This is a genomic window from Cyclobacterium sediminis, assembly GCF_054781075.1.
In genome coordinates, this window is sequence record NZ_BAAGVC010000010.1 from 115344 (window position 1) to 173014 (window position 57671).

38 protein-coding genes (1 of these 38 only partly in view) are annotated in these 57671 nt (G+C 38.5%); 13 read left to right on the forward strand and 25 right to left on the reverse strand.

Annotated features, from left to right (window positions below; genetic code table 11):
- A protein-coding gene (locus ACYVHJ_RS11980) for a heparinase II/III domain-containing protein (RefSeq protein WP_460515059.1) crosses the window boundary here: on the forward strand, positions 1 to 258 show its final stretch. It extends 1650 nt beyond the left edge of the window; only the last 258 of its 1908 coding nucleotides appear in the window; its start codon lies off the left edge, out of view; it ends in the stop codon at positions 256 to 258.
- A 152-nt stretch (positions 259 to 410) separates the two neighbouring features.
- Here ACYVHJ_RS11980 and ACYVHJ_RS11985 read toward each other — a convergent pair whose 3' ends face one another.
- From ACYVHJ_RS11985 to ACYVHJ_RS12010, 6 genes are all read right to left on the reverse strand, one after another.
- Complete coding sequence (locus ACYVHJ_RS11985) at positions 411 to 2093, reverse strand: sulfatase family protein (RefSeq protein WP_460515061.1); 1683 nt, start codon at positions 2091 to 2093, stop codon at positions 411 to 413.
- Positions 2094 to 2103: 10 nt separating this feature from the next.
- Positions 2104 to 3813: a RagB/SusD family nutrient uptake outer membrane protein gene (locus ACYVHJ_RS11990; protein WP_460515063.1), complete on the reverse strand. Its 1710-nt coding sequence runs from the start codon at positions 3811 to 3813 to the stop codon at positions 2104 to 2106.
- A gap of 13 nt (positions 3814 to 3826) precedes the next feature.
- Positions 3827 to 7138, reverse strand: coding sequence for a SusC/RagA family TonB-linked outer membrane protein (locus ACYVHJ_RS11995; RefSeq protein WP_460515065.1), 3312 nt, complete (start codon positions 7136 to 7138; stop codon positions 3827 to 3829).
- 150 nt (positions 7139 to 7288) lie between these two features.
- Positions 7289 to 8383: a FecR family protein gene (locus tag ACYVHJ_RS12000; protein WP_460515067.1), complete on the reverse strand. Its 1095-nt coding sequence runs from the start codon at positions 8381 to 8383 to the stop codon at positions 7289 to 7291.
- A gap of 74 nt (positions 8384 to 8457) precedes the next feature.
- Entirely contained in the window at positions 8458 to 9054 is a 597-nt protein-coding gene (locus ACYVHJ_RS12005; protein ID WP_460515069.1) for an RNA polymerase sigma factor, read from the reverse strand.
- Positions 9055 to 9522: 468 nt separating this feature from the next.
- On the reverse strand, positions 9523 to 12474 hold the full coding sequence (locus tag ACYVHJ_RS12010) for an FAD-binding and (Fe-S)-binding domain-containing protein (protein ID WP_460515071.1): 2952 nt from the start codon (positions 12472 to 12474) through the stop codon (positions 9523 to 9525).
- 132 nt (positions 12475 to 12606) lie between these two features.
- Between ACYVHJ_RS12010 and ACYVHJ_RS12015 the strand changes: the two genes are divergently transcribed.
- The 4 genes from ACYVHJ_RS12015 (at position 12607) to ACYVHJ_RS12030 (ending at position 16717) form a co-directional block, all read left to right on the forward strand.
- Positions 12607 to 13578, forward strand: coding sequence for a phosphotransferase (locus ACYVHJ_RS12015; protein ID WP_460515073.1), 972 nt, complete (start codon positions 12607 to 12609; stop codon positions 13576 to 13578).
- The gene (locus tag ACYVHJ_RS12020) at positions 13565 to 14824 is read left to right on the forward strand and encodes an ADP-ribosylglycohydrolase family protein (RefSeq protein WP_460515075.1); all 1260 of its coding nucleotides are present in this window, start codon (positions 13565 to 13567) and stop codon (positions 14822 to 14824) included. Before ACYVHJ_RS12015 ends, ACYVHJ_RS12020 begins: the two co-directional genes overlap by 14 nt.
- Positions 14825 to 14876: 52 nt before the next feature.
- Positions 14877 to 15752: a bile acid:sodium symporter family protein gene (locus tag ACYVHJ_RS12025; RefSeq protein WP_460515077.1), complete on the forward strand. Its 876-nt coding sequence runs from the start codon at positions 14877 to 14879 to the stop codon at positions 15750 to 15752.
- 149 nt (positions 15753 to 15901) lie between these two features.
- Positions 15902 to 16717, forward strand: coding sequence for a PDDEXK family nuclease (locus tag ACYVHJ_RS12030; RefSeq protein WP_460515079.1), 816 nt, complete (start codon positions 15902 to 15904; stop codon positions 16715 to 16717).
- On the opposite strand, the gene ACYVHJ_RS12035 is transcribed toward ACYVHJ_RS12030, so the two are convergent.
- The 15 genes from ACYVHJ_RS12035 to ACYVHJ_RS12105 all read right to left on the reverse strand — a co-directional run bounded on the left by ACYVHJ_RS12035 (position 16712) and on the right by ACYVHJ_RS12105 (position 40539).
- Positions 16712 to 17956, reverse strand: coding sequence for a DNA cytosine methyltransferase (locus ACYVHJ_RS12035; protein ID WP_460515081.1), 1245 nt, complete (start codon positions 17954 to 17956; stop codon positions 16712 to 16714). The genes ACYVHJ_RS12030 and ACYVHJ_RS12035 overlap by 6 nt on opposite strands.
- A 2-nt stretch (positions 17957 to 17958) precedes the next feature.
- A complete protein-coding gene (locus ACYVHJ_RS12040) occupies positions 17959 to 18558 on the reverse strand; it encodes a LexA family protein (RefSeq protein WP_460515083.1) in 600 nt (199 codons plus the stop codon).
- Between the two features lie 188 nt (positions 18559 to 18746).
- A complete protein-coding gene (locus ACYVHJ_RS12045; RefSeq protein WP_460515085.1) occupies positions 18747 to 18947 on the reverse strand; it encodes a hypothetical protein in 201 nt (66 codons plus the stop codon).
- A 68-nt stretch (positions 18948 to 19015) separates the two neighbouring features.
- Positions 19016 to 19621: an LbetaH domain-containing protein gene (locus ACYVHJ_RS12050; protein ID WP_460515087.1), complete on the reverse strand. Its 606-nt coding sequence runs from the start codon at positions 19619 to 19621 to the stop codon at positions 19016 to 19018.
- The gene (gene gloA2, locus ACYVHJ_RS12055; protein WP_460515089.1) at positions 19618 to 20040 is read right to left on the reverse strand and encodes a VOC family protein; all 423 of its coding nucleotides are present in this window, start codon (positions 20038 to 20040) and stop codon (positions 19618 to 19620) included. Before gloA2 ends, ACYVHJ_RS12050 begins: the two co-directional genes overlap by 4 nt.
- A gap of 102 nt (positions 20041 to 20142) precedes the next feature.
- Positions 20143 to 22068, reverse strand: coding sequence for a glycoside hydrolase family 97 protein (locus ACYVHJ_RS12060; protein WP_460515091.1), 1926 nt, complete (start codon positions 22066 to 22068; stop codon positions 20143 to 20145).
- Between the two features lie 198 nt (positions 22069 to 22266).
- Positions 22267 to 23130: a GDSL-type esterase/lipase family protein gene (locus ACYVHJ_RS12065; RefSeq protein WP_460515093.1), complete on the reverse strand. Its 864-nt coding sequence runs from the start codon at positions 23128 to 23130 to the stop codon at positions 22267 to 22269.
- A gap of 331 nt (positions 23131 to 23461) precedes the next feature.
- On the reverse strand, positions 23462 to 25018 hold the full coding sequence (locus tag ACYVHJ_RS12070; RefSeq protein WP_460515095.1) for a RagB/SusD family nutrient uptake outer membrane protein: 1557 nt from the start codon (positions 25016 to 25018) through the stop codon (positions 23462 to 23464).
- A 17-nt stretch (positions 25019 to 25035) separates the two neighbouring features.
- Positions 25036 to 28155, reverse strand: coding sequence for a SusC/RagA family TonB-linked outer membrane protein (locus ACYVHJ_RS12075; RefSeq protein WP_460515097.1), 3120 nt, complete (start codon positions 28153 to 28155; stop codon positions 25036 to 25038).
- Positions 28156 to 28923: 768 nt separating this feature from the next.
- A complete protein-coding gene (locus ACYVHJ_RS12080) occupies positions 28924 to 29331 on the reverse strand; it encodes a GNAT family N-acetyltransferase (protein WP_339902557.1) in 408 nt (135 codons plus the stop codon).
- 153 nt (positions 29332 to 29484) lie between these two features.
- Entirely contained in the window at positions 29485 to 31086 is a 1602-nt protein-coding gene (locus tag ACYVHJ_RS12085; protein ID WP_460515099.1) for a RagB/SusD family nutrient uptake outer membrane protein, read from the reverse strand.
- A 10-nt stretch (positions 31087 to 31096) separates the two neighbouring features.
- On the reverse strand, positions 31097 to 34003 hold the full coding sequence (locus tag ACYVHJ_RS12090) for a SusC/RagA family TonB-linked outer membrane protein (RefSeq protein WP_460515101.1): 2907 nt from the start codon (positions 34001 to 34003) through the stop codon (positions 31097 to 31099).
- 804 nt (positions 34004 to 34807) lie between these two features.
- Positions 34808 to 36085: a M14 family zinc carboxypeptidase gene (locus ACYVHJ_RS12095; RefSeq protein ID WP_460515103.1), complete on the reverse strand. Its 1278-nt coding sequence runs from the start codon at positions 36083 to 36085 to the stop codon at positions 34808 to 34810.
- 91 nt (positions 36086 to 36176) lie between these two features.
- Positions 36177 to 37616, reverse strand: coding sequence for a DUF1501 domain-containing protein (locus ACYVHJ_RS12100; protein WP_460515105.1), 1440 nt, complete (start codon positions 37614 to 37616; stop codon positions 36177 to 36179).
- 4 nt (positions 37617 to 37620) lie between these two features.
- Positions 37621 to 40539, reverse strand: coding sequence for a PSD1 and planctomycete cytochrome C domain-containing protein (locus ACYVHJ_RS12105; RefSeq protein ID WP_460515107.1), 2919 nt, complete (start codon positions 40537 to 40539; stop codon positions 37621 to 37623).
- Between the two features lie 781 nt (positions 40540 to 41320).
- Here ACYVHJ_RS12105 and ACYVHJ_RS12110 point away from each other — a divergent pair.
- From ACYVHJ_RS12110 to ACYVHJ_RS12125, 4 genes are all read left to right on the forward strand, one after another.
- Entirely contained in the window at positions 41321 to 44443 is a 3123-nt protein-coding gene (locus ACYVHJ_RS12110) for a SusC/RagA family TonB-linked outer membrane protein (protein WP_460515109.1), read from the forward strand.
- A 24-nt stretch (positions 44444 to 44467) separates the two neighbouring features.
- Positions 44468 to 46312: a RagB/SusD family nutrient uptake outer membrane protein gene (locus ACYVHJ_RS12115; RefSeq protein ID WP_460515111.1), complete on the forward strand. Its 1845-nt coding sequence runs from the start codon at positions 44468 to 44470 to the stop codon at positions 46310 to 46312.
- Between the two features lie 416 nt (positions 46313 to 46728).
- Complete coding sequence (locus ACYVHJ_RS12120) at positions 46729 to 47136, forward strand: hypothetical protein (protein WP_339903547.1); 408 nt, start codon at positions 46729 to 46731, stop codon at positions 47134 to 47136.
- Positions 47133 to 47333 carry a helix-turn-helix transcriptional regulator gene (locus ACYVHJ_RS12125; protein WP_339903546.1) on the forward strand — a complete coding sequence of 67 codons (201 nt, stop codon included), beginning with the start codon at positions 47133 to 47135 and terminating at the stop codon, positions 47331 to 47333. Before ACYVHJ_RS12120 ends, ACYVHJ_RS12125 begins: the two co-directional genes overlap by 4 nt.
- Positions 47334 to 47582: 249 nt before the next feature.
- Here the strand turns inward: ACYVHJ_RS12125 and ACYVHJ_RS12130 are convergent, their stop codons facing one another.
- The 4 genes from ACYVHJ_RS12130 to ACYVHJ_RS12145 form a co-directional block, all read right to left on the reverse strand.
- On the reverse strand, positions 47583 to 48860 hold the full coding sequence (locus tag ACYVHJ_RS12130) for a polysaccharide pyruvyl transferase family protein (protein WP_460515114.1): 1278 nt from the start codon (positions 48858 to 48860) through the stop codon (positions 47583 to 47585).
- Between the two features lie 410 nt (positions 48861 to 49270).
- Positions 49271 to 50569, reverse strand: a complete 1299-nt coding sequence (locus tag ACYVHJ_RS12135) for a TRAP transporter large permease (RefSeq protein WP_339905461.1) — start codon at positions 50567 to 50569, stop codon at positions 49271 to 49273.
- A gap of 3 nt (positions 50570 to 50572) precedes the next feature.
- Entirely contained in the window at positions 50573 to 51061 is a 489-nt protein-coding gene (locus ACYVHJ_RS12140) for a TRAP transporter small permease (protein WP_303614194.1), read from the reverse strand.
- A 3-nt stretch (positions 51062 to 51064) separates the two neighbouring features.
- Positions 51065 to 52060: a TRAP transporter substrate-binding protein gene (locus ACYVHJ_RS12145; protein ID WP_339905459.1), complete on the reverse strand. Its 996-nt coding sequence runs from the start codon at positions 52058 to 52060 to the stop codon at positions 51065 to 51067.
- Between the two features lie 382 nt (positions 52061 to 52442).
- On the opposite strand from ACYVHJ_RS12145, the gene ACYVHJ_RS12150 reads away from it, so the two are divergent.
- Genes ACYVHJ_RS12150 through ACYVHJ_RS12165 form a run of 4 tightly spaced genes read left to right on the forward strand, consistent with a single transcriptional unit; the run spans position 52443 to position 57527 of the window.
- Positions 52443 to 54089 (forward strand): UxaA family hydrolase, encoded by a 1647-nt coding sequence (locus ACYVHJ_RS12150; RefSeq protein WP_460515118.1) that lies wholly within the window; start codon positions 52443 to 52445, stop codon positions 54087 to 54089.
- Between the two features lie 26 nt (positions 54090 to 54115).
- On the forward strand, positions 54116 to 54931 hold the full coding sequence (locus tag ACYVHJ_RS12155) for an SDR family oxidoreductase (protein ID WP_460515120.1): 816 nt from the start codon (positions 54116 to 54118) through the stop codon (positions 54929 to 54931).
- Between the two features lie 23 nt (positions 54932 to 54954).
- Positions 54955 to 56121, forward strand: a complete 1167-nt coding sequence (gene uxuA / locus ACYVHJ_RS12160; protein ID WP_460515435.1) for a mannonate dehydratase — start codon at positions 54955 to 54957, stop codon at positions 56119 to 56121.
- 47 nt (positions 56122 to 56168) lie between these two features.
- Positions 56169 to 57527 (forward strand): Gfo/Idh/MocA family protein, encoded by a 1359-nt coding sequence (locus ACYVHJ_RS12165; RefSeq protein WP_460515122.1) that lies wholly within the window; start codon positions 56169 to 56171, stop codon positions 57525 to 57527.
- Positions 57528 to 57671: the final 144 nt, after the last annotated feature.

Sequence of the window (57671 nt, forward strand, 5' to 3'; positions counted from 1 at the left end):
TTGATCACCTGGCAACTTATGACGCAGGCAGATATTAAACTTGTAGATGGTGGAGCTGTATTGACTCAAGAGGGCAAAACCCTAAGGTTAGAAAACTTAACTCATCCGGAGATTTCCTTGTCTGTCATCTCTCTGGATCCGGCTCCACTTGAATTGGATCGGCAAATTGAAAACCTTAAAAGGATAGAACTAAGGATTCCTGCATGGATTTTTGAGGGAAATAAAGGAGAGATAAAAGTGCGATTAATAGGGGAATAACTGGTCCACAACATGCTCTTTTTATTGTTTTTTTGAACCAGTGGCAAAATAGAGATTTCATGTCTATCACATAAAAACCGAATATAAAAAATACCGGACAGTTGCCCGGTATTTTTTTATAGAATGAAACTAGCTGAATCAAGTCAGATGGCCTATTTTAACTGGCTTCCGGGAATTGGTTCAGGAAAGGCTCTCATAGGGCTGTATCTGATATAGGAATCAAAAATTTCTTTATCAGGGCCTACCACTCTTGGGTCTTTGGTAGTCTCTAATTCCTTTAATAAAGCCGCTTGCAATTCTTCTTTATCTGAAGCATAATCCGGGTCATTTACTATATTGTTTAAACAATAAGGATCATTTCTTATATCAAATAACTGTACTTCAGGGTTTTTGGCAAATGCTGCATCGAAAAATGGCTTGATGGCTGGATCCTTATAATTTTCTATAATAAATGATTTGGTAGGGGATGCATCCACATCTGTAAACGCCCATTCAGAATGACTGATGCCGTCTTCGTCTATCCCATACATGGGTAGCAATTCATTTTCATCCTCAGGATTTACTCTTTGAGGGGCACCTGCAGGCCAGCGATCCGGCTTCATGTTCCATACCAATAAATAGTCTTCACTTCTAATCGATCTTTGTGGGTAACCCCAATTGAGGTACCTTGATGATGAATGCCTTTCTCTACCTGAAAAAGCATATTTCTTCGAAGGATCAATCGTTCCTTGCTCTTTAGATTCCAACAGGGGGCGAATACTCTTTCCGGTAATTGGTAGCATTCCGTCTTGCTTGGTATTGGTCAAATCTAAAATGGTTGGGGCGAGGTCTATAAATCCTATAGGATCATCTACTTTCCTCCCACCGGGAAACTGTTTGGGATACCTCACGGCAAAAGGCACATGGATACCATAATCATAGCTGTTTGCTTTAGCCCGTGGAAATGGCATACCATTGTCTGCCGTGACGATAATGATCGTGTTTTCAAGCTCTCCTATTTCTTCCAAATAATTGATCATGGAATCCAGGTGGCTGTCATACCATTCTATTTCTACTGCATAATCCAACATGTCTCCACGAACGATGTCATTGTCTGGAAAAAATGCCGGCACCTCCACATCTGATAATTTTTTATCCGTCCTTTTCCACGAATCTTTTTCATAGGCACGGTGTGGTTCTGTCGCCCCAAACCAAAAGAAAAAGGGCTTGTCGGCTCTTTCCTTTTCCATGAAAAATTTAAAATTTTCAAAATAATTTGTGGTGCTTATTTTGTTTGCAGGCCTTATATCTCCTGGCCCATCTTCATATCTTATTTTGCTGTGCTCTATCCCTGCTGCATCTGTTTTTCTCCAAAGACTGTCATTTTCATTTCGAGCATAGCGAAAAGGAGAAACACCTTTTCCAGTTCTACCCGTTTTATAGCCATTCGCCTCCAATACGTCTACAAAGGGGACATGCTTTTTAAGCCAGGGAGCAGCATGCTGGCCAGAGGACTCATTTTGCCAATGGTGCCTACCTGTAATGATACTGCTTCTCGAAGGAGCACATCCGGGAGAACCAGCCATTGCATTGGTGAAGTACACGCCCTCTTTTGCAATTCTATCAAAAGCAGGGGTATTCACAAATTTACTTCCTTCAAAACTGGTATGGTAAAATGACTGGTCGTCACTTATCACAAATAATATATTAGGAGGCTTAGCATTCGTTTCTTGGTTGTCTGAACCACAGCCTGACAATAGGAAGACAAAAAAACCACCTAATATCATTAGCTGATTGTTTAAAACATTTGTTTGGCAGCCCCTAATTAGGGCTACCAAATATTTTTCCTTTTTCATATATATCTTTTTAATCTGCTTCATATCCAGGGTTTTGACTTAGCTCAGCCCCAATATTCCTTTCTATTTCCGAATAAGGAATAGGAAACAAATTATGGTAAGGTTGAACGTCCACTCCAAAATTAGTTACATCTGGTCTTCCATTACAATACTTATTGGTACGCTCATAGAGTAGACCCAAACGGCTTAGGGTTAGCCTTCTTTTTTCTTCCACCCCAAGCTCACGCATTCTTTCATCCAAAATATAATCAATATTTACTTCAGATGGTAGAACCAACTTGGCTTTGGCACGCGATCGAACAATATTGATGTCATTGGCAGCCTCAGTTAATTGATTATTTCCAAGATAAGCTTCTGCACGCAATAAATAAGTCTCCGCCAATCGAATATGATACTGATCACTATAGGTAGTCCCTGCTGTAGATGAATTTAAGGTTTTAAGCTCAGGATCTGCATACAATTCGGCAGGATGCTGCCCTGGGGTGGTAACTTTGGATTGATAAGGATAAAAATACCTTATGGTATCATCCAGACTTTGTCGGAATAATTCCATGTGTTCGGAAATTTTCTGCCCGTACCATTCAGATTCCGGATTATTAAACAAAACATCCCTAACGAAATTGTATTCAGAGTTACGCATGTCATTCCAATCGTATTCCCAAACCCCATAATTAAAATGATCGGTTCCTCTAAACCTACCTATACCTCGACCACCTGTATAGTCCGATACACCAAGGGGTAGAAAAGGTGCAACACCTGAAGGATCCCTCACGATAAAGCTCCATGGCCTTGGTGAGTGATCACGCTCCAATTGAGGGCCTCTCTTGGCTGAAGAAGAAATGACTCCTCCGGGTATGTCCACCTCATATTGCCAAACCCAGATCCCCTCCGTATTGCCAACACTTCTATTTTGATTGTACCTTCTAAATAAATCCCAATAGACATCCCCTGGCTCACTAGACAAGGAACCAAATCTCTCCGTCATTAATGCTGTATTGGGATCATCTATTACCATGGAAGCGGCATCAATGGCCTCCGACCAGTTTTCTAAAGACACATAAACTTCTGCCAAAATATGATAAGCGGCCAAGTTACTCACCTGACCATCTTGAACTTCTGCAATACCAGGTAAATTGTTGGCTGCAAAAGCCAAATCACTTGCAGCCTGCTCATATACCTCAACCCTGCTGGCCCTTATATAATCAGTTTTAGGAGTACTTACCTCCTCCAATTCTAAAGGAACTCCACCGTATAAATGAGCCAAATTTCTGTAGGACAAGCCGCGAAACATTTTGGCTTTTGCCTCAATGCTCGTTTTTTCTTCCGAGGTCATTGTCGCCCCTTCGAGTCGACTCAATATAATATTGGCTCCGGAAATCACCTTATAGTATTGCTGCCAATGGAACTCAGCTACTACACTGGTAGGTAATAGGGTAGCCTTATAAGAACCAAATCTTACGTTTAGTTGATTGGCTCCATTGTAACCCAAATCTGTACCATAAATATAATCCAATGGACGGTGTTCACCATTCGAAAGAATCTCTCTGGATTGGTCATACAAGGAATAAACCGCTGCATTAAAATCAGAAAAGGTAATGTATGAATTTTCTGGACTAGCAAAAGCTAAAGGCACTTCTTCAAGTATTGCTGATTCATCACAAGCTTGGATACCTAGCAGTAGCAAGCTTAAAAAAACGAAATTGTATTTTATATTTTTCATGGCTAAATTCAAATTAAAAACTAACATCCAGACCTATAGAATATCCCTTCATAACCGGCAAACCGGATGGCTGAAGTCCACTTCCTGTCTCAGGATCCCATCCTTCCCAACTTGTCCATGTGGCTAAATTTTTTCCACTGACAAAAAACTTCACTCCCTGAAGTCCAAGTTTATCAACAACCAGAGTGTTATTCAGCTTATAGGCAAGAGTCACATCCTGAAGACGAACAAAACTCCTATCTCCATAATACCTGTACTCAATGCCTGCTACCTGATCCTGACCTCTGTATCGAGCGTCGGGATTCGCCGGAGTCCAGTAATCATAATCTACAAACATATTATTTCTTCTGGCATTATCAGACTGTCCAAAATTGGGATTGTTTAGTCCCAAGTAGCCATTTTTTCCACCTTGAATGGAGTTGATAAAAAACCTAAAGGTAAAATCCTTATAGTTGAACTCATTCATCAACCCAAAATTATAAGCAGGTTCTTCTCTCCCTCTAATAACTCGGTCTAGCGCATCAAATGAACCATCATCATTTTGATCTACTATGCGATGGGTACCGACAAAAAACCCTGAAGGAGCCTCCTCTCCCAACTGAATAATTCCTGCAGACTCATAATCATAAATAGAATTGATAGACTCGCCAATAAAAAGGCCACTACCAATCAGGTCATCTTCTCTCCCGTCACCATCAGCATCCTGACCCAATAATGAAACAATTCTGTTTCTGTTGGAGGCGATATTAAAACTCGCATTCCATTTGAAATCTCCTTTTTCTATAACTTCTCCTCTTAAGACAAACTCTATCCCCCTATTGGCAATTTCTCCAACATTCGTTGAAATGCTTGAAAAACCAGTTACTTCAGGAATGTTTATGTTATAAAGTAAGTCATTGGTGGTATTCTGGTAGTAGTCCAAAGTTCCTGTAAATCGATCCTGCAAGAATGAAAAGTCAAAACCAAAGTTAAATCCTGTGGTGGTTTCCCATGCCAGATTTGAATTTGCTAAGGTGTTTACGGTCTGACCAAAAACTGTGCTTCCGCCATTTCCAAATACATAGGCGGGATAGATAGACACTCTTGCCAAGGAAGAATAACGGCTGGTTAGGTTTCCATTGGCCCCATAAGAGCCTCTGAATTTAAGGTAATTCAAAACCGATTCCTTCATAAATTCCTCTTCACTAATTACCCATCCTAAACCTAAAGAGGGGAAAATTCCAAACTTATTGTTTTTTGAAAATCCTGAGAAGCCATCCCTACGAACAGTTGCTGTAATCATATATTTGTCACTAAAATCGTAATTCGCTCTCACCGTTTGGTAAACATAGCTTTCATCCCATGCTGTAGAATTTATCAACTGAAGTTGGCCCAAACTTAAATCATTGTAGCCTAAACTTAAATTAGAATAATTGGTGCCATTGGCTTGGGTGCTTTCATATTTCAATTCCCTACGGCCTACCACCATGGTCAAATCAAGGTTGTGATTATTATTAAAGCTTTTTCGATAGGTTAAAATATTATCAAGCGTCCAGTCATAAGCATTATAATTTCTTTTGAATGCCTCACCGGCAGCACCGGCTCCATAAACATTACTTCTGTAATGCCTTCTCCAGCTATAGTTATTTCCAAAATTCACACGGTATTTTAAACCCTCGATAAATGGGATTTCTAAATCCATATAAACATTGGCAAATAAATTATTATTCTTATCAAAATCATTGGACAAAGGACTCAAAAACGGGTTGGCACGAATGGCACCGTCAGGATTAAGAATCACATTGCCATCTTCATCATAGGGGGTAACCAGAGGAGGCATGGTAGTAATCTGACTTAAGGCAGGAATTTCACCCGAATTATCAGCAAAGGAGCCGAAAGTTTGCACCCCAAATCTAAACCAATCCAATATTTGGTGGTCAAGGTTAATTCTAGCTGTTACTCTTTCATATTGGTCATTCATGATAAAACCCTCTTGCTGAGTATATCCTGTAGAAATAAAATAGGAAGTGGCCTCTGATGCACCTCTTACACTTAAATTATGATTGTTAATAAACCCTGTCTGGGTAGCGGCATCCCACCAATTGAAATCTGTTCCATTCTCATAGCCTGCATATACCGTAGGTTCAAACAAGGCTGCTACATCATAGTCAGGGTTAGGCTGGGTATAATCAGGTGCCAAATATGCCTGAGGCCAATCTTGGTCCCTAACTTTTTGTAAGAAGCCTTCCCTATCCATTAATTCAGGCCTGTTTGTGGGTGACTGAGTCGTCACTGTACCTGTATAGTTAAATATAGGCTTCTGCTCCATTTTACCACCTTTGGTAGTAATCATGATCACACCATTTGCTGCTTGAGCACCAAAGATGGCCATACTGCTGGCATCCTTAAGAACATCAATAGATTCTATGTCTGCAGGATTTAGGTCTGCCAAATTGCCGGTAAATATTATTCCATCCACCACGATCAGCACATTTTGATTGCCACTTAATGTAGTCCTGCCACGTACCGAAATGGAGGGATTTTGGCCTGCTCTATTTACTTGTCCAACATTTAATCCCGGAACTGACCCTTGAAGGGACTGGGCAATATTAACATTTGGAGATTCTCTAAAAGCCTCTATATCGGCCCTTACTACAGACCCTGTAACATCACGCTTCTTTTGGGTTCCATATCCCACCACAACAACTTCCTCTAGGGATGTATCGTCCAGCTCCATTGAAATATTAAATTGGGTTTGATTTCCAATTTCTATCCTCTTGCTAGTGTAGCCTATGAAAGAAACAACAAGCGTTGCTCCTTCAGGGACATCCAAAGAGAAATTTCCATCCAAATCTGTTACTGTTCCTCTGGTAGTATTTGCAATGGTAACCGTGGCACCGGGAAGCGGATCCCCATTTTCATCTTTAACAGTCCCACTAACGTCCACCTGCTCATTGGAAGATTGTACAGGGATCTTTTTATTGTCAGCTTTTTTTACATGAATATTGTCATTTACCTGCTTAAAACTTAGATCCGTTTGGGCGGCAATGGAAGACAATAGATGGTAAAGGCTTTCCCCTTTACTTTCAACGTTGACAAAGGGAATATCTTCGATTTCTCTGGAGGCGAAAACGAAATTGTAGGCTGTAAGCTTTTCTAACCTCTTAAAGGCTTCCTTTACCTTTACATCTTTTAAGGAAAGGTATACGGATACTTCCTCTATGCTTTTAACTTGGGCATTGCCATTAAAGGCCATTAGGAAACTCATGCTCAAACACTGAAGAGTGAAGGCTATTGTAAATAATTTGGTCATGTAGATAACATGCTTAAGTAGGCATTTATTCATATCTTTACATTGTTTGTTTAGGTATATTGTTAAATGAACATTTTCGAAAAAAGGATGGCAGTCCTTTTTCGATTTCTTTAGAGGTCAAAAATGTTAGCGCATTTATGACCTCATTTTTTTATATCCCTTATGTTACATAGGCATTCTCTTCTAGTTAAATTTTAAAGTAGTTTTATCTTTTTCCAATTTGTATTCAAACCTCGCAGAATGACTAAGTCCTTCAAGAACATTTTCTAAACTCTGGTCGGTAAACTTTCCTGAGATTTCCAAATCAGTTGGCGGGCTGTTTGTAAATTCAATTTTCACCCCATACCAATTTTCCAGTACCCTTTTGACCTCAAACATGGACACTTTTTCAAAAATGATTGTCTTTCTGGTCCACGCCAATATTATTTCCGGATCAAAAAATTCATTTTGTACTTTTTCACTTTTTAAGTCTACTTTAAGCCCCTCACCTTTTGTAAGCTTAATCTCTTGCTCATGACCAAAATCAAGGTTTACCGCAACCTTCCCAGTTAATAAAGCAATATCTAATGGTTTATTTTCATAAGAAGAAATAAGAAAAGTTGTTCCTAAAGCGGTGGTGGTTACTGAACCGGTTTTTACACTAAAGGGCCTTGATTGGTCCTCGGCAACTTCAAAATAGGCTTCTCCTGATAATTCTATAACACGTCGATTGCTTTCGAAATTTTTGACATATTTTAATGTACTTCCGGAGTTAAGGATGACTTTTGAACCATCTTGAAGAGTAAGGTTTGCCTTTACACCTGGGGGAGCATAATGGTTTTCCATTTCTACCTTATCAACCAAAACATGGATTTCTTCTTTAGGAAAATAAAGGGTTACCAAAAAAGACAAAGAAAAAACTATGGCTAAAATCGCCGCTATTCTATAAAATTGAGAAACTTTCGTTTTGCCTTTCTTCCCTAATTTCCGGAAATGAAGGATGGTGCTATCAGAATTTAAGGAAACAATTTTATTGTCTTTTTCATTGACAGTGATGTTGTCTATTTCATTTGCAATATTAATCCAAGTATCTTCAATTCTTTGAGGAGTTACTTTATAAGCCTTTCTAGACATGTTTATAACAAGCTTCATCGCTAAAGCAATATCTTCCTCCTTTTTAGGGTTTTCTTGAATATATTTTTCCCAATAACTCTTCGTTTGAGCATCTGGGAATAATACCCATTTCTGGAATTCCGGATCAAGAACAAAGTCGGCTATTTTATAATCTCGCTTACACATACCAAATGGTTTCAATTAAAGGAGTCAGCAATAGGTGAAAGTTATCCTCGGATGAGAAAAAAATTTGAAAAAGTTCAAATAATCCGGATTATAAATAATAACAAAACAATGTATTTCTTAAGGTTGGTAATGGCTTTCCATGCAAGTGTATATACGGAACGCAGGTTGATACCCATCAATTTTGAAGTTTTTTCGTAGGAAAGTTGTTCGAAAAATAGCAAATGAATCACTTGTTTTTGCCGAATAGGTAATTTGTCTAACCCTTTAGCCAATTCATTCTGCAACCTTCTTTCTCTTTGAACACTAATCACTTTACTTTCTACAGATTCCACATAACAGGATTCTATGAAAGAATTATCCCATTCTACCGTTTTCCTTTTAGTTTTTTGCCGGTTCTCTTTATAAATTTTGTGAGAAAGAGCACGTAAAAGATAGGCTTTCACATGATCTGCCTTTCCTAAGGTTTTATGGTATTTCCATAAATCTATAAAAACCTCCTGAATACAATCCTGTACAAAGCTTTGATCATTTGTAAGGGCTAACCCATAATTAAAAAGTGTAGAAATAAATTCTTTGTAAAGACCCTCTAATCCTTTACGGTTGCCTTGCATTAATAAATCCCAATAATAATTGGAATCCATGGAAGGATTATTGTTACTTAAAGGGTTCATTTTGGGTTTTTGATAATAAAGTTTTCAATAATAGCTAAAATATAATTTTCATACAAGGGGTATTATGACAATGGTATTAGTGAAGGCTATTTGGTATCAGTCAATATAATCTATTAATAATACAAGTTACTATCCGTATTTAATTAGGGATCTGTCCATAAAAAATACAGTACTGCCTATAGAAATTAATGAATATTGCTTTTGGGCTTAAACCTTAATTAAATAGGCATAATTCCTCGTAAAGCGCTAAGCAGCAATAGCGTATTTATACAGCAGCAACTTTGACTTAAGCGAATTTAAAAACAGAATTGTTACTCTCCTTAAATAATTGAAAAAGCACCTCTAAAAGTATAAGCTGTATTAACCAAAAAAATAAAAGCCTCCATCCCATCCTCTTAATTTGATAGGCCTGTAAATTCACAAAAAAATAGCCGAACATAAAGCTGTTCGGCTATAAATAGTTTAGTATCAATCTTTCAGTCCCGCGGCATCAAATAAAATTTCAATCGGGTGATTTGCTTTTTTGCCTGTTCCATCGGCTATCTGATGCCTGCAGCTTGTACCGGGTGCAGCAATCAAATCTTCACTGCCTGCCTCTCTTACCGCCGGAAATAGCACCATTTCCCCAATTTCCATACTTAGCTTATAATGCTCCTTTTCATAGCCAAAAGAACCTGCCATACCGCAGCAACCTGAAGGGATAACCGTTACTTGGTAATTTTCCGGCAATTCTAATATTTTCTTAGAATAATTGACCGAAGACAAAGCCTTTTGGTGACAGTGACCATGTAATTTTATTTTCCTAGGTGCTTTGGTAAAGCTCCCTGAATCTATATTTCCGGCCAAAACTTCCTTGGCCAAAAACTCATCCACTAGTTCACAATGGAATTTTAAAGATTTGGCCCTCTCTTTGAATTCAGGACTTACCAGTCTGGGATATTCATCCCTAAAGCTAAGAATGGCTGATGGCTCCACTCCTAACAAAGGACTTTCTGCCTTTACAATTGTAGAAAAAATTTCAACATTTTTGTTCGCCATTTTTTGTGCATGGTCAAGCAAGCCCTTGGACATGGCTCCTCTCCCACTCTCCACATGGTCTACCATCTTCACATCATAACCTAAATGCCTTAGCAGTTTTATGGCTTTAATACCGGTATCAGTATCATTGTGGTTGGTAAACTCGTCACAAAAGAAGTAAACGGATTTTATTATGGGTTTACCACTTAGCTTAGCATAGTTCTTCTTATACCACTTGCGCAGTGATTGACTACTCAAGGCCGGTAGATTCCTTTCCGGAGCCACGCCTAGAACGTTCTTCATCAAGCCGCCGGTAAGCCCGTTGCTTAAAAAGAAATTGGCTATTCCCGGTACCTTACTCCCCAATTCATTCAATGAATTGATATGCGTAAAGGCTTTGGAACGCAAAGGGACAGGGTTAGATTTAAAATATTGGTATTGAAATTCTGCTTTCAAAGTGGCCATGTCCACATTGGAAGGGCATTCAGAAGTACATCCTTTACAGGAAAGGCAAAGATCCATGACTTCCTTTATTTCCGGATGATCAAAAGGATTTTCCTTTTCACTTTTAGTCAAAAACTCGCGTAAAGTATTGGCCCTTCCCCTGGTAGTATCTTTTTCATAACGTGTGGCCTGATAACTTGGACACATGGTTCCTCCACCGGAATTAGGGAGTTTTCTACAATCTCCGGAGCCATTGCATTTCTCAGCCATCGGAAGAATTCCTCCTACCTGACTAAAATCAAATTTGGTTTGGTGTTCTCGCTTTGGCAAATCCGGCTCATACCTAAGAGAAGAGTTCATCGGCGGCGCATCCACAATTTTCCCAGGGTTGAAAATTCCTTTGGGGTCCCATTTGGCTTTCACTCGTTTAAAAAGGTCATAGTTTTCTTGACCAACCATTAATGGGATAAAAGCAGCCCTTAACCTTCCGTCTCCATGTTCTCCACTAAGAGAACCATTGTATTTTTTTACCAGTTTGGCACTGGCTTCACTTATTTTATAAAACTCATCGACATCTTTGGACTTTTTAAGGTCAAGAATGGGTCTTAAGTGTATTTCCCCTGCACCTGCATGGGCGTAATAAACAGACTGTTGACCAAATGCAGCAATCAACTCTGCAAATTCATCAATATAATCTGCCAGGTCATCAATATCCACTGCGGTGTCTTCAATACAAGCTACTGCTTTTTCATCCCCCGGAATATTTGCCAATAAGCCCAAACCGGCACTTCTTAAGTTCCAAGCACTGCTGGTTCTATCAGGGCCAATAACCGGATAAGCATATCCCAGTCCTACCTTTTTTAAAGCTTCTATAAATGCGGCACCTTGGGCATTTGCCTCTTCAAGGGATTTCCCCCTAAACTCTACCATTAAAATGGCCATGGGGTCCCCTTCTACAAAATCCCTATTCCTACTTTGCTCTACGTTCTCTTTGGTGCAATCCAGGATTTTTTTATCCATCAACTCTACAGCTGTGGGCTTTTCATTCATGGCCACCTGGGCAGCTTTCATGCTGTCATGGATGCTCGTGAAATGGGCAGCAACCACAATATCAAAGGGATCCGGCAATGGATCAAGGTGAATTTTAATCTCAGCAGTTATTGCCAAGGTACCTTCAGAGCCACACAATAATTTACAGAAGTCAAACGGAGCATCTTTTTCAGAAAAAATCTGCGACTCCAATAAGTAGTCCAAGGCATAACCGGTATTCCTTCTATGGATAGTTGATTTAGGGAAATTTTTTCTTATATTTTCTTGTATTTCCGGTTGGCTTAATTCTTCTCGAACATGTCGGTATAATTCTCCTTCAAGGCTCTCTTCCTTACACTTAAGTTCAAATTCATCTGGTGTCATGGATTTGAAAACAGCTTCACTTCCATCACTCAATAAAACCTTGAGTTCAAGCACATGTTCTCTTGTACTTCCATAAACAATTGAGGTGGTACCACAGCTATTGTTTCCCACCATTCCACCCACCATTGCACGAGTGGCTGTACTGGTAATTGGGCTAAAGAAATAGCCATATTCCTTGAGGTAATTGTTTAATTCATTTCTAACAACACCAGGTTGCACCCTTACCCATCCTTCTTCCTTATTAAACTCAATAATTTTGTTGAGGTACTTCGAAACATCCACCACTATTCCATCCCCTACACATTGCCCGGCCAAGGAGGTTCCTGCTGTCCTTGGAATCAATGAGAGGTTATTGGAATTGGCGAAATCAATCAATTTTTTTATATCAGCATTGCTTTTCGGTAAGGCCACGGCCGTTGGCAGGGCCCGATACACTGAGGCATCAGTGGCATACAATGTCTTCATCAAACTATCGTAATGCAATTCACCATCCAATTCAAGCGCTAATTGGCTCAAAAGCGGATTGTCTATGGTTGTTTTACTCATGGCCCAAAAATAAAACAGTTAACGCTAGAAAAGAACTCAGGGGATGGTTTTTATTTAAGGAAAATAACCTTTATTCCCATTTTGGTTTCTATTTCAGAAAATACAAGGTAATTTTCTGAAAAAATAAATGAAATGTTAATCAAAGCGCCTCTTGATTCCACCCATATTGACTATTTGAAAAATATTGGAATTCTCGCCTCCAATGAGGAAGTGGCCGATTCATTCAAGGCCGGCGAAGGAAATATGAATGTCACCCTGACCATAAAAACAAATAAAAGGTCAATTGTCTTGAAACAATCCAGGCCTTTTGTGGCCAAATTTCCGCAAGTACCTGCTCCACTGTACAGAATAGAAATCGAGTACAATTACTATAAAATCATTGGTCCTGATAATTTTTTGGCTTGTTTTTCACCCAAAGTATTGGGCTTCGATAAGGAAAGCTGGCTTTTGGTATTGGAGCATCTGAACAATGGCGGAGATTACTTAGGTGTGTATCAATCCCATTCAATCCTTGGAGAAAATGTAATCGATTTATTGCTCAGTTACTTAAAGAAACTGCATCAACTTCCCGTTCTTGAATTTCCTGACAACATGGAAATGAGAAAATTAAATCACCAGCACATTTTTGTTCTACCTTTCCAGCCGGATAATGGTTTTAATTTAGACGATGTTCAAGATGGCTTACAAGGCTTGTCTACAAAGGTGAAGAGTCATTCTACACTAAAAGCCAAAATAACTCAATTAGGTGACAGGTATTTGAGCAAAGGGAAAACGCTTATCCATGGAGATTTCTACCCGGGAAGTTGGTTTTCAACGGACAGCGGTTTGAAAGTCATAGATACTGAATTTGCATTTTTGGGAGATCCGGAATTTGATTTAAGCGTAATGTTGGCCCATCTCAAAATGGCAAGGGTACCTGATGAATCAATTCAAAGGGTAATTAAAGACTATCCCGTGGACAATAAATTATTGGCTGCTTACACGGGAGTGGAAATTTTACGGCGCCTATATGGGTTGGCCCAACTTCCCCTGTCTTTATCTTTGGCAGAGAAAGAAGAATTAACCATTGAGGCCATAAATTTGATCATGAATGAAGAAATTTAATTTGATTTTTTTTGTTTTCTTAGGCCTTATATTGCTCTCCTGTGAGCAAAGTAAAAAGCCGGTAGAAGAAGCATTATCACCGGTATCCCCGATTAACCAAGCTGAGCTATCTGATAAAATAAAAGGTCTATTGGTGGGCAGTGCCATAGGAGATGCCATGGGTGCCCCTACAGAAATGTGGTCGAGGAGAGATATTCAACACACTTATGGTTGGGTCAATGGACTGGATTCCATGGTTCGGGAAGTTTCACCCGAAGGAATCTGGCTGGCCAATCTTCCCGGAGGAGGCACCACCGACGACACCAGGTGGAAATCCCTGATGGTAGATTATTTGGCAAAAATTGATGGAAACAAACTTGATGCAGCTTCTTTTGCAGAACATATCATTCAGGTTTATGAAGCCTATTTTAGTGGTTTGAAAGCCTTGAAACCCGAACAGACTTCGGCATTGGAAAAGGTAAATCTGAAAGTCTTATGGTTGCAGGAATGGTATAAAGTTTCCTTGGCTTACCGACAAAATAGCCTAGAGGACTACCACAAGGCTCTGGGAAAATTTTATGGTGGAGAGATGGTTTGTGCCGGATTGCTATATTCACAAGCCATTGGAATAATGTATCCCGGAAGAGCGGAGGAGGCATACAAAAAGGCATTTGAACTGAGCATCTTTGATTTAGGTCTTGCCAAGGACATTGGCTCCCTTTCCGCAGCGATGACAGCTGCAGCAATGACAGCAAATGGGGACCAAAACAAGGTTTTGGATGTTTTAAGGGAAGTAGATCCTGAAGGTTATTTTTCCAGTAGATTGGTAGGCCGAAGTAGCTACCGGGTTTTGGAATTGGCCAGGGCTATTGTAGCAGAAGCCAAAGACAGTACACTGGTAGAAAAAAAATTACCAAAAGAGAGCAAAATCCCCAAAGCTTCCATCCAACGGGCTTATGAATTACTGGATCAAAACCAACAGGACATGCCTTTCCATGCTGCAGAGATTCACTTACAAGTATTGACAGCCATGCTCTTCAATGATTTTAAATTTGCAGAAACCCTTATTTTTCTAACCAATTATGGCAGGGACAACGATACTACCGCTGCAATAGCAGGGGCAATTTTAGGCGCTTACCACGGCTATGAAAAACTCCCTAAAACCATGAGTGAAAAAGTACTTAAAGTGAATAAAAGTCATTTAGGTATTGATATTAAAAAAATATCGGAAAAACACTATAAAACCATACAATCTATGCATAAATGACCTAATTAATTATTTTTTAGTATTATTACATCTATAACCCAAAATAACAATTATGGAAAGTAATGTATTTACTGCAGTATTTTTACCCCTTGCACTTGCCTTTATCATGCTCGGCATGGGACTTACTCTCAGTATAAAGGATTTTAAAAACATCTTCATTTCCCCCAAAGCCATCAGTATAGGGCTTTTTTGCCAACTGCTAATGTTACCGATATTGGGATTTTTGCTTATTCTGGCCTTTGGCTTGGAAGGCTCGATGGCTGTAGGCATAATGATTATTGCAAGTTGCCCGGGAGGGCCCACTTCCAATATGATCACTCATCTATGTAAGGGAGACACTGCACTTTCGATTAGTCTCACTGCCTTAAGTTCTGTAATTACCATTGTCACCATTCCTTTGTACATCAACTACGCTATCGTTTATTTTGGTGAGGAAGGAACTGTTGCTTTACCGGTTTTGCAGACCATAATTCAGATCACCGGAGTAACCCTTATCCCTGTAGTCATTGGCATGTTTTTGAAATACAAATTTCCTGCACTTTCACAGAAAGCGGATAAAACAGTTCGCATCGCTTCTATTGTATTCTTTGTGGTGATTGTTGGTGGGGCAATTTTTAAAGAAAAGGACAATATTTTAGGCTTTTTTGCAGAGGCAGGTCCGGTAACAGTTATCCTCAACATACTTACTTTTGGTTTTGCCTGGCTAATTGCCAAAGGGTTTGGATTACCACTGAAGCAGCAGGTTTCCATAAGCATCGAGTCCGGCATTCAAAATGGCACTTTGGGAATCATGATAGCTGCTACACTTTTACAAAATTCGGCCATGGTTATTCCTGTGGTGATTTACAGTTTGATCATGTTTATAGCCTCAATATTAATTGTAGTGTTTCTTGGCAACAAAGAAGAACCCGCATTGGTGGGGAATTAAAAAGCCTAAGAAAATAATTAAATTTAAGTCATTTTAGAAAGTTAAGAGACAATCTTCAAATGGGTTCCTAGCGAGGCGTAAATACCTTACAATTTATTTTATATTTATTGCTTTCAATTATTATTAATCTTTAAAAAAAAATTACATAAATGGCATCAAAAAATGAAATCATTACTGGAGTAAAGGAATTAACGGATTGGTGGATTGTTCAAAGAAAGAAAAAATTAGAAAATACACTTTCAGATACAATGTCAATGAATCCATTTTTAGTCCCATTTTTATATGAGTACCACAATCTTAAAAACTTAGGTGAATTTGTTGACTTAATTCTTTCAAGTCATTTAATGATCGGACATAATACAGGATTTGGGAAATTAGTCGATGAAAAAATTCTACCTCAAGTATTTGGTACGACTAAATTAGATCGAAAATTTAGATTAGAAAATCCCCCACTAGAGAATAGTTCATTCAATGAGATCGATCATCTTGTACCTCGTGATGATGGGAAATTTGATTTACTATCATTAAAGGCAGGTAGATGGACAATACAATTATCAATGGCAATTCAATTGAATCGTTCATTTGCCGATATCCTGAAATTTTATGGGGCTACATATAACAATATTGTTGTTGGAGTCTATTACGGAGACAAAGCTGGTTTAACAGATAAATATGAAATTCTTAGAGGCATTAACCGAGGTGCGAAGCATCATGTTGAGGATCTAAAGAAAAATGTAAATGTTTTGACTGGCAATGATTTCTGGTCTTGGTTAGGTAAAGATGAAAATACTCAATCATATGTATTGGAAGGTATAACAACATCTCTTCAAGAATTAAATATTAGAAAAAAGAATCAAAATCTTTTAAATAAATATAAAGAACATGTTTTGTCAAAATTTAAAAACATATTAGATAAAGAAGATCCGTCAAAGTGGCAAGATTTATTAAGAAAAATAAATTCATAGTTTAAGATCCAACTGGGTGTTGTTTTGATCTCCGTAGTATGAAGTCGACCCACTAAATACCTCCCCTCCCTTCCAAAATGTTCTAGTTCTAACGTGAGGTCTAATTTTATGTAAGAATAAACCTTTTCTAACCTTCATTTTTTCACCCGATGAAATCTTATTTAAAAGCCTATCTAAAACTTGTCCAGCTATAGTACCCAATACTATTGGTACTGCATTACCAATTTGCTTAAACTTTTCGGAAGTACTTCCTTCAAATTTCCACTCTTTAGGGAACTCCTGAATTGCTGCCGCCTCGCCAACAGAAATAGCTCGTAACTCTTTAGGGTGGCACATGCTGGTTCCTGCATGGTTGGGCATTGTCACAACTGTTGGAGATGGAAAATCGAAAGAAAGTTTTCTCCAGTAAGCACTTCTTCCTCCTTTTAAATACCAACTCTTCCCCATGGATTCCTTTTGAACATCTATTGGTAAGCTTCTCCAATTTCCACCTTCAGGGATTAAGGATAGATACTTTAGTTTTCTCTCACTGAAGTTTAATAATTCTGGATATGGATCAATGAAATTGCTGTTTGGGCCTATTGCTTCACCTAAAGTTTTATAAGGAGGCAAATTATCCTTTATCCTATTGCTAAACTGAGGTTCTGGAAAATCAGGACTATACCCAAATTTATTACCTATTATTAATACTCTTTCACGTATTTGTGGGGCTCCATAGTTGACCGAATTTACAACATGAACATCTACAGTGTAGCCAAGATTATTGAAATCATCTATCAATGTTTTAAGTAACGAACCTTTTTGAGAAAGACTTACATCCGTTTCATTTGTTGAGAATTTTTTAGGAATTAAAGGCATAGATAAAATACCCCTAACATTTTCCATTAAAAAAGTTTTCGGCATTATATCTTTTACAACTCTAACAAATTCAAAGGTCATTTGCCCTCTAATATCATTAAGACCATTTCTTTTCCCAAAAACACTAAAGGCCTGACATGGAGGCCCCCCCGCTACAAGTTCTATTTCATCAGGATCTATGTTATTATCCTTTAAAATTCCTAAATTAAATTTTTCAATACTATCATCAAAAATTGGAATATTTGGTCTGTTTTTTTTTATAGTTTTTACAGCTGCTTTATTGTTCTCGACACATAAAGTGGGTGCAAACCCTGCTTTTTCCAACCCCAAATCAAGACCTAGAGCACCTGAAAATAGGGATAAATATTTTCTTTTTTTCATAATTAGTTTCTAATCAGCCCTTTGAAAACACCTTGTACATTAATATCTTCTTCATTGTTTAGAATAATAGGATCATACTCACTATTAAGCGACTCTAGCATGATTCTCTCAGATTCAAGACATCTGATCTTTTTTATAATTGTTTGTTCATTATACGTACAAATCACAATATCACCATTATTAAAAACTCTTTGTTTTTTTGCAATTATTAAGTCATTACTTTTGATCTCTGGTTCCATAGAATCACCAATAGCTTTTACAAGAAAGGCATCCTCTATTGGAAATTTAATAAGGCTAGAGGGCAATGGAATACGATCTATAGGATCACCAGATAACAATATCCCATTAGGTCCACATTTGGCGAGGCCATAGAGATTAATGAATGTAACTGGGGCTTCTGGATTGAATAGTACTTGAAAATCTGCCCTATTATTTGGGTTTCGCTTTAGATACCCCTTTTTTTCAAGTTGAGCAATATGATGATGAACTAAACTTGTAGATGATAACTCTAAAACTTCTTTTAATCTCCTTATTGTTAACGCCCCTTCTAGGTTAGAAGTTAACATCGACAATATTTTTTCTTGAGTTTTATGAAGTTTCATTTGGCTTAATACTAAATTTTTCTGTTCAATTATTTATAGAACAAATATAGGAAAATTAATTTTAGTAGAACGATGTATTTTCGAAAATTCAAAATTCGATACTGCATCAACTTAAAAATATTAAATAAGTAAATAGACTGCTTCCGATATTACCAGTCAAGATCTGGGTACAAATCCTTCCAATAAGGTTATTGTTCAGCAGAAAACCAATAACAGGCTTTATAATAACCTCCATGATTCAATCGATTGGAAACCTCATCGCCTGAAACATCTTTTTCCGTTAAATAAAGCGGTTCATTCGTAGGCTTTTTATAGATTTCGATTGTTTCCTCCTTGCCTTTCCAAAGGAATGTCTTTGGTGTTCCAATATTCGTGGAGATTATTATCATAGGCTATTCATTCAAGAATTCACTATTTATAGAAGAAAATAAGAAGCCGTGTCCCTTTTTTAATTCATTTATTTTATTTGCTCAACCAATTCAAGCATTTTAACTGTACTTTTTCTTGCCAAAATAGTACCCGGAGACAAAACTGCATTGGCGCCAATCTTTGTATCATCCCCAATCAAGGATCCAAATTTCTTTGTTCCTGTATTCATCAACTCCCCGTTATGTTTAACAGATATGGTCTTGTCCACCCTTTCGTTATAGTGATTGGCACAAATGGAACCTGCTTCAAAGTTAATGTTTTTACCTATGATACTGTTTCCTACATAGTTAAAGTGAGCCAATGTAGAATTCTCAAAAATCATGGATTGCTTAACTTCTACCCCCGGTCCCACCTTTACTGATTTTCCCAAAAAGATTGGTCCTCTTAAATAAGCATTGGCCCCTATAAAGCAATTTTCAGAAATGATTACAGGTCCTTTTATTGTGACTCCTTTTTCTACTTTAACTGTCTTATGGATGGCAATATTTTCTACTATTTTATATTCAGCTGATAAATTAGAAAATCGGTCCTGAATCAAATTATCAAGCTCATTAATTATTTCCCACGGCGCCTTGTCTAGACATTGATGGAAAAGCGAATCAAAACCTTTGATATAATCCTTTATTGGTATCATAATTCGTAAAACTCAATGGGTAAATCATCAGGATCTGCGATAAATGTAAATCGTTTGTTGGTAAATTCATCTACTCGTACTCCTTCTACAGGTATTTTATTGAATTCCAAATAGGCAATAGTTGCTGTAAGATCCCTTACCCCAAAAGCAATATGTCTCAATCCTCTTGCTTCTGGCCTTGAGGGTCTTAAAGGTGGGTTTGGAAAAGAGAAAAGCTCGATTAAATATTGCCCGTTTAAAGAAAGGTCAAGTTTATAGGATTGTCGTTCTTCTCTGTAAATCTCTTTGTCTATCGTAAAGCCTAAAATATCTGTGTAAAACTTTTTAGACTTATCGTAATCCGAACAAATTATTGCGATATGGTGTAGTTTTTCGATTTTCACTATAGATCGGGCGTTGCTGAAGGAAATGAACCGCATAAAAAGAATTTTCTCCGAAGCTCCTTTTCATTGCTGCTAAAATACTAATTTAATGGATTTGGAAGTATTTGTGTCCACCGAAATCGATATTTCCTCAATTCGTTATTCTTCTTTATTCGAAATTTTTTTTATATGCATTACATGCCCACCACCATTGCTCATTCGGACAACAAGTTTTGTATTGGCATCAACAGCCATGCTACGGACTGTATAGGATTCCTTATTGGACAGATAATCAGAATTCTCTGCATCCTCATAAAGTATTGCTTCGTATTTTTCTTTCTCCGACAAAAAACTTAAATCCAATATTATGGAGCGTGCTTCTCTATTGGTCAAAGCGCCTACAAACCAGTCTTCTCCTGCTTTTCTTGCAATGCTAACATATTTGTCCAATGCTGCATCTAGCACTTCAAAACTATCAAATTGTGCCGGCATTTTCCGAATACAATCAAACAAATCTTCTTTTTCCAAATAGGCTTCAGGGCTATCAGGCAATACCATCCATCCAGAATAAATGGTAATAAGCTTGGCTACTTCCGCTACCACAGTACCGGGGATTTCCTCAAAGACCTTTGGCCTTCCTATATGTGCACTGTGGAGGGCAAACCATCCATTTGTAAAATCCAAAGGACCGGCAATCTGATTTATTAAAACCTGATTAACTGATGTTTCGGGATAATGCGAATATTTGGCATCTCCCTGTGCATGGCCAAATTCTTTGGTAATTAGGTTGGGCCACGTTCTTCTATCTCCACTTGGGGGAACTGGATTGTCATGAAAATTTACCATCAATTTATACTTGGCACAGAGCTCAACAATGGCTCTGGTGTGCTTTACCTTCTCTTCTAATGTCCCTTGCATAAAGCCATATTTAACCCCAATGGCTCCCCATGCGGAAAATTGTTTCAAGACCCTCTCTAAACCGAACTTTTTAGCTCCTACATCATTTAAGTAAAGAATTATCCCTATATTATTTTCGGAAGCATATCGCATACATTCTTCGATATCAACCCCATCTCTGGTGGTCGTCGGATCAGAATTTTCATTAAATTCATCACCGTACCAATCAGCATCAATTAATAAGTACTGAATATTATTTGCACTAGCGAAATCAATCATTCTCTTATGTGATTCGGTATTGAGCTGGTATTCAAAACCATCGTCCGTCCTAAATCCCAAAACACGCCAATCCCACAAAGATTTGCCCCCCTTTATCCAAGAAGGGTCCGGAATTTTAATAGGTTCATTTAAATTCACTAATAGGTCTGATTCAACTAAATCTCCTACCTTTTCACCCAACATAAAAGCCCTCCATGAGGTCTTAAAAGGTTTGTCGCGTTTAGAATAGGAAATATTGAACCCAAGTGATTGTTCCTTGGTGGAAGTAGCTAAAGAAAAAGGAGCAAATTCAGTGATTTCAGCTTCATGTATGGCCATGAAACTGTTGTCATGAAATTGCATAACAAAAGGGGTTCTAACTTCTTCAATACTTTCTTCAGTGCTGATAACAGGTCCTACATTGTGCTTTTCACCATTGTATGCCCAATAGGTATAGTCTTCCTCAAAATTTAAACTGGTTAATTCCTGATCAATTTTTATACTGTCTTGAATGGCTTCAGATGGAAATTTATACCGATAGGCAAAGCCTTTGTTATAAAGCCTGAATACAATTTCATAAAACTGAGGTGATGGCCCGGTGGTAGCTACTTCCCATTTGTATTCATTATAATGATTATTTACAGTCCTTTGTTTCCCTATTATTGTTTCCCAGGTCTCGTCAACCTCAATCTGTTCAAAGTCCCTAAATGACACATGTTCTGCAAAGCTTAATCCGTTAATTTGTAAACCTAAATTGGAAGATGTAAACAATGTATCAGCACCATTCATTACAGTAAAAGCGCTGGAATTATTAAGATTTGAAATATATACCTTCAACTCCTCATTAGGTGAAAACAACTGAAAATCATCCTTTTTTGAACAGGAAACTAAACTTAACAAAAATAATATTACGGAAATCTTAATTTTCATAGGGGCTACTTTTTACTTTAATGTAGTTAAGTTGTCTATTTGTAGAGGGCCGGAATTTTAATTTTTTCTTATTCAATTTCAATGATTAAGAACAGTATGCGGTAATAATTATTCAAATTTCATACGCTTGTTTTAAGCTATTTCTATTGCAAGTCCAATAATATTTGCCAACTTCTTTTCTAAAATTGTTTCCCTATTTTACTCATCAATACCATCAATATATGGTTGAAGTGCTTCACCCCAAATTTGATAACCGGCCTCATTTGGATGACAAAAATCAAGGGTAAACGCTTTGGTAAGGATCCCATCCGAGTTTAGCATTTTAGATGAAATATCTAGCAATGTTATCCCATTGTCTTTCGCAAATTGCTTCAGTAATTGGTTTGTTTCATTGATTAATAACCTCCGCGAATTATTCGGCATTTCTTCACGGGGCATAATTTCCATCAATACAATTTTTGCATTTGGTGTTTTAAATCGAACACTATAGTAAATAGCAGCAATCCCCTCAAGAATTTCGGAAGCCGTATTTTTTCTGGCATTTTCTGTTTCACTGGTATTGTTGGTGCCGATATGAATAATTACCAACTTTGGGCTTAGCCCATCCAGCTCCCCGTTATTTAAGCGCCAAAGTACATTTTGAGTTCTGTCCCATCCAAAACCTAAATTGAGGACACGGCGGTTTTGAAAAGTTGCCTCCCATGAATGTGGACCATTTGCCACTCTTGATGTACCGTCAGCATTATTTAAGGGGGGAAAATCACCTCCCCAAAAATGGGTTATGGAGTTTCCAATTAGTACAATTTCGGGATCAAGCGTATCCTTTATGCTAAGCACATCTTTATGGCGCTCCCACCAATCGTAACTATCGTCTTCAAGCTTTGGAACCGGTATTATCGCAGTATTGACACGTTTTCCACTACCGCTAACCTCCACTTCGGCGTTTTGCTGCTTACAGCCAAGAATCGAAAAAATTATACAAGAAAAATAAAAAATGCTTATAAATGATTTCGCCTTAAAAAACCTAAATAGTATTATTGAGGCTTCACTATTAATTTTCATAATCGTTAATTTGAAAGCAAATTAAACAAAAGCAACCCAATTACCTTAAGGTAGTCCATTAAACCCAATATTTTCAATAGAACTTCTATTACATAATCCGAAGGAAATGGCAAAACAAAATTTCTGTTCCATTCCTTTCCGTGTATTTTAGATAATAAGCATGATTCCTTTGGGTAAAAACGCAAAAGATTCCGTTTACTTTTCCAAGAATTTGTTCATTGTTTAGTTCAATCATAAGGATTCCCTTAATAGTAGAAAATAAAAAACCACAAACGAGTCGTTTGCGGTTTTTTACAACACTGTTATTCAACTTGTTTTATTCAGATATCCTCTAATAGTTAGGATTTTGTGTGATATTATCATTGATCTCCATTTCAACTTGAGGGATAGGCCATAAATAATCTCGATCAGCTCTGAAAGTTCTGGTCAATCCACTGGTAATGGTTTCCCATTCTCCACTTGCTGTATTGAAGTAATACAGCCCTTCAACCGTACCTACTTTTTCCTCACCAATTTTCCATCGGTTCATGTCATACAGTCTTAAACCCTCAAAAGCCAATTCTACTGCTCTTTCATCCCTGATTATGGCCCTCAATTCTTCCTGAGATTTACCAGTAGTGATGGCAGGCATTTCCACTGTTGGTCTTTGCCTCACCTCATTGATCGCATCATATACTGAATCATCAATTTCACCCAGCTCAATTTTTGATTCTGCATACATTAGCAATACATCTGCATATCGTATTAAAATCATATTGATAGACCCCGTATTAGGATTTCCACCATCAGCTGCATAATCTACCCATTTCTTCAAATTGTATCCATTTACGGTAGAAAACTCAGAAGATCTCACCCTATCAGCCGTTGGACTATCCGGAAGGGAATTAAAAGTACTTGTACCTATGGGCTGTCCCGTATAATAGGTCGTATAATTCCAGCGGGGGTCGATGTTTTCAAAAGGATCATCGGGATTCATAGGCCCTTTATATCCATATTTTAAAAACAAGTTGTGCACAGGCTCTACTACAGACCCTCCTCCAATAGATGCTGCAGCATAAGAAAAGGCATTGTAAGTATCCCCTCCCACGGCATATTGTCGGTCAAAAATTATTTCCGAAGAATTCTGACCTGCATATTGAAACAGGGCTTCATAATCAGGGTATAATTCGTAAATCCCTAGGTCCATCACTGCTTTGGCAGCATCTCTGGCCACTGTATACCTTTCGTTTCTATAGGCAATCCGTGCCTTTAATGCTATGGCCGCACCCAAAGTGGCTCTTCCTACCTCCTGAGAATAACTAATTGGCAATTGATTTCCTTGAATAATTTGATCCAATTCAGCAATTACAAAATCAACAACTTCAGATTTAGCGGTTCTCCCGATATGGTCAGTTATTTCTAAAGGGTCTAAAATTAGGGGAACATCACCCCATAGGCTACTTAATTGGGTATAGAAGAAAGCCCGTAAAAACCTAGCTTCTGCTTCGTAACGAGCGAGTAAGTCCTCATCTCCTTGCTCTATCCTGCCGATGTTTGCCAACACATTATTGGCACGCTGAACACCTCGGTAATACCTGTCCCACTGGGAGCCAATGGCTGCATTCACCGGGTCAAATGTTCCCATACACACATCATGAAATGAGCCAGGACCTGATGGGGCTCTAAAGCCAATATCAGTGACCGCATCCAGTTCTTTCACCATTGCCTGACCATCCAATTCTGCATAAATTCCATTCACTGCCAGGTTTGCATCTTTTTCCTGCTGCCAATAGATCAGTTCAGAAACTTGGCCGGGTGGGATTAGGTCGAGCCCATCATCGCAAGAGTATAAGCCTAAAGCCAAATAGCACAACCCTATGTATTTTATAGTATTATTTAATATTTTCATCGCTTTTCTATTTTAAATTAAAAGGTGACGTTTACTCCACCACTGAAAAGTTTGCTGTGCGGGAAGAACTGGCTTCTTCCTCTAGGTGTTTCCGGATCAAAGAGCTCAGTCTCTGTAAATGTCAACATATTTTCACCTGACACATATACCCTCAAATTGGCAACTACATTCTGAGGAATAGTATAGCCCAATTGGAAATTTTTTAACCTCAAATAACTCGTATTTTGCAACCAAAAATCCGATTCCATTAGGTTGGCAGAGTTTCCTGACCTTACCATTGGCCAAGTCCCATTGGGGTTTCGTTCAGGGTGATAGGCTTCTCTCGCCATGGTAACGGGAATAAAATTGGTGTAATTTGGTCCTTCCATCAATGCGCCATCCAATGAATGCTGTTGGCGCAATACTCCTTGCCAAAACATGGAAAAATCAAAACCTTTATAGGAGGCATTGAAACGAACACCAAATTCATACCGTGGGTCTTCATTGCCCATAATGTATTGGTCACCTGCAGGATAAAGGGATTGAGAAATCACTCCGTCTCCATTTAAATCTTCATAAATGATGTCTCCAATACTTACAGTAGGGAAAATAGTGGCCGGATAATTGTCCAGGTCTTCTTGAGTTTTATAAATCCCCGGGGATTTTAAGCCTCTTAAAGAATTGATGGATTCACCGTCAGTCCAAACGGTAAACTTATCCGGGAAAAAAGGCCCTGTACCTTTTAAGTCTTCAATTCTATTGACTACATCTGAAAAATTTATACCAACAGAATACTGAAAACCGCTCTCAGAGGCCGGTGAACCGTGGTAATTAACGGCCAACTCCCAACCTTTATTAGACACTGCAGCTGCATTCTGTACCGGAGGATTATAACCTATGGTTCTTGGGATAGGCAGTTCTATCAAAATATCATCGGTATACTTGTAAAAATACTCAGCAATTACCTCAATTCTGTCATCCATAAACCCCATATCCAAACCTATATTAGACATGGTGGTGGTTTCCCAGGTAATGTCTGGGTTTCCTGCACTGGTAATGGCAGTTCCGGGAACCAGATTATTGTTGAACTGATAGCCGGTTCCCAAATTGTAAGTATTTAGATATCTGTACAAACCTATTCTTTGATTACCCAATTGTCCCCAAGACCCTCTAAGCCTTAGGTCACTGAATAGGCTTCCATCTTTTAGGAAGTCTTCTTCTGAAATTCTCCATCCTGCAGAAAAAGAAGGAAATATACCCCAACGTTTGCCTTCGCCGAACCTTGAGGATCCATCATATCTAACATTCGCTTGAAACATGTACCTGTCATCAAAACTGTAATTGGCTCTTCCAAAAAATGATCTGAGTCTCCACTCCTGTGAGTAACCACCCGTTCTTTGGTTTTGCACATCACCAGCATTTATATCTCTCAGGTCATTGCTGAAAAAATTATCTCTATAGGCCGTTATTTGCTTGAATCGATTGTATATTTCCTCATAACCCGCTGTAGCCTGGATACTGTGCCTATCAAAGCTTTGGTCATAATTCAAATACAGCCGTTGACTTATTTCTCGCTGATTATCTTGGCTTTCAGTGAGTTGAGATGTTGCAAACCACCCCCCAACATTAACCAGTTCACCGGTTACGTAATTCCTCATTCCTGCCAAACTGTTCTGGAAAATAAAACCATCTGTTGATTCAGTATTTAAAGTTACGTTACCTTCTAAGGAAAGTGCCTCATTGATAGTATAGGCAAAACCTAGTTGACCAAAAACATCATCACTTATCCGACTTGTTTCACCTTCCTGAACCATTGCGCGAGCGTTCCATTGCCCGGAAACTAAGTCATAGGTTCCATCAGGATATTCCATTACGATGTTTCTATTGATATGCAATAAAGCCTGAGTGATGCGTTGCCCTGTAAAACCCGGTCCATTAAAAGCCCTATTTCTATACATCAGGTTGGTTTTAATGGTCAGTTTATCGCTGGCATACATGTCAGAATTTATCCGCATGGTAACTTGTTTGTTATTAAAGTTCTGCAAGATCCCGTCTGTATCAGCATAATTGACAGAAGCGAAAATTCTACCTGATTTCCCCCCACTGGAAAGTGAAACAGAGTGTCTTTGCTGAAATGCATTTGGATTAAAAATACCTCCTTCATAATCTGCAAATGGATATTCTAAAGGATTAGTACCCGCGGCCACATTTTCTATATAGGTTTCACTGTAGGTAGGGCTGGCCCCTACATTTGCCTGAGCCTCATTTTCCAATCGCATCCAAGTAACAGGATCTGTAGGTTCCGGGAAAAAGTTTGGATTTTGCCATCCTACGAAGTTATTGTAACTGATTTTTACTTCTCCTTCTTCGCCTCTTTTGGTGGTTACCAAAATCACTCCATTCGCAGCTCTGGAACCATAAATGGCTGAGGATGCTGCATCCTTCAACACAGTAATGGAAGCAATATTATTGGGTTCTACAGTACTTAGAGATTGTTCTACACCATCTACTAGAATCAATGGGTTTGAATTATTCAAAGTCCCTACTCCTCTAATTCTAATGCTAGTACTTTCATTACCAGGTGCACCTCCATTGTTTTGTATCGTCAAGCCCGGTGTGGTACCTTGAAGAGCCGAGGCAGTATTGACCACCGGCCGTCTGGCTAAGTCTTCACCGGAAACCGTACTAACGGCCCCTGTCACATTGGCCCTTTTTTGGGTACCAAAGCCTACCACCACCACCTCATCTAAGGAAGAGGTAGCTTCTACTAAAGTAACATCAATAATAGAACGGTCTCCTATCATAATTCGCTGGCTTTCAAAACCAATAAATGAAAAAACCAATTCAGATGCTTCCGGAACGGTTAGAGAATATTTACCATCTAAATCCGTAGCTGTACCGATGGTGGTTCCCGGTAAAGAAACCGTCGCCCCCGGGATAGGCTCGCCGTTCTGATCAGTAACTGTTCCGGTAATGGTTACATCTGCCCTAAAGATTGCTAGCGTAGCTTCTCCTTTTAAAGAGTTATTTGAGGCAGGGATTTCTTCATAAAGGACATGGCTATGGCCTTTATGGATGGAGGGGTAAAATAGCTGAATAGCCATAAGGAATATCAATATTTTAATCGACAAATACCCCTTGAGTAGTCGTTTTTTCATAACTTTGTAATCTTTAGTGTTGTTTTAAAAACTGCATTAAATCAGATCAAATGGATGAACCTGAGAAACTTACCCATTGATCTAATACTTTTACTGAAAGCCATCTATTAATAGATGGCTTTTTTTTGGGAGGTTTTATTACATATAAATCTATTTTATGGTATATGATAAATCGAGAGTCCCTCATTGTAGTTTTGAGGTACCACAATAAATAAGTTGGGTTATGGGTCAATTGAATATAGAATCATAAAATCCGGCTAGAAATGCGGATTTAAACCAATCTATTACGTTACATACTTTAATTATCCCCTTCTAAAAAATAAACAACATGTGTCACATGTATTTATTTTAAATTTAAAATGGATATCATATAACTTTTTAAATAAGATACCTAATTGCTATAACTTATTGGCGCATTTAGGATAATTCACAATAGCTGTATTAAATTAGATAAAATTCCAGTTATAAGCAATACAAAAGAATAATTCATCAAATAAATCTCACCTTTTAATAAAAAAGAAGGTAAAAGATGGTTATAATGGCTTAAGTTGACCTAATTATAGTTAAGAATTTAAAAAAATAAAAGAAAATCAACATTAAAAATTAAATTTTAAATAATATTAATCTAATATACAGCCTGCGAAGGTACCGATATGGGCTAAAAGTAAGCATTTGGGTTGGGGACATTCATCATGACAAATCATTTTTTTTGCCCGGCCATGATTAAAAAAGGAGTCTACAGCTTAAATTCAATAATAAGTAGATCTCTTAATGTTCATCTCCTTGGTAAATCCACATTGCCCGGGTGTCACCTGCCACCATAAATCCGGATTTTTCATAAAACCCAACAGACTTACCATCTGCTGTTAACATATGCATATGGAAGTGTTCATAATTCTTTTTGAGTTTTGCTATAATATTTCGCCCTATTCCTCTCTTTTGATAGTCCGGATGAACCAATAAGTGAGGATAATAAACGACCAGGTATCCATCAGATATTGCATTTCCAATGCCCACCAATTTTTCACCCTCCCAAGCAGAAACCAATGCATGAGAATTTAGAAGTGCCTTTCTCAATTGTTTGGGTTTATCTGCGGCAGTCCACTTATTTGCCAGGTAAAGTGCTACGATCTGTTTTTCGTCAATTTCACGGGTTTCCGAATAAGTAATTTCCATAATTTACTTTTATTGAGGGCTAAAGTGTTGGGAATCTTGTTTGCCAATGTACTTTCGTAAAGATCATTCGATAATTTACAAATTAAAACCACTAAAAATAAAAAGGCCCACTTAATAAGTAGGCCCTTTAATAGTAAAGAAATTTGTCAATTATTAATATCCCGGATTTTGAGTTAATCCCGGTTCCACTCTTAAACTGTTTTCATGAAAAGGCCAGCGGTAATTATGCGGTTGGAAAGAACGGTCCTCAATCTTTAAAGAAACCATTTCTCCATTTTCCATACGCGTATGTCCCAAGGCAGGTTGATTTAATACCTCTTCCGCTATTTCCCATCGAATTATATCTTCATACCTGAGTCCTTCTCCTGCAAATTCAATTCTTCTTTCATTTCTGATCAGGTTGATCCAATCTTCTTGACTAAAATCACTGTATTCTGCTCCGGTAACATCAGCTATGCTCATGTCTAATCCAGCCCTTTGTCTAATCATATTGATGCTTTCCAATGCCAAATCATCAATGTCATTCAACATGATTTTAGCTTCAGCATAAGTTAGCAACACCTCAGCATAACGTAGCAATCCAAAATCAAAATTTCCTCCAGACCTAAATGCGTCAGCTTCGGAGACAAATTTCTTAAACCAGAACCCCGATTTACTTGCTCTCTGATTTTCGAAAAACATTGGATTATTGGTATTGTAGATATCTATTGGCTCACCGTAAAATGTATCGCCATGTCCCATTATACTAGATTCATACCTTGGATCTCTATTTAAGTTTGGATCTAGTAAATACTCTTCTTCGGTATGTAGCGGGCAATTTGAGATAGGCCTACCTTGGAGGGTCCAATATGAATCTACCAAGGACTTTAGTGGTACTACATACGATTGACCATTTCCTGTACGATAATGTGGGCCTAAATCTCGAAATGAATTGGTCGCACTGTTGTTATGGCTTTGCATATCGAAGTGCATTATAAATTCATTGTTTGTTGAGGCTCCTTCATATTGAAAAAGTTCCTCATAATTTGAATACAATTCATACTTTTCACTGTCCATTATCTCTTTAGCTAATTGGGCAGCTAATTCATAGCGACCATTGTACAATCCATACCTCATGGTCAGTGCCTTGAATGAATATTTATTGAACATATACTTGTCTGAGGTATACTCATCTTCCGGTAAACGTGAGGCAATGTCATCAGCTAAAGGAAATAGCTGGTCCAAAATTTCTTCTTTAGGCGTAGTAGGCTGAAGTGCATCTACTAAATCAGCAGGCTGTAAATGAAAAGGAACATCTCCCCATCTGAAAGTAAGCTTAAAATAATGCCAAACGCGAAGTGCTTCTAAAATGGCTTTATATTTCGTCCTTACTGCCTCATCTTCTACATAGGGGATATCGGCATTATCCACAAAAGTATTTAACCTACCTAAATGCTTCATTTGTAACTCGTAGTAAAAAAGAAATGCTGATGTAGTACTATTGATATTTCCATTAGCTATCCTTTGGTGATGATGCCCATCTACCCTACTGTATGCATTATCAGATTTACCTTCCTCCATGTAAAATAAAGTCTGATGAGAACTTGGATGAGTAAAAACATCCAAATAACTACTATAAACTACCCTACGTAAATCCTCTTCATCGTTAAAGAATTCTACAAATGAGGTTGCTGTTGGATCCGTTTTATCAAGAAATTCAACACAACCTGTAAGGCTAAGTCCAATTATTGCGAATATTATTAGTATTTTTTTCATGGTTTCCTTCTTAATTTATAGTGGCTTTAACTCCCAAACTAAAAGTTGCCATCCTCGGATAATTACCATTTCCTCCATCTCTTTCCGGTTCTAAACCTTCCCATTTAGTGAAGGTAATTGCATCCTGAGCATTAAAATATATTCTTACGCTGTTAATATTGCGTCCAATTTTAGGAACAGTATAACCTAATTGTAACATTTTCACCCTAAAGAAAGCCGCATTGCTAAGCCAAACATCACTTAATACAGCATTAGGACTAGAACCTGTCCAAACCCTAGGGAAACGGCTATTCGGTGTTTCCGGTGTCCATCTGTTATTCATGTAATATTCTCTAGGAGCACCAAGGTTATTATTAACACCATCCATTAAAACCGGATAGCCTTCCATTCCATTTAATCTACCTAGCCTTTTACCTACTCCCTGCCCTAGAAAATTAAAATCCCATCGGCGGAATCTTAAGTTGAAATTAATAGAATAGTTTAGGTGAGGAAAAGGATCTCCGAGATTAATTTTATCTTCATCATTAATTACACCGTCACCATTTTTATCCTTGTATTTGATATCACCTGGATAAGTATTGGGTAATTTTGCTTCTGTACCGTCTACATCCTCCCAAGTCTGGAAATATCCGTCACTTTCGTAACCAAAATAGTTGTCTATTGCTATTCCTTCATACCAGATTTTATCTTGATTACTTTTAAAAATTAAGGTATCAGAACGATTATAACCTGCTTTAAGCACACGGTTTTGGTTATCAAAGAAGATTCCACCAATACTATAATCTACTTCTCCGACCTTATCGGCATAATTAGCAGAAAACTCCCAACCTTTGTTCTCTACCTCACCAATATTCACTGAAGAAGTTAAATAATAAGAACCTGTCAATGGTGGTACCGGAAAGTCAGAGTATATTAAGTCATAAGAGAATTTATGGTAATATTCAGCCGTCAAATTTAGCTTATTATTAAATGTGGTCAGGTCCAAGCCAAAATTTGATTGTCTTTGTTTTTCCCAACTAAAATCAGGGTTTGGTACGCGCATGGTCCAACCCCAAGTATTGACTACTTCCTGCCACAAATATGGGTTGACGTTTTCATTACCGATTAACCCATAAGATGCCCTAAATTTTAAATTATTTACAAGCCCGGAGCTTATCAATCCATTCATAAATGACTCATTGTGAACATTCCATGCAAAAGCACCGGAGGGAAAGAATCCCCATCTATTGTTAGGTGCAAATTTACTTGACCCATCACCTCTGGCTGTTACTTCTATTAAGTACCGACTATCATAGGAATAATTTAATTTTGTAAAAAAGGAAGATTTAGAAAACTCACGATAATCTGTGTAAGTATTGTTCATTATCTCCGCACCACCCAATAAGTAAATCTTATCTTGGCCTTGTCTAAGTTCCTTTTCATAATTTATCAATGCCCTTGCTGTAACTTGGCTTTGGCTTACTCCTTGACTAGCACCAACCGAATTACTCCAAATATTCACAGGCTTGCCATCGCCATCAAAAAACTTATAGGTCAACCTCTTGTATTTACTAGCGGATTTATTGATCATATAAGACACATTACCTTCTACGCTTAGGTTTTTATTAATAAAATACTTAGGTCTAAGGTTAATAGTACTTCTATCATGCAAAGCATTCCAGGATCCACCATGCTCAATTGAAGCTAGCGGATTGATATTATTATGAAGAATGTAATTGTTCTCTAATTCTGATTCATAGAATATGGGTTGGGTAGGATTCATCCTCCAGGCAAGCTGATAAAGACCATGCCCATTATTATTGGCTTGAAGTCTGTCTACTTGTAATCTATGTGCATAAAAATCAGCAAGCAATACAAATTTATCTGCTATATTAATATTGGTATTGAATCGAGCGGAAAACTTATTGGATCCTTCCAATTCATTCATTCCGTTTTCATCTATATAACCCAACATTAAATTGAAGGTACCAACTCCTCCTCCTCCTGAAATACTGGCCGAAGTATTGTGGGAATAGGATTGACGTTGCATGATCTCTTCAAGCCAGTTGACATTTGTAAAACTTCCACTTTCTGCAGCTGCTATGTCCGCATCAGAAAATAATAGTGACTGTCCTTGGTAACCTCTTGCTTCATTGTTGAGTTTCATATAATCAGAAGCTCCCACGAAATCAGGTTGATCAATAGGATTATGCAAGGCGCCCCAAGAATGTAAGTTGACCTTAAACTGGCCGGTTGTACCCCGATCTGTTTCGATAATAATCACCCCATTCGCTCCTCTTGAACCATAAAGCGCAGCGGATGCGGCATCCTTTAATACCGTAATATTTTTTACTTGATTAGGATCAATATCAGTAAGAGATTGCTCCATTCCATCAATGATAACCAAAGGACCGGCATTTTGTAAAGTACTAATACCCCTGATTGATATAGACCCAGGCACACTACCGGGAAGGTTGTTACCTTGCATCAAAGTAACACCTGGAATGGTTCCACTAAAAGCTTCTTCCAATTTAAAAATAGGACGACTTTTAACTAAATCCATGTCAAGCTGCTCTACAGAAGAAGCCAAATGCTGTCTTTCAACCTCGCTAAAACCAACTACCACCACCTCATTTAAGTCCACACTTGATTCTTGAAGGGTTACATCAATGGTATTTTTTCCTTCAGTACTAATTTCCTGACCATTAAACCCAATCATATTAAAGATTAAGGTAACCTCACCGGAAACTGAAATACTATATGTACCATCCAAATCAGTAGTAGTTCCTGCAGTAGACCCTTTAATTAACACCAATACTGAGGGTATAGGCTCTCCCATTTCATCAGTAACTGTTCCTGTGATACTACGCTGTTGAGCCAAAATCGTAAAAAATGGCATCATCAATAAGATCAGTAGGATAATTCTACTTTTAAACATATTTAAAATTTTAATAATTGTAAAATATTTAACAAATAATTGAATTTTTATTAAAAATAAACTTTTAAAAATTTCTTAGCTAAATAATTCTTGACTGAATCATAAAATTATTTATATCATTACAGAATAAATCACCTCATATTTTACCTCCTTTCTTGATTTAATTTCAATTTTTTACTTAAACTCGCCATATTTATTTCATTATTTTAAAAAAGAAAGTTAAATATAGTTATAATTTATTCTCTACAAAATCTAGTTATAATTTTTATGAATAAAATAATACTCGCTAAATATTTGCTATTCATAAATATAATTTTTAACTGGTTTTGCCATTTAATGGCATATAACTAAAATTTTTAGATCAGCTAATACAAATAGAATTGTCTCAAAAAATTGAATCACACTGGTACTCAGTAGCCTATAAACAAGAAACAACTTAAAGCTTTAATTATCTCAGGCATGAAAATTTGGAGTTTAAAAAAATAAGGATCCCCTTAAGCACAAGTAAATCAAAAAATCAACCCCCTAATGAGGTTATTGAGTAGTAGGTAAAAATAAAATATTAAACAATTGCTCAACATTTATCACAGTCTTTTAGGAGATTAAACATACTTGAAGGCTAAGATGCTTCAATAATAATAGGCTGAATCCTATTATTATCGTTAATTAATCTTGGTAGAAAAGCAGATCAAATACCTATCAATAAAGCATTCTCAAAAATCGATGAATAAATATTACTACAAAACGGAATAAAAGGGCCTTAAATTTCCTTAAACACTCCAAGCAGTGTAGCTATTAGAAATGTTAAAAATCCACATACTCCGAAAGAGCAAATATCAAATCTTTCCCAAATAGACGGGCTTTTTCTTGGGTCACCACCTGACCATTATTGATTCCAAAAGGAAACTCTAAAGTGCCGGTCATTATCAGGCCCTCATCTAAAAATGCGGAGGCCCACTTACTAAAAGAATAACCTTGTTCATAATTGCTACCTTTATTCCAAGCAGTCCCAAATGCAAGAAAACCTGTTTTGCTATCCATCTTTAAAGGTCCTTTTTGGCTTTTAATCAAGGTATTAACAAACCTCTCTTGGGCCGCCGAAATCCGCTCGTTTTCATTTCCTACAAAATAAACCCATTCATTGTTTTCTCCTTTGATCCAAGGATTGTGAAGATCGATCCCTATCCAAGGTAAACCCGCTAACCATTTTGGAATATCCTCTCTAATAGCCCTTGTACTCGTATATATACTCTCTCCGGAATAGTCCCGATTATGATCCCTGGGACTACGGTACTTGCCCTGATCTCCCTGCTCAACCCCATCCTTATCCAAAAATGGAACAATCATTATTTCAGCCTCTTCTAAAAGTTTTTTCATCAAAGGATCTTTAGAATGTAAGGCATCAATCATCCCCTCAATAATATAATTACTCATCATTTCTCCGGCATGTGCTCTGGCTGTAAACAATACCTTGAAATTGGGTTTGGTCTTAAAATCACTTATCAGTAACTGCTCAACTTCTCGTCCTGCTCGAGTGATGCTTAGCACGGACTTTTTTATATAAGGAGAAGAATGGTATTTCAACATAAACTTGTCGAAATTTTTCTGTGTATAGGCCATTCCCATACTTAACCTAACAGGCTTTCCATCACCCGAAAAATTAAAACTAAAAAGATTGGGACCAAGTTGGTTCTCCTGATCAATCCAATGCCATTTATATCCACCATCAGTACTGTAAGCCGCCCCCATATTGGTCAAGACATTGGGTTTGGTGGCTTTAAAAAACCATTTTTTATTGGAGGTGTTTTTTACGGTAAAACACCAGTAAAACCATTCTCTTGGGGTATCTCTGAGATCAGGCCTAAAAAAAATAGTATCGCCTAAAATCTTTTCAATTATCACATTCCCTCCCGGGAAATCACTTTCTATTATTGGGGTATGAGCCGTTCTATTGGCAAAATTCAGCTTGTTTGCGGTCCCTATCCTTAAAGGATTCATTAACACTTCTTGGCTACGAAGCTCGTGGGTGATAAATAGGATGATGGCAAAAAAAATAAAAGGAATCAATTTCTTCAATAACATAAAAGGAAAGGCTAAGGCGATTATTATGAAATTAGATTTTCATTGTATTTTGAGATGCATGGATATTGAAACCCATGAGATATTGCTCTACTTAGGCCAGAATATCTTTTACCACATTTCCATGTACATCGGTTAATCTAAAATCTCTTCCTCCAAAATGATAGGTCAATTGTTTATGATCTACTCCCAATAAGGATAGTATAGTGGCATGAAGATCGTGAATGGTAACAGGGTTTTCTACCACTCGATATCCATATTCATCTGTTTGACCATAAATTGTACCTTTCTTTATTCCGGCGCCAGCCATCCACATGCTAAAAGCAGAGGGGTTATGATCCCTTCCATCAGCACCTTGGGCAAAGGGAGTCCTGCCAAACTCTCCTGTCCAAACCACCAAGGTTTCTTCCAATAGTCCTCTGGATTTTAAATCTTTCAATAAGCCTGCAATGGGTTGATCTACAGCATGAGCATTTCGTTCGTGCCCGTCTTTTAGGCTATGGTGCTGATCCCACCGATCAATACCACTCATATATGGACAGGTAAGTTCCACAAAACGAACCCCTCTTTCTACCAGCCTTCTGGCCATCAAACATTGAGCGCCGTAATTCCTGGTATTCAAATCTTCATCGAATAGTCCATATAGCTTTTGTGTGGCTTTACTTTCTGCAGAAAATTCTGTCAATTCCGGTACAGAAGACTGCATATGGTAGGCCAATTCATAATTTTTTATTGCCGCCTCAATTTCACTTGAGCTCCCCTCCTCCCGGGCATCCATTTCATGGATAAAGTCCAACTTTTGTTTTTGGTATTTTGCTGAGACACTGTCGGGCTTGATATTCGCCACTGGCGTATTACCTGTTTTCATAATGGAGGCCTGATAGTCTGCAGGTAGAAAACCATTTTTAAAATTATCAACTCCTCCCGGTGGTATCAAGCCTCCATCCAGCACCACATATCCGGGCAAGTTGCTATTTTCTGTCCCCAAGCCGTAGTTTACCCAAGCACCCATACTCGGTCTTCCCTGCAAACCACTTCCTGTATGAAGAAAATAATTGGCATTGGTATGTTCCGGAAAATCTGAAACCATGGACCGGATCAAAGCCAAATCATCCGCACAACTGGCTATATGCGGAAATAATTCGCTTACCGCCAAACCGGATTCGCCATACTGCTTAAACTCCCAGGGGCTTTTAAGAATCTTCCCATTGTTATTAAACTGGGTGGCGTCTATCTTGAATTTAGGGTCCATGCCATTTTCCTTGGCAAGTCGGGGTTTTGGGTCAAAAGAATCTACTTGTGAAACTCCCCCATCCATGTACAAAAAAATCACATTCTTTGCCTTTGGAAGGAAATTTGGTGCTTTGGCCAACTGACTCAGCAAGGCTTGTGACTCTCGGTCTGCGGACTTACAAGCACTACCCAAGCTACCCATCATGCCCATGAGTGCCAAGGATCCAAATCCACAGCTACTCATTTTCAACATCTCTCTCCTGCTTAAGGACTTATTTAGAAAAGGCTTGTGATTACTCATGGGTTTACATTAAATAAATAAATGATTTCATATTAAATAAAGCATGGCAATATTCCTTCCATGCCAAAATATCCAGTCCATTATCCGTTTCCGCCTTTTCAGCCAGTTGGATTTTGGTTTTACTGACAAAAGCCAGTCCCTTATTCATTTCTTCGGCTGAAGGAAGTCTTGCAAATGCCCTCAAATAAGCATCCTTGATCCTTTCTTCATCATCCATCAAATTCTCATTATTCAATAGTTGATTCGCCATTTGATCCGCTTGCTCAGCAATAAATGGATCATTCATTAAAAATAAAGATTGAGCTGGGACATTGGTAACATCTCGCTTGCCAAAAGTGGTAAAGGGGGTTGGTCGGTCAAAGACTGACATCATTCGGTCGAGAAAATTTCTTCTTACTTCCAGGTAAACGGATCTTCTCCCGTTTCCATCCAAAGGTCCGGAATCACCAGGCCTCCCTCTTCCCTGCATAAAGTCAGTCAAATGAACAGGTACCGGCTTCCCAAACATGGTACTATCCAATGTACCTGCTGCTTTTAAAACCGCATCCCTGATTCCCTCTGCCTCAAGTCTCCTGACAGAATAACGGCTCAGGAATAAATTGTCGGGATCAGAAGATGACATGCTTCCTCCGGAAGTACTCCTTTGAAAGGCTTCTGTAAGTACCATATTTTTTATCATCGACTTAATGGACCATGAATTTTTTACAAAGGCTAAAGCCAAATAATCCAATAATTCAGGATGAGTAGGTAACTTTCCTTGAAGACCAAAATTATCCACTGTTTCTACCAGACCTTTTCCAAAAACATGGTGCCAAATTCTATTCACCATCACCCTAGATGTAAGCGGATTGTCTGCTGCCAGCATCATTTCAACCATCTGCTGTCTCCCACTGCCATCCCCTCGGTAAGGCTTCTGCTCTTCAAATATTCCTGAGAGAAAAATTCTAGGGACTTTTTCTTTACTGAGATCCGAATGATTGCCACGTATAAAAATGGAGCTTTCTTCACCAAAACCCTCTGTCACGCCTTGAATAAAAACACTGTCTTTCACCAATCTTCCGAGGGAATCACACTTCATTTTTAAGGCAAGAGCAGATGGAAAATCCTTTTTCAACTTCCCTTCTGTTAATTCTTGGTTGAGAAAGGCAATTTCTTTAGCTGAACTTTTCCCGGTCACCCAGTGCTTTACCGCCTTGGAAATAGATGGATTGGTTTCAGAATCTTTTAGGTCAGGAGTTTCCCAAGCCTCGTCAAAAGACATTGCATATTCAGCTTCTATATAAGCATCCTCTTCCTGGATATATTGATGTCTGGCAAAGGATCCGGGCAAAATTTCAATATACACCTTCCGTCCCTTCCAGGCACTTAGGTCAAAAGTATAATTTTTCCAAGCTTCATCATTCACGTTTTGTTCCAATCCACCATAAATAGGATACCGTATCAATTGAAAATTTTCCATGACAATGCGTATACTGGCTCCTTTACCTCTTGCCCTAACACCAATAAAATTCTTGTCAACTGTAAAATCCGGGGATCTCAAAGCTCCCCAAATCCCTCTACCAAATAATTGACTGGAGGCAAATCCCGGGGATAAAGCTTGTAAAGTCTTTGTGGATGAAGAAAATATTGGCTCCCCTAAAGCAGTACTTGCTCCGAAAGCCAAACCGTCTGCTTTCCAACCTTGTAAATCCTGGCCTCTAAAATCAGCGATTACATTTATTTCTTTAGCTGAATTCTCTACTGAATTAAAATTAACAAGCCGGACGGGTATGCTGTCCTTCTCCAAAGGCCCTGCCCATTCTTTAGCCACTAAGGATTTAATTTTTTGCTTTAATTCAGTGGCCTTAGAAACAGTATTGAATTTTATTTTGTCATTTCCGACCGGCAAAGTACTGAACCTGGTGCTTCCTAACATTCCATAAAGGCCATAATAATCTGCTGTAGGAATGGGGTCAAATTTATGGTCATGACATTTGGCACAAGCCACCGTCAACCCTTGAAAGCTTTTCCCCACCACATCTATCATATTATCTATCCTGTCTGCCTCATCCTTTTTAATATCTACCGGACTATGAGTGCCCTCACTCATTGTAAGAAAAAGGGTACCTATGGCAGATTCATTCTCCCCTGATAAGGGGTTTTCTCGGGGCTTAGATAGCATATCTCCCATAAGTTGCTCTTTTAACAATTGATCATAGGGGATATCTTGATTAAAAGCTCGGATCAAATAATCTCTAAATCTCCAAGCTCCTTGAATTTGATAATCAAACTCATGACCTTTGGTCTCTGCATACCTCACCACATCCATCCAATGGCTGGCCCATTTTTCTCCAAAAGCAGGATGATTAAGGTATTCATCAACTAATTCAATATAAGCTTCCGGACGCTCATCGGCTACAAACTGCTTTATCCTTTCCACATCCGGAGGAAGGCCTGTTAGTACAAATGACAACCTTCGTATCAACTGGTATTTATCTGCTTTCTCACTTGACTCCAAGCCCTTCTCGGTAATTTTTTCTTGGATCAAAGCATCAATTTGCGCTGAAAAGTCACCCTTTACCACTTTCTTTTTGGTTTCCGCAGGCATAAAAGCCCAGTGAGGTTCATATTCAGCTCCTTCTTCTATCCATTTTTTTATAAGGGCCACCTCATAATCTGATAATTCTTGTTTTAAAGAGGGCGGTGGCATGACCACTTCCGGATCATTGCTTGTAATCCGATCCATCAAGGCACTTTTGTGAACCGCAGAAGGAACGATGGCTGTTTTGCCACTTTCCAAAAGCATGGTCGCCCCCTCCTTAAGATCTAAACGTAGACCTGCCTCTCGACTACTGGGGTCAGGTCCATGGCAGAGGTAGCATTTCTGCACAAGGATCGGTTTAATATGAAAATTAAAATCTACTTGGGCAGGTAAAGCTTGCATACTTTCTTGTTTACAGGACGGTAAACAGAAAAAGACAAGCATTGCAAAAAATACAGGTAACAACAAGAAATAACCCCGCCAATTGAGCATTAACATTCCGAATATTATTTAAACTTTTAAATTATTTTAGGTCAATAACCTTCAATTTACTTTTTTTTACAAATACATCAATGGCAATTGAAGGAAATCACCTATTGTTTGGAAATTTATTAACATTTTCCATTAAAAAATAAAGGTTTTTGTTCAGGGGCAACCTTTTGTAGGCTTGGAACTGCAATTAAAATCACCCTTTAACTTGGCTACAAATCAATGCCTATTAGGAGGTTCGAACTTTGATACAAAATCAAAAAAGCACCGCCTCATTCAAAGAATAAGCCACTAATTTGATTTTTAAATCACAATAAAAAAAATCATAATATTTAAATTATTAAACTATATTATTATTATATAATAATTTCATTTTAAATTTTTAAACTTATTAGTGATTTAAATTTATTTTTAATATTCATGAAATAATAATTTAGTATTTTTTTATGATTAAATATCTTTATTTATTAATGCATACAAAACTATATAATTAGTGAAAAAATAGGTAATATTCTTAAATATTATTAAATCTCAGAATTTATTTTTATCAATTGGTTACGTATATCATTTTAATAAGAAATGAAACCGATTGCATAATCAATTTAGTTTTATTATAATTGAATAATATATAGAATTAATACATGAAATTCTATATCTCTAAGAAAAATTTTCTTTTAACTCTAACCCAAAAAAGATGAAAAACTTATTACAAAATCAATTTTTCAGAATATCAGAATTAAAAATTCTGTTACTCTGTTTTTTATTACTGTACACTGCCGTAGGGCATACTGCAGCGCTAACCAAAAGTGAAATAGAGGCGGATGTCACGATCACAGGACGTGTTACGGACGAGACTGGTGAGGGAATCCCCGGTGTGACTGTTTTAATTGAAGGGCAAGGTTCCGGTACTGTAACGGATATAGATGGAACTTATACCATCAATGCCCCGGAAGATGGTCAATTGACTTTTTCTTATGTTGGCTTTGAGTCTCAAACTGTTGCCGTTGGCAACCAATCTGAGATCAATATTACCTTGGTAATGGACACTGCATCTTTGGATGAAGTAGTAGTTATCGGATATGGTACAGCTAGAAAGAGAGACCTCACCGGTGCAGTATCCTCCGTAACAGCCTCTAAACTTGAAAATGAAAATCCGAATTCTATTCAGGATGTGCTCAGAGGAAATATTGCCGGACTAAATGTAGGTTTAAGTACTTCAGCAAAAGGAGGCGGAAGTCTAGAGGTTCGTGGAAGAACCTCTTTAAATGCAGGATCAAGTCCTCTTTTAGTATTGGACGGAGCCATTTATTATGGACAGCTATCGGACATCAATCCCAATGACATTGAAAGCATAGATGTTTTAAAAGATGCAAGTTCAGCAGCTGTATTTGGCGCAAAAGCAGCTAATGGCGTCGTTTTAATTAATACAAAAAAGGGGGCTTTAGGTAAAACCCAAATAAAAATTAATTCCAACTGGGGGTTGGCTACCATGGCTAAAAATGAACCTGTTTATGGCCCTCAAGGATTCTTGGATTGGAGACAGGATGTAATGGAAAGTATTAATGCAGGAGGTTTTGAGCCTTATAGATTTTCCAACCCCAACACGCTACCGGATAACATTTCTTTGGACACATGGCTGGCCTATGATGGTTCGGAAGGAGATCCGGAAACTGTTTGGTTACAACGATTGAACATGCAACCTCTTGAAATTGCCAATTATAAATTAGGAGAAAGTGTCAATTGGTACAATATGATGTTTCAAAATGGATTGAGGCAAGATCATACGGTTAGTCTTTCCGCTAGAAACGAAAATTTCAAATATTACTGGTCCATGGGATACCTTGATAATGAAGGAATTATAGTAGGTGACAAGTTTACCACTATCCGGAGTAGATTCAATATCGAAGGGAATGTGAATGACTGGCTAACAGTGGGGATGAACACTCAGTTTGCGGATAGAGATGAGAGTCAAATACCTGTCAACTGGGGAGACATGACAAACTTATCTCCTTGGGCCGAGCCATTTTTAGAAGATGGAGAGAGTCTCAGGTTTATGCCAAATGAAGAAGGAAGTGGTGGGAGACACCCCTATTATACACCCCAATATACAGACAGGTTACAAAAAGAAACCACAATCAATGCTACTTTGTTTGCCGCAATAGAATTGCCCTTCGGAATAAAGTTCAGAACGAATTTCACTCCTCGGTATGAATTTTACGAACGATACAACCATGAGATGGCAGCCCATCAGAGCTTTGAAAACATGGGTGGCAGAGCAAGCAGGCAACAAAGAAAAGTTTATTTCTGGCAAGTAGATAACATCTTAAGCTGGAATAAAAACTTTAACAACAAGCACAATTTTGATGTTACCCTTCTTGCCAACGCAGAAAAATTTCAAAGTTGGGACAATACTATGACCAATGTGGGTTTTGAACCTCATGACCGACTAGGTTATCATAACATTGGTGCTGGTATCAATGCTATTATTTCCAGTAATGACCAATACCATACAGCAGATGCGCTTATGGGCAGGTTAATTTATACTTTATCTGATAAATATATCACTACGCTTTCAGTAAGGAGAGATGGATATTCTGCCTTTGGTCAAAGTAACCCTAGGGCTACTTTCACCTCGGCGGCTTTTGGCTGGGTATTTACGGATGAAGACTTTGTTAATATCCCATGGCTAGACTACGGTAAATTAAGGGCTTCCTGGGGTGTCAATGGTAACAGAGATATCGGTAGGTATGCCGCTCTTTCAGATTTACAAACCGGAAAGTATTTTTACCAAAGACCTAGTGGAGAATTGTATTTTGTGAGTCAATTGTATGTAAACACGATGCAGAACTCCAATTTAAAATGGGAGAAAACCACCTCCACAAATCTTGGGCTTGACTTTTCTTTGTTCAATAGCATTTTAGACGGTACTATAGAAGTCTATGACATGTCTACGACAGACCTATTGGTTCAAAGGTCTCTCCCAGATATACTTGGTTTTAATTTTGTATATGACAATTTAGGGGAAGTAAGAAACCGTGGTTTTGAAGTAAGTTTAAATAGCCAGTTATTACAAAGATCAAACCTTACCTGGAGAGCAAACCTCAATTTCCAGATGAACCGCAACAAGATCGTTAGTCTTTATGGAGATTTAGACGAAAATGGAGAAGAGTTAGATGATATTGGAAACCGTTGGTTTATTGATCATCCAATAGATGCAATATGGGATTATAAAACAGATGGAATTTGGCAAACCCCTGAAGCTGACCAAGCGGCAGATTATGGCGTGAAACCCGGAGATTTTAAGATTGAAGATGTAAATGAAGATGGTCTTTATACCAATGCAGATAGACAATTTTTAGGCTTTACTGAACCCCGCTCCAGATGGAGTTTAAGAAATGAATTTAAAGTTTGGAAAAACTTTGATGTTTCCTTTATGATGTATGCCTATTTAGGGCATATGGGTACTTTCAACCAAAGAAAGAATAGGCAGGGATTTCTTGACCGATCTAACTCTTATATTCTGCCCTATTGGACAGAGGAAAACCCAAATAATGAATGGGCGAGACTTTATTCAAGTGAAGGAGGAGCAGGTGGCTTTAATGTGTATCAAAGTAGGTCTTTTGTTCGTCTAGAGAATATTTCCTTAGCTTATACAGTCCCTCGTGAGATTGTGGAGAGGGCTAAAATAGAAAACCTACGATTTTATATGAATGTGAGAAATGTAGGTTTTTATGCTACAGAGTTTAATTTTTGGGATCCTGAATCAGCCGGACCCACACCAAGAATTTTTACCCTTGGAATTGATTTAACTTTGTAAAACCTACTATTAACGACTGAAATTATGAATCTAAAAATAAAAAAACTGAAATTTTACCTAGGGCTTATGGCCACTGGTTTAATGCTTGGCACAAGTTCCTGTGATGAGGGTTGGCTCGAACCAAAACCCCTATCTTTTTACGCACCTGAAAATACATTCAATTCTTCCAGTGGGCTTTGGAGTGCCTTGGTGGCATGTGAACGAAACATGAGACATGAATATACAGGGGATGGTCCTCCGATCCTGACCGAGCATATCTTTACCGAGGTGGCTGTGGAAGGTACTACAGATAAATCCGGGCCTGCCCAGGACATGAATCTTCTGATAACCCCTGATGCTAACCTTAATTCAGCGAATTACAATAGAATTGGCTGGTATTGGTATGAAGGATTTAAAGGTATCAAATATGCCAATACCGTCATTTCTAGAATTGATGATCCCACAGATTATGAATCAGAAGATGAAAGAAATCATATTTTAGGTACTGCCTATTTTCATAGGGCCTTAAGATACTATAGGCTTACCAATCAATTTGGAGATGTGCCATTAATTCTTGAAGAAATACTTGAACCAAGGTTGGATTTTTATTCTACCAAAAGAGAAGTAATCCTTCGCAAAATCAAGGAAGATTTAGAGTGGGCGGAACCTTGGGTACCCGCAATAATGGATAAAGGTCAAGTTCCCAAAGGAGCCATTCAGCACCTTCTTACTAAAGTAAACCTTGCCTTAGGTGAGTTTGATGACGCAATTGCCTCGGCTTCCAGATTAATTGATGGAGGTACCCATGCTTTAATGACGGATAGATTTGGTTCTACAGGAAATGATCCTGACAAAAATTTAATTTGGGACCTGCATCGTCCTGAGAACAAATCAGCCAACGTAAATACTGAAGCCATTTTAATGGTGATGGATAGGATCGATACTGAAGGAAATTCGGGAGGCATGTCTTCGATGCGTCAAGGTGTTCCGTTTTGGATAACCAATATAAACACCCCTAATGGTAACCGAGGAACAATTGACCAACCCGGAATCGAAATAGACCAAGTCAGTAAATATGGAAGGGGTATAGGAAGATTAAGAGGGACTTGGTATCATCAAAGCATGATCTGGGATGATGAAAATGACCTGAGGCATGCCCCTGGAAATTGGATGGACATGACAGATATGGTGTACAACAACCCGGATTTAAAAGGAGTTGATGATTACTATGGGGAACCTCTACAATTTAGAAATGAGGAAGGGACAGTACTGGTGGTGGATACCATTAGAAGTTGGTTTTCTTGGCCACACTATAAACTATTTATCCCAGAACCTCAAAATATCCGACCAGCAGGTGGACATAGTGATTGGTATATTTTTAGGTTGGCCGAAACTTACCTTCTAAGAGCCGAAGCTTATGTTTGGAAAGGAGATTTAGCTAATGCTGCCAATGACCTGAACGCCGTAAGAACTCGTGCAGGTGCAGCTCCTTATGGGCCTGAAAAAATGAATATAGGAACAATCCTAGATGAAAGAGCCAGGGAATTGTATTATGAAGAGCCTAGAAAAACGGAACTCACAAGAATGGCATTTATTTTTGCTAGTACGGGTAAAGAAGCTTATAACGGAAAAACCTATTCCTTGGATAATTTTTCTGAAGACAACTTTTTATATGATAGAATTATGTCTGTTACAGATTATTACAATAAAGGGGTCTTTACCAGACACGGGGACACCTATACTTATAGCCCTTACCATGTACTTTGGCCTATTCCTGCTCCTGCTATAAATAGTAATACGCAAGGAATAATTAACCAAAACAAAGGGTATGCAGGTTATGAGAACAATGTACCACCACTGACTACTATCGAAGAAAGCTCAAGTGAGTAAAATTTGAGATACCTATAAGATAAAAGCCCGGTTACTTCTAAGTTAGCCGGGCTTTTTTATTAAATGCAGGCTCCTATTTTAATTTCCCTACCAAATAAAATGAATGCTTTCCCAAAATTACAACTAACCCCAGTCGATTTAAATTGCCTTCGAAAACGGCTACATGGTCACTGAGAAGCCTTATTAGTAGGTAATGGTGAAGCAGTCTCGTTTTTATAGGAATTCCCAATGCTTCCTCTACTCTCTCAAACTACTGATGACATTTTTTTCATAATTATAAGTCAATCTCAGGTTATTAAATACCCTCTTTTATTTTCGGCTTTTTTATAATATAAAAACTAAATGTAAAATAACCTTGACATTATGAAAATTACACTTACCTTTGTGTAAAGTTTGTTTTACACAATAATTAAAATATGGAAACTCAAAATTGGAATAATAATCGCAAACAGATCACCAAAAATTTAGCAGTTTGGACAAGTTTTTGGTTAATTACCCTCGCTTTGGTAACCTTTGGACACCCATTTTTGTGGGATGAAAATCCCCTATTTACTTGGATAGGCTTTTTGGTCAATCTGTTTTTCGCCGGAGGCGTGTTAATGGCAAACATTCGATTTCTTAAATCTCTTGATGAATTGCAAAAACAAATCCAACTGGAAGCCATGGGCATTGCATTAGGAGTAGGGGTATTTGGAGGAATTTCATTTAACCTTATGGACAATACCAATTTAATTCCTTTCGATGCTGAAATTTCATTTTTGGTCATTGCCATTAGTCTCACTTATATGGTTGCCATTGCAATAGGTAAAAAGAGATACCAATGAAAAATAACCTGAAAGTCCTACGTGCTCAAAAAAATTGGACACAAGCAGATCTAGCAGACAGCTTGGCTGTATCCCGTCAAACCATCAATGCCATAGAAAAGGGGAAATTTGATCCTAGCCTCCCACTTGCCTTCCGCATTGCCAAACTTTTTGATTGCACAATCGAAGAAATATTTGATGATGAAAGAGAAGATTGAAAACGAATAATGCAATAGGATTTCAAGAGCTAGCTTAGAAAGGGTTACTACCAGAATAAAATCTGCTGTTTTGAGATTTTACCATAGTATCCATGTTAAAAAAAGCAAGGAAGTGGCTGATTTTGAATCGATTTCAGAAAATAGCAGAAGACCTATTTCATTTTTCAAGTTGAATCAGCTGGTGAAAGAATCCCTTCCCAGCTGATTTAAACGACTTCTTTGGCCTTTGGAATAGCGCCGATTACTCGATTAAATAGTTACTGTTTCGATTTGCTTGGAAGCAACTTTATAAATGGTGTCTACTTTATCCATGGCCTCAGCCAATTTGCACTCTGCACCCTTGTAATCCTTCCAAATTTCCATCAGTTTGGAAGCTATTTGTTCCCCTTCCGATTCTTCTATTTCAAACACCCAATCTGCCAAGCCAAGGTCATAATACATCTGTCCCTTAATTGTATCTTCAGGCTGTCTTAAATAGAACATCGGCGTACCATTGGCTGCTGCAATAATAGGAGAATGGCATTCAAAACTAAGCACTGAATGTGCTCTGGCATAAATGGATGCCGCCTCATCCGGCAACCAATATTCCCGTTTGATAACCTTTGCTTTGACATCCCCAGGTAGTGGATCAATCAACAGCTCATCCATTATATCAACCTGGTAGGTCATCTCAGGACAAACCAATACCTTTTTTCCTGTTTGTCTAACCCATTCAATCATGGCCATTCTCAATTTGCCATGGTCCACTTCTTTGTACTTCTCATTCGTCGTTTCCACTTCTCTGATTTTCTCCGCAGACCAATCGACTTTCTTGATCTTGTGATAAGGAGTGTACCTTAACCTGGGGATAACACATATAAATTCCTTTTCCTTCAAATGATGTTCCTCTAAAAATGAAAGCCCTTTTTTCTCATCCCTGAGATTAAAGAAAAAGGTAGCATCAGGAGCAAAAGAAATAAGGTTCCCTGAAAGACCGTGTTGCTCCAAAACTTGTAAGGAGGCTGTTTCTCTGGTGAATATAAAATGAGAGGCATTCAGCACCCTTTTAAGAGAGAGAGAAATGGACTGAATCGTCGTTCCAAAAATACCAAAGGGCTTAGAAGTATACTTCATCCATACTTCCAGGCAATCCTGTCCTACCACAGAGGGACCTGAACCATGAATCATAATATCTGCGGTATTTATAGCATTCAATACCTCTTTTTCCTCCACAGTCCCATCTTTAGCAACTGATCCGTAGATAATTTTCACATCCGGAAAGTTTTTTTTGAGGAGCGCCTTTACTTTTTCCCCGCGGGATTTTTTCCACAAGATGATTTTATAGTCAGGAAGAAATGTTTTCAAAACATGAATCAATCCCGGAGTATGGGCGATGTCTCCTATATTTACATCCTGCCAACCAGAAACCAATAGGATCGTTTTGGTAGAATTCACGGAGCTGCTTTTTCCTAGGGCATTGATGATTCCGGTAATCAACATCCCTGAGGACAAGACACCAATATTTTTTAAAGCATTTCTTCTTTCCATTTTTCTTATTTGAGACCAGATATAAAACCCAATTAGTTAGGGTTTGAGATGAGTGCAATCGCAAAAATATCAGCATATTAATAGTTGATACACAGCATTACTATGATTAAACCGGCTTGCCTAATGCAGGTTGAAATCAGCGTTAAAGCACCTGAATAAAATTCGAATTAGCACCTTATCGTAGTACTATTCAATATTGTTAGTTAAAATACCGAAATGATTTTATTATTGCCAATTTAGAACTAAAAGATTGGAAATAAACTTAATAAAAACTGTAATTTATCAGGTAGGCATATCTAGGAAGTATTTACTCAGATTATAAATATAGAAAAGAAATATTCCTTGGTAGGGGCAAAAAAAACTCCTCAACCTAAATGGATGAGGAGCCAAATATTAATGGAAATAAATGTTTACAAACCAAACACAGATGGCAACCAAAGGGTAAGCTCCGGCACCAATGTGATTATTAGTAGCCCTAATAACATGGCCAAAAAGAAGGGGAGTAAGGGGAAGAAAACTTTGGCGATGGTTGTTTTGGCCACTCCTACCCCTATAAATAATACTGAACCAACTGGAGGTGTACAAACCCCAATACATAAATTCAACACCATCATGATACCAAAGTGAACAGGGTCTATTCCCAAAGTTACCACTGCAGGCAAAAAGATTGGTGTAAAGATCAAAACTGCCGGAGTCATGTCCATAAAGGTTCCAACAAAGAGTAAGATTAAATTAATCATTATTAATATTACAAACTTATTATCACTTAAGGCCAATAAAGCTGAGCTTATTGACTGAGGGATATTTTCGCTAGACATTGCCCAAGACATACTCATTGAAGTAGCGATAAGTAACATCACTATGGCCGTGGTTTCTGAGCTTTTCAATAAGATGGCCGGAAGATTTTTTAACTTTATTTCACCATAAATAAAAGACAAGACCAAGGTGTAAACAACGGCAATTGCGGAGGCTTCTGTAGCTGTAAATACACCAATAACGATCCCTCCAATCACCACTACCAATAGCATTAAGCTTGGAAACGCTGCTAAAAACTTAGAAGCCAATTCTTTTATACTAGTGGGCTCACCTGGTTTAAGCTTGTGCTTTTTGATAAAAATCGCTGCCGTAATCATCAGAAACATGCCTATTAACAAGCCGGGGATATAACCTGCGATAAATAAAGCGGCGATAGAAACGCCTCCACTAGCCAAAGAATAAACGATTAGGACATTGGAAGGAGGAATGATCAAACCGGTGGTAGAGGCAGTAATATTTACTGAGGCACCAAGTTCTCTAGGATAACCTTCTTTTTCCATTCTTGGGCCCAATATTCCACCTATGGCAGAAGCAGCTGCAGCAGCAGATCCTGCAATGGCACCAAACAACATGGCTGCGATTACATTCACGTACAATAAGCCACCCGGAAGTCTTCCTGTCATGGCCTTGGCCAAATCAATGAGCCGATTGGCTATTCCTCCTTTGTTCATTATTTCGCCTGCTAGAATAAAAAACGGAATGGCAAGTAGGGCAAAGCTATCCAAGCCCACTCCCATTCTTTGGGCAATGGTGGTGGCAGAAGGAACTGAGGCAATGGTTACCGTAAGGGTAAGAAAACTTGAAAAGCCTAGGGCCCAAGCAACGGGCACCCCAATGCCCATCAGAATAATAAAACTAACAATCAGTATAAGTATGCTTAAATATTCTTCCATGGTTTAGCTATTTTGGGAATCTTTTTGGTTCATTAATATTTTAAGGTCTACCAGTTGGTAAAAAAGCACCAATAACCCTGAAAAAGGGATCATCATATATACATAGGCCAATGGCAATTGAAGGGTAGCGGATTTTTGTTCCAAAATAAAAGTTATATAAACCAGGTTGGTCCCTCCCATGATCATCACAGGAATTACAAATAATATAATTACCACATTGATGACCATCAATAATTTTCTTTTGGCTTCGCCTGTAAGTTTGGTTGGCAGTATATCGATCGCCAGGTGATTGCCTTGTCCTGCCACGTAAGCAGCACCAAGCATGCCTAGCCACACCAATAAATACCTTGAAAGTTCATCTGTAAACGAACTTGGAGATTGGATTACATACCTGGAAAAAACCTGCCAGGTTACGTTCAGCACCATTACAGCCATGATGACCATAAGCATGACCCCTACAATTTTATCTAATTTTGATTTAAAACTGACCATCGCTTAATATTTTCTGATTTCTTGTACCAATTTATACATTTCCGGATCCGATTCTTTCATCAATTCATAGACCTTCTCTGCCTCTTTTCTAAAAGGCTCTTTGTCTGGGTACAAAACCTCCACACCGGCTTCCTCTAGAATCTTCATTGACTCAGCAACAGATTCCTCCCATAATTTGTATTGGTAAACCGCCGATTCATCCGCAGCCTCTTGCAACCATGTTTTTTCCTCATCGGATAACAGGTCCCAAACTTTGGTACTTACGATCATCATATCTGGAATAGCCGTATGTTCATTCAAAGAATAGTACTTACATACTTCATAATGGCGTGAAGTTACAAAGCTAGGCGGGTTATTTTCTGCCCCATCCACAATTCCTTGCTGTAATGCCGTATAAAGCTCACCGAAGGAAACGGGAGTGGGAGAACCACCAAAACTCTGTACCATATTTACAGCAGTGGGGCTTTCCATAACCCTAATCTTCAATCCTTCTATGTCTTGAGGAACCATTACCGGTTTGTCTTTGGTATAAAAGCTTCGTTTACCACCATCATAAAAACACAAGCCTTTCAACCAGTATTTCTCTCCGGCAGCCAAAAGCTGCTTCCCAATGGGACCCTCCAATACCCTAGCTTGTTGGGCATCATCCTTGAATAAATAAGGTTGTCCCAATATTTTGATTTCAGGAGCAAATCCCTCCATAGCGGCAGTAGATACCTTTGTCATGGCCAAGCTACCTATTTGAAGTAACTCCACAAGTTCCCTTTCCGTACCTAATTGTTGGTTGGGATAAACTTGTACAATCATTTTTCCATTGGATTTTTCTTCGGCTTTTTCTGCTAAATAGAGCATGGCCGCATGAACAGGGTGGCTGGTATCCAATCCATGACCGAGCTTTAATACCCTAACCCCTCCGGGTTTTGAGCAGCTCACCAGTAGGGCCGCCAAGAACAGCATACTGAGGTAGATTGGGAAATTTGTCATTTTAGATTTCAGCATATGAATAGCAATCTTATTTGGGTTTTTATTATTTTACTTCTTAAAATTATGTGAATTAACTTTTATTACAATAATTCAAGCACATTATCTCCCTATTAATAATATAGACGGTAATGTTAATCGTTTCAACCTATTTATCTATTCACTGACTAATAATGTTTTAGCGAGCCTTTTTATCAAAAAGCACTTTTCTAAGTTTACGATGCATGTCATTACCAACCTTTCCGTGCCCTACACTTTTCAAACTGGATTAAAATTGAAAATCCAATAATTAACTGTCAAAATTAATGGGGAATTAAAAAAAAAGAAGCCCTGAGCCTCTTTTCTTTTAATTTATTTATAAATTGTGCAATCGATTGCTCAAGATAATCAAATAATTGAAATGGTGCATAAAGTTTTACGAATTCATCCTGACGACAACGTTTTGGTTGCTTTAACCGACCTTAAAAAAGGAGAAATTATCCAATTTGAAAACAATGAAATTAAATTAAAAAATAGTGTTTCTGCCAAACACAAATTCACCATTTCCGACCTGGATCAGGGTGAGCAGGTGTATATGTACGGGATTATTGTAGGAAAGGCCTTATCTCCGATAGCGTCGGGAGAAGTCATTACTACCGCTAACTTGGCCCATCAAACGGCTACCTATACAGGAAAACGCAAAGATTTTAAGTGGGATGCACCAGATGTAAGCAAATGGAAAGACAGAACTTTTGATGGTTACCATAGACCTGACGGACAGGTAGGGACTGCCAATTATTGGCTGGTAGTACCTTTGGTGTTCTGTGAAAACCGGAATGTGGAAATCATGAAGCAAGCTTTTGTAGAAGAATTAGGTTTCGCTAAACCTAATCCCTACAAATCCTTTGTTAAGCAAATGAAGCAGCTTTACCTGAAAGGGGACAAGGAAGGTTTGGAACAAGTGGGTGTAGAAACCCTGGAACAAGCAGGTGAAGACAAGCTATTTAAAAATATTGATGGAATAAAATTTCTCACCCACAACGGTGGTTGTGGAGGTACAAGGCAAGACTCCGAGGCGCTTTGTGCTTTGATTGCCGGCTATATCAACAATCCGAATGTGGCAGGGGCTACCATTCTAAGCTTGGGATGCCAAAATGCTCAACCGGCAATACTAAAAGAGAAACTAGCCGATATCGATCCGGATTACAAAAAACCTGTGATCATTTTAGAACAACAGGAAGAAGGTACGGAACCTCAATTACTTACCAAAGCCATCCAGTCCACCTTCTTGGCCATGACGGAAGCAGACCAACTGGAAAGAAAGCCTGCCCCTTTGAGTCAATTGACTATAGGGTTAGAATGCGGAGGATCGGACGGATTTTCAGGCATATCTGCCAACCCATCCTTAGGTCAGGTATCTGATATAATGGCTGCCTTGGGAGGTAAAACCATCCTTTCAGAGTTTCCCGAACTTTGTGGTGTAGAGCAAGAATTGATCAATAGGTGTACGACTGATGAGAATGCTGAGAAGTTTGTTCGTTTGATGCGTGCCTATGCTGCCTCAGCTGAAGCGGTGGGTTCAGGCTTTGACATGAATCCCAGCCCGGGAAATATTAAAGATGGCTTGATTACAGATGCGATAAAATCTGCCGGAGCTGCCAAAAAAGGAGGCACCTCCCCCATCGTTGACATCCTTGACTATACCGAAATCGTCACTAAACCCGGACTCAGTTTGCTATGCTCCCCGGGGAATGATGTAGAAAGCACCACTGCCATGGCCGGTTCCGGCGCCAATATCATTTTATTTACAACCGGCTTGGGCACTCCTACAGGAAACCCCATTACTCCGGTGATTAAAGTATCTTCCAACCATAAGCTTTCTGAAAAAATGTCAGACATCATTGATGTCAATACCGGAGGAATTATTTCAGGAGAGAAAACCATTCCTGAAATGGGAGATGAGCTATTGGAGTACATCATTAAAGTGGCCAGTGGTACCATTAAAGCTAAAGCCGTTTTGTTGAATCAGGATGATTTTATCCCTTGGAAACGAGGCGTATCTCTTTAAATTAAATAGTATAACCAAAATATAAAATGTCCCAATTATTTTCAGTAAAAAACAAAGTCATCATCATTAGCGGTGGAACCGGGGTTTTAGGCAAAGCAATTGCCAAGCATCTGGCACAAGAAGGTGCACAGATGGTAATCCTCGGAAGAAATCAGGAAAAGGTCAGTGCGCTAGTTAATGAAATTAAAGATGATGGAGGATATGCTTATCCGGCCATAGCAGATGTAACCGACGAAAAAGCTTTGTCCCAAGTCAAAGAAGCGCTTGAGAAAGAGTTTGACCAAATAGATGTTTTGATCAATGCGGCAGGAGGAAACATGCCAGGAGCTACGGTAATGCCTGATCAAATGCTTACAGATCTATCTTCTGATGCTGTAAAAACCATCATGGACCTTAATTATATGGGTACATTTTTACCGATCAAAAACTTTTTGCCTTTACTAACAAAAAACAAGAAAGCATCCATAATAAACATCTCATCCATGGCCGCCAGCCGACCTATGACCCGTGTGATGGGCTATGCTTCAGCAAAAGCAGCCATAGATAATATGACGAAATGGATGTCAGTAGAATTTGCCAGGAAATATGGCGCCGGGTTACGTGTGAATGCAGTAGCTCCGGGTTTCTTTTTGACTGCCCAGAATGAAGCTTTGCTAACCAATAAAGATGGAAGCCTCACCCAACGTGGTAATCAAATCATAGACCATACACCTATGGGGCGATTTGGAAGTCCTGACGAACTTTTTGGAGCGGTGCAATGGCTTTGCAGCGAGGGCTCTAAATTTGTGACAGGAACAATCACAGAAATAGATGGGGGATTTAGCGCGTATTCAGGAGTATGAGTGATAAGAAACAACCAATATATATGGAGCAGACCATGCGCTGGTATGGTCCAAATGATCCGGTACAATTGTCAGACATCAGGCAGTCAGGTGCCACAGGCATTGTAACCGCCTTGCATCAAATTCCAAATGGGGAAGTCTGGTCCAGGGAAGCCATCAAAGAAAGAAAAGATATCATTGAAGCGGCAGGATTGACTTGGTCAGTGGTGGAAAGTGTACCTGTACACGAGAACATCAAAACTCGATCAGGAAATTTTGAAACCTATATCAAAAACTATCAAGAAAGCATACGAAATTTGGCTGCAGAAGGCATTGGTACCATCTGTTATAACTTTATGCCCATTTTGGATTGGACAAGAACCAACCTTGCCTATGAGGTGGAGAATGGTGCCAAAGCCCTTCGTTTTGAAATGAAAGCAATTGCTGCATTTGACTTACATATTCTCCAGCGACCCGGTGCCGAAGCAGAATACAGTGAGAGCATGCAACAAAAAGCCAAAGCCTATTTTGATGCCTTGACGGGGGATGATAAACAACAGCTGATAAACAATATCATTGCGGGCTTACCTGGTGCTGAGGAGGGTTACTCAGTTGAGGACTTCCAAAAAGCATTGGACACCTATAAAGATATTGATGCTAATAAATTAGGGGAAAATCTCAACTTGTTTCTGGATGCAATTATTCCGGTGGCAGAAGAGAATAAGGTACTAATTTGTATTCACCCTGATGATCCACCCTTCCCTATTTTTGGCTTACCAAGAGTGGTAAGTACAGCAAGTGATTACGATAGAATTTTGGCGAATAATAATAGCCCGTTAAATGGCTTTACATTTTGCACCGGTTCATTAGGAGTAAGGGCTGACAATGATTTGCCTGCAATGGTGGCTAAATATGGTGAGCACATACATTTTATCCATTTGAGAAGTACGCAACGTGATGAAGAAGGCAACTTCTATGAAGCCAACCATATGGAAGGAGATGTCCCAATGGCCGATGTGGTTGAAGAAATCGTAAAATTACAGCAAAGAATAGGAAAATCACTTCCTATGCGGCCGGACCATGGCCATCAAATGTTGGATGATCTTGGAAAGGTAACCAATCCTGGGTATTCTGCCATAGGAAGGTTAAAAGGACTTGCAGAACTTCGCGGTTTAGAAATTGGCATTGCCAGAAGTATATTAAACCGGTAAATTGCAAGTATAGTAAACTTTAAAATTTAACAAACCTGAAAATAATTATGAATAATTCAAATGATTCCAGAAGAGATTTTATTAAAAAATCTGCTATGGCTACTATGGGAATTTCCGCTTTAGGGGCTGTAGGCTTTTCTGCAAAAAGCTATGGAAATATCATCGGTGCAAATGACAAGCTAAATATCGCTATTGCCGGATTAGGTAGAAGGTTAGGTGCTTATTACGAGCCTATTGGACAAAAATCAAACAATGTAAACCTTAAATATCTTTGTGATGTAATGCCTTCACAAAGAGTTAAGGCAGCTAAAAACTTTGAAAAGCACATTGATTATAAACCAATACTGGAAAATAGTATTTTCAAAGTATTGGAAGATAAAGAAGTAGACGTATTGATCAATGCCACTCCGGATCACTGGCATGCGCCGGGTACCTGGTTGGCTTTAGAGGCCGGAAAACACGTTTATGTTGAAAAACCGTGTAGTCACAACCCTTATGAAGGAGAGTTATTGGTAGCTTACCAAAAACACTACAACAAGGTGGTTCAGATGGGTAACCAACAACGTTCTTCTCCTGAAAGCATCGAAGTAATCAAAGCTATTCATGCAGGTGAAATAGGAAATGTTTATAAAGCCACTGCCTTTTATAATTCAGGTAGAGGTGAAGTTCCTGTACAAAAGAAAGCCAGCCCTCCAAATGGATTAGATTGGGAATTGTTCCAAGGGCCTGCACCAAGAAGAGAATATACTACTGAAACTTGGGATTATAATTGGCACTGGTATGGCTGGGATTATGGCACAGCAGAAGCCGGAAACAATGGTACTCACGAGCTGGATGTGGCCAGATGGGCATTGGGGGTAGACTTCCCTGAGAAAGTAATTGTGGACTCAGGAAAATACCATTGGCCTAATGATGGATGGACCATGTATGATACTATGGATGCTGTCTTCAAATTCTCCAATAACAGAACCATCCAGTGGGATGGCAAAAGTAGAAATGGGCACAATACCTACGGACCGGGAAGAGGAACCATTATCTATGGTACAGACGGATCTGTTTATGTGGACAGAGGCGGATACAAGATGTTTGATCGAAGAGGAAAGGAAATCAAAAGCAGTGCATCTGAAAGCAAGGAAGCCGGAACTGCCCTAGGTGGAGGTGGTAGCATGTCCACTTTGCATATGGTTAACTTCTTTGATGCGATCAGAGGAAAAGCCGCACAAAATAGCCCTATTGATGAAGGTGCAAAAAGTGTATTGCTTTGCCACTTGGCCAATATCGCGTCAAGAACCGGAGAAGTACTTACCTGTGATTCTTCCAATGGTCACATCACCAACAGCAAAAAAGGTAAAGCACTTTGGAAAAGAGAATATGAAAAAGGTTGGGAGCCAAAGCTTAAGGCCTAACCCATTGATTTTAATTGATAATTATTTAAAATCCCTGAAAAATTTCAGGGATTTTTTTATGCTTTTTTTTTATAGAATTGCTTCCGAAGAAATGGATTATACTGTCATTCTCTAATTCGATTTGAATCTGAACCTAATTAATAC

What these genes read in the sequence shown, in the direction of transcription:
- ACYVHJ_RS12070 (WP_460515095.1), bottom strand. Translation starts at nt 25,018, where the DNA reads ATGAAAATATTAAATAATACTATAAAATACATAGGGTTGTGCTATTTG.
- ACYVHJ_RS11985 (WP_460515061.1), bottom strand. Translation starts at nt 2,093, where the DNA reads ATGAAAAAGGAAAAATATTTGGTAGCCCTAATTAGGGGCTGCCAAACA.
- ACYVHJ_RS12040 (WP_460515083.1), bottom strand. Translation starts at nt 18,558, where the DNA reads ATGAAACTTCATAAAACTCAAGAAAAAATATTGTCGATGTTAACTTCT.
- ACYVHJ_RS12050 (WP_460515087.1), bottom strand. Translation starts at nt 19,621, where the DNA reads ATGATACCAATAAAGGATTATATCAAAGGTTTTGATTCGCTTTTCCAT.
- ACYVHJ_RS12135 (WP_339905461.1), bottom strand. Translation starts at nt 50,569, where the DNA reads ATGGAAGAATATTTAAGCATACTTATACTGATTGTTAGTTTTATTATT.
- ACYVHJ_RS12100 (WP_460515105.1), bottom strand. Translation starts at nt 37,616, where the DNA reads ATGAGTAATCACAAGCCTTTTCTAAATAAGTCCTTAAGCAGGAGAGAG.
- ACYVHJ_RS12150 (WP_460515118.1), top strand. Translation starts at nt 52,443, where the DNA reads ATGGTGCATAAAGTTTTACGAATTCATCCTGACGACAACGTTTTGGTT.
- ACYVHJ_RS11995 (WP_460515065.1), bottom strand. Translation starts at nt 7,138, where the DNA reads ATGAATAAATGCCTACTTAAGCATGTTATCTACATGACCAAATTATTT.
- ACYVHJ_RS12085 (WP_460515099.1), bottom strand. Translation starts at nt 31,086, where the DNA reads ATGAAAAAAATACTAATAATATTCGCAATAATTGGACTTAGCCTTACA.
- ACYVHJ_RS12130 (WP_460515114.1), bottom strand. Translation starts at nt 48,860, where the DNA reads ATGGAAAGAAGAAATGCTTTAAAAAATATTGGTGTCTTGTCCTCAGGG.
- ACYVHJ_RS12165 (WP_460515122.1), top strand. Translation starts at nt 56,169, where the DNA reads ATGAATAATTCAAATGATTCCAGAAGAGATTTTATTAAAAAATCTGCT.
- ACYVHJ_RS12035 (WP_460515081.1), bottom strand. Translation starts at nt 17,956, where the DNA reads ATGAAAAAAAGAAAATATTTATCCCTATTTTCAGGTGCTCTAGGTCTT.
- ACYVHJ_RS12060 (WP_460515091.1), bottom strand. Translation starts at nt 22,068, where the DNA reads ATGAAAATTAAGATTTCCGTAATATTATTTTTGTTAAGTTTAGTTTCC.
- ACYVHJ_RS12000 (WP_460515067.1), bottom strand. Translation starts at nt 8,383, where the DNA reads ATGTGTAAGCGAGATTATAAAATAGCCGACTTTGTTCTTGATCCGGAA.
- ACYVHJ_RS12110 (WP_460515109.1), top strand. Translation starts at nt 41,321, where the DNA reads ATGAAAAACTTATTACAAAATCAATTTTTCAGAATATCAGAATTAAAA.
- uxuA (WP_460515435.1), top strand. Translation starts at nt 54,955, where the DNA reads ATGGAGCAGACCATGCGCTGGTATGGTCCAAATGATCCGGTACAATTG.
- ACYVHJ_RS12015 (WP_460515073.1), top strand. Translation starts at nt 12,607, where the DNA reads ATGTTAATCAAAGCGCCTCTTGATTCCACCCATATTGACTATTTGAAA.
- ACYVHJ_RS12005 (WP_460515069.1), bottom strand. Translation starts at nt 9,054, where the DNA reads ATGAACCCTTTAAGTAACAATAATCCTTCCATGGATTCCAATTATTAT.
- ACYVHJ_RS12045 (WP_460515085.1), bottom strand. Translation starts at nt 18,947, where the DNA reads ATGATAATAATCTCCACGAATATTGGAACACCAAAGACATTCCTTTGG.
- ACYVHJ_RS12145 (WP_339905459.1), bottom strand. Translation starts at nt 52,060, where the DNA reads ATGCTGAAATCTAAAATGACAAATTTCCCAATCTACCTCAGTATGCTG.
- ACYVHJ_RS11990 (WP_460515063.1), bottom strand. Translation starts at nt 3,813, where the DNA reads ATGAAAAATATAAAATACAATTTCGTTTTTTTAAGCTTGCTACTGCTA.
- ACYVHJ_RS12010 (WP_460515071.1), bottom strand. Translation starts at nt 12,474, where the DNA reads ATGAGTAAAACAACCATAGACAATCCGCTTTTGAGCCAATTAGCGCTT.
- ACYVHJ_RS12020 (WP_460515075.1), top strand. Translation starts at nt 13,565, where the DNA reads ATGAAGAAATTTAATTTGATTTTTTTTGTTTTCTTAGGCCTTATATTG.
- ACYVHJ_RS12105 (WP_460515107.1), bottom strand. Translation starts at nt 40,539, where the DNA reads ATGCAAGCTTTACCTGCCCAAGTAGATTTTAATTTTCATATTAAACCG.
- ACYVHJ_RS12030 (WP_460515079.1), top strand. Translation starts at nt 15,902, where the DNA reads ATGGCATCAAAAAATGAAATCATTACTGGAGTAAAGGAATTAACGGAT.
- ACYVHJ_RS12120 (WP_339903547.1), top strand. Translation starts at nt 46,729, where the DNA reads ATGGAAACTCAAAATTGGAATAATAATCGCAAACAGATCACCAAAAAT.
- ACYVHJ_RS12090 (WP_460515101.1), bottom strand. Translation starts at nt 34,003, where the DNA reads ATGTTTAAAAGTAGAATTATCCTACTGATCTTATTGATGATGCCATTT.
- ACYVHJ_RS12115 (WP_460515111.1), top strand. Translation starts at nt 44,468, where the DNA reads ATGAATCTAAAAATAAAAAAACTGAAATTTTACCTAGGGCTTATGGCC.
- ACYVHJ_RS12125 (WP_339903546.1), top strand. Translation starts at nt 47,133, where the DNA reads ATGAAAAATAACCTGAAAGTCCTACGTGCTCAAAAAAATTGGACACAA.
- ACYVHJ_RS12065 (WP_460515093.1), bottom strand. Translation starts at nt 23,130, where the DNA reads ATGAAAATTAATAGTGAAGCCTCAATAATACTATTTAGGTTTTTTAAG.
- ACYVHJ_RS12140 (WP_303614194.1), bottom strand. Translation starts at nt 51,061, where the DNA reads ATGGTCAGTTTTAAATCAAAATTAGATAAAATTGTAGGGGTCATGCTT.
- ACYVHJ_RS12095 (WP_460515103.1), bottom strand. Translation starts at nt 36,085, where the DNA reads ATGTTATTGAAGAAATTGATTCCTTTTATTTTTTTTGCCATCATCCTA.
- ACYVHJ_RS12080 (WP_339902557.1), bottom strand. Translation starts at nt 29,331, where the DNA reads ATGGAAATTACTTATTCGGAAACCCGTGAAATTGACGAAAAACAGATC.
- ACYVHJ_RS12155 (WP_460515120.1), top strand. Translation starts at nt 54,116, where the DNA reads ATGTCCCAATTATTTTCAGTAAAAAACAAAGTCATCATCATTAGCGGT.
- ACYVHJ_RS12075 (WP_460515097.1), bottom strand. Translation starts at nt 28,155, where the DNA reads ATGAAAAAACGACTACTCAAGGGGTATTTGTCGATTAAAATATTGATA.
- gloA2 (WP_460515089.1), bottom strand. Translation starts at nt 20,040, where the DNA reads ATGCGGTTCATTTCCTTCAGCAACGCCCGATCTATAGTGAAAATCGAA.
- ACYVHJ_RS12025 (WP_460515077.1), top strand. Translation starts at nt 14,877, where the DNA reads ATGGAAAGTAATGTATTTACTGCAGTATTTTTACCCCTTGCACTTGCC.